The following is a 55,921-nucleotide window of genomic DNA, read 5'->3' as shown; positions in this document are numbered from 1 at the left end:
CAGGCGGCGGCCGATGAGTTTGCTGGTCAGGCCGTCGATCAGCAGTGCGGCGATCTCGCGCTCGCGCGGTGTCAGCTCGGCCGTCAGGCCGCGACGGGCGGACAGGTCCTCGAAGCTCCAGATGCCGCGTGCATGCGGGTCCTTCGGGTCCAGCGCACGGCCCATGACGTGGCACCAGAACAGGCTGCCGTCGCAGCGCTTCATGACGCGGTCGTCGCCGTAGCAACCGCGCGCGTCCAGGCTGGCGACGATGCGGTCGCCAGTGCGCTGGAACTCGTCGTGCGAGGGGTAGAGCTGCTCGAAGCTGCGGCCGACGAGCTGCTCGCGCCGCGCACCGAAGATGGCCAGCACCTGCTGGTTGCAGTCGCGCACGATGCGCTGCTCGGACAGGATCAGGCCGATGGGGGCCAGGTCGAAGGCCAGGCGGTAATCCGGCAAAACCGTCATGGCATGAAGACGATGCGCAGCGACGCATCGACGAGTGCCAGCGGCAGGTAGCCGATGGCGCCGGCATGGCGTTGCAGATGCGCCTTGATGGCCTCGGCCCCGGCCAGTTCGGGCGGCGCGCGGCGGCGCCCGCCGAACTGCTGGGCCGCCCAGGCGCTGCGGTATTCGGCGGCGGGGCGGTGCAGCACGGTGCTGAAGAACTGCTCGCGCTCGGCCGCTGCGTTGGTCATGACCGGCTCGGGCGCGCTGCCGTCGCGCAGGCGCAGGCGCTGCCCGAGGAAGAGCTCGGCCAGTGTCTGCCGCGTGATGCCGCGCAGGGGGCTGTTCACCGACACGACCACCGCCAGCGGCGTGCCGACGTGGGCGGCCAGCAACTGCTGCACGCGGCCATTGGCCTGCAGCTGCTCGATGGCGGCGATGAGCTGGCGCGCCTCCAAGCGGCCACGTGCCGAGACCATGCAGCGATAGGGCCGGCTGCCCAGGTGCAGCCGCCACGGCGCCAGGCCGTCGATGGGCTCCTGGCTGGTGTACCAGCTCAGCACCGGTTGGCTGCTGGCGCCATAGGGGTGGCGGTTGAGCACCAGCTTGCGCAGCAGCTTCTCGTCGCTGGGTGCCTCGTCGCGTTTGAGTCGGCCGTCAGTGAACAGTGGCTCCAGGGGCGCGTGGAGCTGGCCTTGCACGCTGCCTACCGTGGTGCCGGCCGGCAACTGCTCGACGCTGTCTGGCGCGGACGTGGCCTCCTGGCCCAGCAGCAGGTCCTGGGTCTCGAACAGCACCGGGCCGGGCAGGGCGGCGTCGCGGCGGGTCGGCGTGATGTTGCAGGCCAGGTCCGCGTCACCCGCCGCCAGCGCCACTTCCACACGTTGGCGGGGCAGCGGCAGCAGGTCCACGCCCAGGCGCAACTGCTCGGCGATGGCCTTGGCCAGATCCACATCCAGGCCGCCCACCGGTTGCGTGTCGCGCCAGACGACGAAGGGCGGGCTCAGCGACTGCGAGATGGCCACACGCAGCTTCTCCTGGGCCTGCGCCGGCCCGGCAAGCAGCAGTGCGGTGAGGAGGAGGGTGCGACGCGCCATGACCGTCAAAACACGAAGTCCAGGCTCGCGCTCAGCAGGTTGACCCGACCGTCCCAGCCCGTCGCGGCGCCGCCGAAAACGATCTCGTCGTTGCGCGGTGTCAGCGTGTCGCGCGTGGAACGCCAGTGCTCGAACTGCAGCTTCAGCGCCGCGCGTTCGTGCAGGTCCCAGCGCAGGCCGAGCAGGGCGATCTGCCGGTCCTGGCGGGACTGGAAACGGCTGTCCAGCGCGGTGATGCTGGCCGCCACGTCGGGTGGCGCGCCAGCGGCCACCTGCAGGCCCAGCGGTGCTTCGCGAAAGCGCGTCTTGCCGTAGGCAGCAAAGGGCGTCAGCACGCCCGTGCGATGCGACAGCAACGCATACCAGCCGTCCGCCGACGCGGTGACGGCGGAGTTGCTGTTGCGGCGCAGGTATTCCATGTCCAGCGTCCACGGGCCCCAGGCCCAGCTGTTGCCGATGGTGATGCGATCCACACTGATGCCCCGGGTCCTGAGCCGGTCGTTGAAGACAGCAGCGCAGTTGGGGCAAGGCCCACCGGGCGGGCGCAGCGAGCCGCCCAGGGCTTCCAGCGACGAGTTCAGCAGATCCAGCCCGCCGCGCGAGTAGCCGGCGCGCAGCGTGACGGGCCCGTGCTGCCAGCGCGCAGCCAGGCTGGCCAGGCTGCGGCCCACGGCCCGCCCTGAGTTGCTGCGGATATCGAAGCGGCCCCAGGCCAGGTCCACGAGCAGGCTGCCGCCGGCGACGTCGGCGTTCCAGCTCAGCGTGGCGCCATCGACAGGCGTGTTGGAAATCAGCTCATAGACCGTGGCCACGGGCCGCACGGTGACACGTGCGAGCCCGACGCCGCGCGTCTCGGAATGCTGCTGCAGCGGCTGCGGCTGGCGGCCGACGCGCAGGCTCCAGGCTGGCGACAGCGTCCAGCCCAGGTACAGCCATTCCGTGCGCGGCAGCCAGCGGCGGTCCACTTCGTCGGCGGCCTGCAGCTGCCAGACGGCCTGGACGGAATCGCTGATCAGCCAGCGCGCCTGCGCGCCCAGCACCGAGTCGCCATCCCAGCGCCACTGGCCGTCCTTGGACGACTCGACGACAAAGCGGCGAGGCCGCACGGCCACGGTGTCGTCGTCACCGCGATAGGCAGACAGCGTGCCGAAGCCGCTGAACTCGACGTCGCCCGCCGTGGCGAACGTGCTTGCCACCAGCAGGCAACTCGTCGCGATCCGTCGCCACCAAGCTGACATGCAGCGCTTTCCTTGCTCCGAGTGGATTAGGCGATTCTACGTAACGCCATACGTAGGCCGGCGCGGATACGCTGTGCGCCTTCTCGAAGAGTTGATGGAGACAACGGCATGAACAAGGTGTACCCGAGCGCCGAAGAAGCGCTGCGCGGCGTGGTGGAGAACGGGCAGTTGCTGGCCGTCGGCGGCTTCGGCCTGTGCGGCATTCCGGAGGCGCTGATCGCGGCGCTGCGCGACAGCGGCAAGAAGGACCTGACGGTCATCTCCAACAACGCCGGTGTCGACGGCTTCGGCCTCGGCCAGCTGCTGGAGACACGCCAGATCCGGAAGATGATTTCCAGCTACGTCGGTGAGAACAAGGAGTTCGAGCGCCAGTTCCTGGCCAAGGAGCTGGAGCTGGAATTCACGCCCCAGGGCACGCTGGCCGAGAAGCTGCGCGCCGGTGGCGCCGGCATCCCGGCCTTCTTCGTGCGCACCGGCGTCGGCACACTGATCGCCGAGGGCAAGGAGACGCGCGAGTTCGACGGCGAGACCTACATCATGGAGAGGGCACTGACGCCCGACGTGTCGCTGGTCAAGGCCTACAAGGCTGACAGGAGCGGCAATCTGGTCTTCCGCCGCACCGCACGCAACTTCAATCCGGCGGTGGCGATGGCCGGCAAGCTGACCATTGTGGAAGTCGAGCAGATCGTCGAGACCGGCGAGATCGATCCGGACAGCGTGCACCTGCCGGGCATCTATGTGCACCGCATCGTGCTCAATGCGAACCCGGAAAAGCGCATCGAGAAGAAAACCCTAACGCCCAAGACGGAGGCCTGAGCCATGCCCTGGACCCAAGACCAGATGGCCGCACGCGCGGCCCAGGAGCTGGAAGACGGCTTCTACGTGAACCTCGGCATCGGCATCCCGACGCTGGTGGCCAACCATGTGCCGGCGAATAAGGAAGTCTGGCTGCAAAGCGAGAACGGCATGCTCGGCATCGGCCCCTTCCCGACCGAGGACGAGGTCGACGCCGACCTCATCAACGCCGGCAAGCAGACGGTCACCACCATTGCCGGCTCCAGCATCTTTGGCAGCCACGACAGCTTCGCGATGATCCGCGGCGGCAAGATCAACCTGAGCATCCTGGGCGCCATGCAGGTCAGCGGCCAGGGCGACCTGGCTAACTGGATGATCCCCGGCAAGATGGTCAAGGGCATGGGCGGGGCGATGGACCTGGTGGCCGGCGTCAAGCGCGTCATCGTGCTGATGGAGCACGTCGCGAAGAAGAAGGACGGCACGGAGGACCTCAAGATCATCCCGAACTGCACGCTGCCGCTGACGGGCGTGGGGGTGGTGGACCGCGTCATCACCGACCTCGGCGTCTTCGACGTGGTGCCCGAGGGCCTCAAGCTCGTCGAGCTGGCCGAGGGCGTGACACGCGAGTTCGCGCAAAGCAAGACAGGGGTTCCCCTCCTGTAGCCCCAGAAGCGGCGGCTGGCCACGCCCGCTGGTCTGTCGCTGCTGGCCGCTGGCGGCGTTGCTCCTCCTCGCGGGCGCGAGCCCGCAGCGTCGTCGCGCCTTGCCAGCGACCCGCCTCGCCAGCCCCTCGAGCGCGCCCAACCGCCGCTTCTGGGGCGAGTTGTTTCTCTCGGTAAGCCCAAGGACCTTTATCACGTCCTTGCGGTGAGGGGCGCGCCGGAGCGCGCGCGGTTGGTCATCATCCGCCCCGCAACTCCGGACGTCCCATGCCTGACCTGCTCGCCGCTCCGCCGGCTCCGACCGATGACGACAACCTCTCGCCGCTGACCCCGGCCGCCGCTGCGCTGGCCGCCGCCACGTTGCTGAGCGCCTGCGGCGGTGGCGGTGGAGGCGGTGGCAGCGGTTCATCGCCCGCCGCCAACGCGACCGCCGCACCACCACCGCCACCGCCGCCCACCGACGGCGAGGCGTCCCGCTTCCTCGCGCAGGCCGGCTTTGCCGCACCCACAGCCGACATCGCCACCGTCAAGGCCGGCGGATATGCCGCCTGGCTGGACGCGCAGTTCGCGCTGCCGGTGAGCGCGGGTCATTTCGACTGGATGCTGGAGCGCGGCTACGCGGTGGAGGCCAACCGCAACAGCTTCGCGGGCCTGGACAACTCGATCTGGCGCAAGCTCATGTCGGCCCCCGACACGCTGCGGCAACGCGTCGTGCTGGCGCTGTCGGAGATCTTCGTCGTCTCCATGAACGGCCTGCCGGTGCAGTGGCGCGGCTTCATGGGCGCCGCCTATCTGGACCTGCTGGAGCAGCACGCTTTCGGCAACTACCGCGACCTGCTGCAGGCGGTGACGCTGTCGCCGGCCATGGGCGTCTACCTCAACATGCGCGGCAACCAGAAGGAGGACACCCGCACCGGCCGCGTGCCCGACGAGAACTACGCCCGCGAGGTGATGCAGCTCTTCACGATCGGCCTGGTGCAGCTCAATGCCGACGGCAGTGCCAAGCCGGGCAGCGACGGCAAGCCGCAGGACAGTTACTCGCTGACCGACATCACCGACCTGGCCCGCGTTTTCACCGGCTGGGACTACGACGGCGCCAGCGCCACCGACCCGGCCTATGTGAAGAAGCCGATGGTGAACACGGCCTCTCGCTTTGCTAGCGGCGCCAAGAAGGTGCTGGGCGTGGATATCCCCGCCACCGCCAACGGCGCCGCGGCCATGAAGACGGCGCTGGACACCTTGGCCGACCATGCCAACGTCGGCCCCTTCCTCGGCCGGCAGCTCATCCAGCGGCTGGTGGCCTCGCATCCCAGCCCGGCCTATGTGGCGCGCGTCGCGGCCGTGTGGGCCAACAACGGCGCCGGTGTGCGTGGCGACCTGAAGGCCGTCATCCGCGCCGTGCTGTTGGACGCCGAGGCGCGCAGCGTGCCCACCGGCAACTCCGGCGGCAAGCTGCGCGAACCGGTGCTGCGGCTGGTGCAATGGGCGCGCAGCTTCAACGCGGCGTCGCCCACGGGCGTGTGGAACATCGGCGATACGACCAACCCCGCCACGCGCCTGGGCCAGAGCCCGCTGCGCAGCGGCTCGGTGTTCAACTTCTTCCGCCCCGGTTATGTGCCGCCGGGCTCCACGCTCGGCACCAACGCCGTCACGGCGCCCGAGTTCCAGCTTTGCAACGAGAGCACGGCCGCGGGTTATCTCAATTTCCTGCAGACGGTCATCGCCAACGGCGTGGGTGAGGTCAAGGCCAGCTACACGGCCGAGCTGGCACTCGTGGCCGACCCGCCCGCGCTGGTGGCCAACCTGGCGCTGCGCCTGGGCGGCGGCGGCATCTCGGCCGCGACCGAGTCGGCCATCGCCACAGCCATTGCCACCATCACCGTCACCAGCGATGCCGGCAAGCTCAACCGGGTTTACGCCGCCATCCTGATGCTGATGGCCTGTCCCGAATACCTGATCCAGAAATAGAGGCCGGCATGAAGCTCAACCACCTCCCCGAGCTGCAGCGCCGCGAGTTCCTGCGTCGCGCTTCCGCCGTCGGCATTGCCGGCACCGCGGCGCCCTGGGCGCTGTCCCTGGCCGGCATCGGCGAAGCTGCAGCCGCGACGACGCCAGGCGACTACAAGGCCCTGGTCTGCCTCTTCATGTACGGCGGCAACGACTACGGCAACACGCTCGTTCCCTATGACGCCGCCAGCCACGCCGCCTACGCCGGCATCCGCCAGGCGCTGACCATCCCGCGCGACACGCTGGCCGCCACGGCACTCTCCGAGATCGTCGGTGGCCGCCAGATGGCGCTGGCGCCCCAGCTTGGCAAACTCAAGGGCCTGTGGGATGCCGGCAAGCTGGCCGTGCAGCTGAACGTGGGCACGCTGGTGCAGCCCACCACGCTGGCCCAGTACAAGGCCAAAAGCGTGCCGCTGCCGCCCAAGCTGTTCTCGCACAACGACCAGCAATCCGTCTGGCAGGCCAGCTCGCCCGAGGGCGCCACCTCGGGCTGGGGCGGGCGCCTGGGCGACCTCTTCATGGGTGGCAACGGCACGTCCACCTTCACCTGCATCAACGTGTCGGGCAACGCCGTCTACATGGCCGGCAAGCAGGCCGTTCAGTACCAGGTGTCCACGTCCGGCGCGGTGCCCATCAACGGCATCACCAAGTCGCTGTACGGCTCGGCGGCCTGCTCCACGGCGCTGCGCTCGCTGATCACGGCCGACCGCACGCACTGGATGGAGGCCGAGCTGAACCGCGTCGTCAAGCGCTCGGCGGACGCGCAGACCACGCTCGGCGCCGCCCTGGCCGCCGTGCCCGCCTTCGGCACGGCGTTCGACACGACCAGCCTCTCCACTCAGCTGCAGATGGTGGCCAAGCTCATCGCTGCGCGCCAGGCGCTGGGCGCCGCGCGCCAGGTCTACTTCGTCTCCATCGGCGGTTTTGACCTGCACGACCTGCTCGCCACCCAGCACCCGCTGCTGATGGCGCAGGTCAACGATGCCATGGCCAGCTTCTACGCCGCCACCGTGGAGCTGGGCGTGGCCGACAAGGTGACGACCTTCACCGCCAGCGACTTCGGCCGCACGCTGACCAGCAATGGCGACGGCAGCGACCACGGCTGGGGCAGCCACCACTTCGTCATGGGCGGCGCGGTCAAGGGCGGGCGCTACTACGGCGCGCTGCCGTCGGTCAGCGTCAACGGGCCGGACGACGTCGGCCAGGGCCGGCTGCTGCCCACCACGTCCGTGGACCAGCTCGCGGCGACACTCGCCACCTGGATGGGCGTGTCGGCGACAGATCTGCCGATGGTGCTGCCCCAGATCGGCAACTACTCGACCCGAGACCTCGGCTACTTCACATGAGCTTGCGCTGGCTTCCCGTTGTTCTGGCCTTTTCGCTTCAGCATGCGGGAGCGGTCGAACAACCCGAAGCCGCGACGACACGCACCGCGAAGGAGACGAGTCTCAAGGCGCCGGCCAAGCGTTTTGCCGTCACAGCCGCCAACCCGCTGGCTGCGCGGGCGGGCCTGGACATCCTGCGTGCCGGCGGCTCCGCCGTCGACGCCACCATCGCCGTGCAGGCCGTGCTGGGCCTTGTCGAGCCGCAGTCCAGCGGCATTGCCGGCGGCGCCTTCCTGTTGCATTGGGACGGGCGCCAGGTGCAGACCTATGACGGCCGCGAGACGGCGCCCGCTGCGGCCACGCCCGAGTTGTTCCTCAAGCCCGACGGCAAGCCGCTGACCATGCGCGACGCCGTGCTGAGCGGCCTCGCCACCGGCACGCCCGGCGTGCTGGCCATGCTGGCCGAGGCCCATCGCCAGCACGGCCAGCTGCCCTGGGCGCGCTTGTTCGAGCCGGCCATCGCGCTGGCCGAGCAGGGCTTTGCGATCAGCCCGCGCCTGTTCGAACTGGCCTCCAGCGAACGCGCGCTGCGCAGCGATGCGCAGGCCGCGCCCTACTTCTTCGACGCTGCCGGCAACGCCAAGCCCGTGGGCACCGTGCTGAAGAACCCCGCCTATGCCGCCGTGATGCGAGGCATCGCCAGGCGGGGCCCCGCAGGCTTCTACGAGGGCGCCGTGGCCGAGGACATCGTGCGCCGTGTGAAAGGCCATGCACGCCCGGGCCTGCTGACACTGGCGGACCTGGCCGGCTACAAGGCCGTGATGCGCCCGCCGCTGTGCAATGAATGGCGCAGTTATCGCGTCTGCGGCTTCGGCCCGCCCACCTCGGGGCACCTGACGCTGACGCAGATCCTGGGCCTGCTCGACACCCAGCCCCTGGCCGTCGCGGCCAAGGGCGTCACGGCGGACTGGATGCATGCCTATGCCGAGTCTGCCAAGCTGGCCTTTGCCGACCGCGCGCAGTTCATCGCCGACCCCGGCTTCGTCAGCGCGCCGGGCGGTGACTGGCTGAACCTGCTGGCGCCGGCTTACCTCAAGGAGCGCGGCGCCTTGATCGGTGAGCGCGCCATGGCCCCCGCCACGGCGGGCGATCCGGGCGCGACCAAGCAGGCACGCTCGCCTCAGGCCGAGCAGTTGGAAGCTGGCACCAGCCAGATCAGCGTCGTCGACGCCAAGGGCCGCGCCGTGGCCATGACGACGAGCGTCGAGTCCGCCTTCGGCAACCGCGTCATGAGCGACGGCGGCACGGGGCTGGCCGGTGGCTTCATGCTGAACAACCAGCTGACGGACTTCTCGCTGAATCCGGTCGGTGCCGACGGCAAGCCGGTGGCCAACCGCGTAGAGGCCGGCAAGCGCCCGCGCTCCAGCATGGCGCCCACCCTCGTCTTTGATCGCGATGGAAAGCTCGCCCTGGTGGCAGGTTCGCCGGGCGGGCCGGTCATCATTCATTACGTCGCCAAGGTCATCACCGGCGCGCTGGCCTGGGGCCTGCCGGTGCAGCAGGCGGTGGACCTGCCCAACTTCGGCCACTTCAACAGCGGCTCGCTGATCGTCGAGCGCGGTGCGCTGACGGCCGCCCAGCTCGCCGACCTGCGCGGCCGTGGCCATGCCATCGTCGAGACCGACCTGACCAGCGGCCTGCAGGTGTTGATGCGCACCCCTACCGGCTGGGTGGGTGGCGCCGACTCACGCCGTGAAGGCGTCGTGCTAGGGGAGTAACCGCCCGTCCTGCGCCGGGACGGCGCGTTGTCCGACACGCGCGACGCCGTCACGCCACCTAGTCTGCCCAGCTAGCCAGCTTGGAGCCAGCCATGGACGATGGGTACGGATGTCTTTCACGCCGGGACGTGCTGATCGCCAGCGCCGGCACGGCCACGATCTCGGTGGCCGGCGCCGCGGACGATGCCCCGCCGGCCCTCGGCAGCCCGCCCGGCACGAGGGCCCGGCTCACGCTTGAGATCAATGGCAAGCCGCAGACCGTCGACGTCGACACGCGCACGACGCTGCTCGACCTCCTGCGCGAGCAGCTCCACCTCACGGGCACCAAGAAAGGTTGCGACCACGGCCAGTGCGGCGCCTGCACAGTGCTGCTGGACGGCCGGCGCATCAACAGCTGCCTGATGCTGGCCGTCATGGCGCCAGGCGCCAAGGTGACCACGATCGAGGGCCTCGGTACACCGGGCAAGCTGCACCCGCTGCAGGCGGCCTTCGTGGCCAAGGACGGCTACCAGTGCGGCTACTGCACGCCGGGCCAGATCTGTTCGGCCGTGGGCATGCTGGACGAACTCCAGCGCGGCATGCCCAGCCATGTGACGCCTGACCTGGCGGCCAAGCCGCTGCTGTCCGCCGAGGAGCTGCGCGAGCGCATGAGCGGCAACCTCTGCCGCTGCGGCGCTTACTCCAACATCGCCGAGGCCATCACCCAGGTTGGCGGAGGCGTGGCATGAAAGCCTTCACCTTCGAGCGCGCCCGTACGCCGGCCGAGGCCGCCGCCGCCGTGGCGCAGCGGCCGGATGCCCGCTTCATTGCCGGCGGCACCAATCTGCTGGACCTGATGAAGCTGCAGATCGAGGCGCCGACGCATCTGGTGGATGTGAACGCGCTGGGCCTGGATCGCATCGACGAAACCAGGGACGGCCTGCGCATCGGCGCGCTGGTGCGCAACAGCGACCTCGCTGCCGACGCAGCCGTGAAGCGCGACTACCCCGTGCTGTCGCGCGCATTGCTGGCCGGCGCCTCGGGCCAGTTGCGCAACCGCGCGACGACGGCAGGCAACCTGTTGCAGCGCACCCGCTGCCCGTATTTCTACGACACGGCCCAGCCCTGCAACAAGCGCCAGCCGGGCAGCGGCTGCTCCGCACTTGGCGGCGTGACACGCTCGCTGGCCGTCATAGGCGCCAGCCCGAGCTGCATTGCCACCCACCCGAGCGACATGGCCGTCGCGATGCGCGTGCTGGACGCCCAGGTCGAGACGGTCAAGCCCGACGGCCAGACGCGCCGCATCCCGATTGCCGACTTCCACAAGCTGCCGGGCGACACGCCCCACATCGAACATGCGCTGGCGCATGGCGAGCTGATCACGGCGGTGCTGCTGCCGGCGCCGATTGCCGGCGTGCACGTCTACCGCAAGGTGAGGGACCGCGCGTCCTATGCCTTTGCGCTGGTGTCCGTCGCGGCCATCGTGCAGCCTGACGGCACGGGTCGTATCGCCTTCGGCGGCGTGGCGCCCAAGCCCTGGCGTGTCGAGGCGGCGGAAGGCTCGCTGGGCAAGGGCGCCCAGGCCTTCGCGGCGCAGGCGTTTGCCGGCGCAAAGCCGACCGACGACAACGCCTTCAAGCTGCCGCTGGCTGAGCGCACGCTCGCCGGCATCCTCCAAGCTGCAAAGGCGACGTGATGCGATTCGACCAACCCGCCACCACCAACGCCATCGACCAGGGCAAGGTCGTCGGCAAGCCCACGCCGCGCATCGACGGGCCGTTGAAGACCACGGGCACGGCGCCCTACGCCTACGAACACCACGATGTGACGGCCGATCCGGCCATCGGTTTCGTCGTCGGCGCCGGCATCGCCAAGGGCCGCGTCAAGTCCATGGACGTGACGGCCGCTCGCAAGGCGCCGGGCGTGCTGGCCATCGTGACGGCCAAGAACGCGGGCAAGCTCGGCAAGGGCAGCAAGAACACCGCCAAGCTGCTTGGCGGCCCGGAGGTGAGCCACTATCACCAGGCGTTGGCCGTTGTCGTCGCCACGACCTTCGAGCAAGCGCGTGCAGCCGCCGCGCTGATCGACATCCGTTACGAGGCCACGCCCGGCCGCTTCGATCTGGCCGCCGCCAAGCCGAACGCGCCGATGGCCAAGGGCGACGGCATGGGCGGCAAGGCGCAGACCCAGGTGGGCGACTTTGAAGGCGCCTTTGCCAAGGCACCCGTGCAGCTGGACGCGACCTACACCACGCCCGACCAGGGCCACGCCATGATGGAGCCGCACGCGACGCTGGCCGCCTGGGAGGGCCGGAAGCTGACCGTGTGGACGGCCAACCAGATGATCGGATGGGCCGTCGAGGACCTGGCCAAGACGCTGGGCATCCCCAAGGAGAACGTGCATGTGAAGTCGCCCTACATCGGCGGCGGCTTCGGCGGCAAGCTCTTCCTGCGCGCCGACGTGTTGCTCGCCGCCCTGGGTGCTCGCGCCGTGAACCGGCCGGTCAAGATCGCGCTGACGCGACCCTTGATGTTCAACAACACGACGCATCGGCCAGCCACCATCCAGCGCATCCGCATCGGCGCCGACAAGGATGGCCGTATCAATGCGATCGCGCATGAGAGCTGGTCGGGCGACCTGCCCGGCGGCGGGCCGGAGACGGCCGTCGCCCAGACGCGGCTGATCTATGCCGGCGAGCATCGCCTGACCGCCATGCGCCTGGCCGTGCTGGACCTGCCCGAGGGCAATGCGATGCGCGCGCCGGGTGAGGCGCCCGGCATGATGGCGCTGGAGATCGCCATGGACGAGATGGCCGAGAAGCTGGGGCTAGACCCCATCGATTTCCGCCTGCGCAACGACACCCAGGTCGACCCGGAGAAGCCGCAGCGGCCTTTCTCGCAGCGCCGCCTGGCCGAGTGCTTCAAGCTGGGCGCCGAGCGCTTCGGCTGGAACAAGCGGAACGCCAAACCGGCTCAGGTGCGCGAGGGCCGCTGGCTGGTGGGCCTGGGCGTGGCCGCGGCCTTCCGCAACAACCTGTCCATGAAGTCCAAGGCCCGCGTGCGCATCGACGGCGAGGGCCACATCGTCGTCGAGACCGACATGACCGACATCGGCACCGGCAGCTACACCATCATTGCCCAGACCGCCGCCGAAACGATGGGTGTGCCGCTCGACCGTGTGCGCGTGCGGCTGGGGGATTCGGAGTTCCCGGTGTCCTGCGGTTCAGGCGGGCAATGGGGCGCCAACAACTCCTGCGCCGGCGTGTTTGCTGCCTGCATGAAGCTGCGCGGCCTGGTGAGCGCAAAAGCGCAGCTGGGCGAGGACGCCGCCTTTGTCGACGGCGAGGTGCGCGGCGGCGGCAAGGCCGTGCCGCTGGAATCCTTCAGCGGCCTCGTCGCCGAAGACGGCATCGAGTACGGTGACCTGGACAAGCGCTTCCAGCAGTCGACCTTCGGCGCGCATTTTGTCGAAGCGGCGGTGGACGCCTTCACCGGCGAGATCCGCGTGCGCCGCATGCTGGCCGTGTGCGCGGCAGGCCGCATCATCAACCCGACCTCGGCGCGCAGCCAAGTCATCGGCGCGATGACGATGGGCGTCGGCGCGGCGCTGATGGAGGAGCTTCAGGTGGACACGCGCCGCGGCTTCTTCGTCAACCATGATCTGGCCGGCTACGAAGTGCCGGTGCATGCCGACATCCCGCACCAGGACGTGGTCTTCCTCGACGAGACCGACCCGACCTCCTCGCCAATGAAGGCCAAGGGCGTGGGTGAGCTGGGCATCTGCGGCGTCGGCGCTGCGGTGGCGAACGCGGTCTACAACGCCACCGGCGTGCGCGTGCGGGACTACCCCGTCACGCTGGACAAGCTGCTGAAAGGGCTGCCGTCGGTGGTTTGATGCGCGGGACGCTCGCGCGTCGCCAGGCTGCTCGCCGGCTCAGCGCCGCATGAATCGCACGTAAGTCGGCCGGTCAACCGCCGCCTCGCCGGCGGTGCGTGACAGCGTGCCGCGTTCGGGGTCGATGCGAAACACCGTCACATTGCCGCTGTTCTGGTTGGCCGCCACCAGCAAGCGCCCGCCGGGGACGATGCCGAAACTGCGGGGCGTCCGTCCGCCGGTGCTCGTCGCCTCGACGAAGCGCAGCGAACCGTCCTGCGGGTCGATGGCGAACACCGCGATGCTGTCGTGCCCGCGGTTGGAGACGTAGAGGAATTTTCCGCTCGGGTGCACCAGCGTCTCGGCCGTGCTGTTGCCTTCGGACGTGGCCCCCGCCGGCAGGCTGGAGAGGACCTGAAAGCTGTTCAGCGCGCCGGTGGCCGGGTCCATGCGGTAGGCAGCGACGCGGGACGTCAGCTCCAGGTTGACGTAGACGTCGCGGCCGTTCGGGTGGAAGGCGAGATGGCGCGGGCCGCCGCCGGGTTCGGTGCTGGCGAAAGCCGGCACGTTGGGCGAGAGCCGGCCGCTCGCCGCGTCCAGCCGGTAGATGACCACCTTGTCCAGACCCAGATCGGGCACGTAGGCGCGGGTCCGCGTCGGGTCAGGGTAGATGCCGTGCGGGTGCGGCTCCTTCTGGCGCTGCGGGTTCACGCTGGAGCCTTGGTGCTGGACCGTGGAGGCGGCGGGCCCCAGGCTGCCGTCGTCGGCTATCGGATAGGACGCGACGTTGCCGCCGTTGTAATTGGCCAGCATCAGCACGCGCCCGCTGGCGTCGACAGAAACATGGCAGGGACCGTTGCCACCGGAGGGCCGGGTGTTGAGCAGGGTCAGGCTGCCGTCCGGCTGCACGGCGAAGGCGGCGACCTCCTCCTTCCAGGCACCGTCTGCGGCGCGGCCTGCCGCGACCGAGTACACGAGCGGCTTGCTCGGATGCATGGCCAGGAATCCCGGGTTGCCGATGGCGGCAGCCAGCCGAGGCGGCGAGAGCGCGCCGGTGGTCTCGTCGAGGGCGGAGACGTAGATGCCTTTGCTCGTACCAGCGGTGTCGGTGCCGAAATAGACCAGCGTATCGGCGGCGGCGGCAATGGGCAGCATGGCGGTGATCAGTGCAAGGGCGAGTGATTTCATGTGCGGCAGTTTGTCTTAAGCCGCGCCATGCGCCGCACACGATGTGAATCCACCCGGCCGGGCACCTTTCGCGCTACGCTGCCCGCGTGCCCCAACGGTAAAGGGATGCCCTGTGCGTTCACTGCAAGGCCAGCGTCAAAGCGTCGTCGTGCCGGGCCTGCTCGCGGCAGCGGCGCTGCTGGCCTCGCCGGCTCCCGCCCTTGCACTCGATTCGCCCCCGCATGCCTCCCAGTACGCGCACACCTCCTGGACAGCCCGGGACGGGGCCTTGCTGGGCCTCGTCTTCGCGATGGCACAGACGCGCGATGGCTATCTCTGGGTGGGCGGGTCATTTGGCATGTTCCGCTTCGATGGCCTGCGCTTCGTTCCCTGGCAACCGCCGAAGGGCCAGTCGCTGCCAGACAACCCCTATGCGCTGCTGGTGGCCCGCGACGGAACGCTCTGGATCGGCACCTTCAATGGGCTGGTCAGCTGGAATGGCACCGAGCTGACCCGGTATCCGCAAATCGCCAGCGGCTTCGTGACGTCGTTGTTCGAAGACCGCGACGGCACCGTCTGGGCCGGCGTGCTGGCGAACCCGGGGCGGCTGTGTGCGGTTCGCGCGGGGCAGGTCGAGTGCACCTCGCAGGAGGGCGGATTCGGCCAGTTCGTGTGGAGCCTGGCCGAGGACGGCGCGGGGGCGCTGTGGGTGGGTGCGGAATCGGGCCTCTGGCGCTGGAAGCCCGGGCCGCCCCAACGGTTCGAGACGCCCGGCATGCGCGTGGGCGACCTGAGCACGACCGTCGATGGGGAACTGTTGGTCGGCATCCGTGGCGCAGGGCTGAAGCGGTTCGCTGGCGACCGGTTGGCGGCTTATCCAATGCGCAGCGCCGCCAAACCCGACGGCTGGCTCTCTGACAGCGCCATCAAGGCGAACAAGTTGCTGCGCGCCAGCGATGGCGGGTTGTGGGTCGGCACCGAAGGCCAGGGCATCGTCCATCTGCAAGATGGCAGGGCCGACCTGTTCAACCGGGCGGATGGCCTCTCGGGCAATATCGCCTGCAGTCTTTTCGAGGATCGCGAGGGCAACATCTGGTTCGGCAGCGAGAAGGGATTGGACCGCTTCCGCAAGCTGCCGGTCACCACCATCGCAACGTCACAGGGCCTGCCACACTCAGCAACGAGGGCTGTGCTGGCGACCACGGACGGCAGCGTCTGGGTGGCTACCGACGATGGCCTGGCCCGTTGGCGCAAGGATGCGAGGCCTGCCGTCTACAGGGAGAGCGACGGGCTTCCGGATGCAAAGGTGCAATCCCTCTACCAGGACGCTGGCGGACGGCTCTGGGCCGCCACGGGCCGCGGCCTGGCCTACTTCGAGTCCGACCGCTTCGTCGCCGTCAGCGGCTTGCCTGCGCAGGAGGTCTATTCCATCACCGGCGACGCGGCCGGCGACCTCTGGCTGTCGGGACAGAAAGGCCTGGCACAACTGCGCAAGGGCCGGCTCGTCGAGAGCCTGCCGTGGGCCGCGTTCGGCCGGCAGCAACAGGCCAAGGTCATCGTCGCGGATCGAGGCGGCCTGTGGCTGGCCTTCTGGCAGGACGGCGGCGTCCTGTATGTCAAGGACGGCAAGGTGCAGGCGACCTACACACCCGAGCAAGGGCTGGGCGCGGGGCATGTCGCCGGCCTGCGGCTGGACGCCGACGGGGCCGTGTGGGCGGCCACGGAGAAGGGCGGCCTCAGCCGGATCAAGGATGGCCGCGTCACCACCCTGACCGTCGGCAGCGGCATGCCCTGCAACACGGTTCACTGGTCGACCCTGGATGACGACGGGTCGCTGTGGATGCATGCGTCCTGCGGGCTCGTGCGGGTCATGCGCGACGACCTCGCGGCCTGGATCGCCGATGCCAGCCACCGGGTCACGCCGAAGGTCTGGGGCGCCGCGGATGGCGTCCCGCTCCTGGCCTTCACGCCGGCCTACTTCAATCCCCCCGTGGCGAAAGGCCCGGATGGCAAGCTCTGGTTCGTGTCGGGCGCCGACGTCCAGGTGATAGACCCCGCTCACCTGCCATTCAACCCGCTGCCGCCGCCGGTCCACATCGAGGCCCTGGTCGCCGACCAGAAGCCCTATGCCGTCGCCAACGGCCTGGCGCTGCCCGCGCGAGTCCGCGACATCACGATCGAGTTCAGCGCGCTGAGCCTTGTCGATCCGAAGAACACGCGCTTCCGCTACCGGCTGGAAGGGCACGACAACGATTGGCAGGATGCCGTCGACCGGCGCCAGGCCACCTACACGAATCTGTCGCCGGGAAGCTATCGCTTTCACGTCAAGGCCGCCAACAACAGCGGCGTGTGGAACGACGAAGGCGCGCAGATCCAGTTCGCTATCGCGCCGGCGTTCTACCAGACGACCTGGTTCCGCCTGGTCGGCGCGGCCCTGCTCATCGGCCTGGCCTGGAGCGGCTTCCAGCTCTGGCTGCATATGCGGATACGGCGGCTGCATCGCCAGTTCGAGGCGAGGCTGGATGCGCGTGTCGCCGAGCGCACGCGCATCGCCCGCGATCTGCATGACACGCTGTTGCAGCACTTCCACGGCCTGTTGCTGCAGTTCCAGGCCGCGTTCAACCTGCTGCCGGACCGGCCACATGAATCGAAGCAGGTCCTCGCCAGCGCCATCGACCGGGCGGCCGAAGCGATCACGGAGGGCCGCGACACGGTGCAGGGCTTGCGCACCTCGGCCATGGAGACGAACAACCTCGCGGACGCCTTGCGGGCGCTTGCCGAGGACCTCGCCAACGAGAGCGGCCATGCGGCATCGGCGCATGTCGAAGTGCAGGGCAGGCCGCAGGCTCTGCACCCGATCGTGCGCGACGAGACCTTCCGCATCGCCGGCGAGGCGCTGCGCAACGCCTTCCACCATGCCGACGCAACGCATGTCGAAGTCGAGATCCTCTACGACGCACGGCAGCTGCGCGTGCGGGTGCGTGACGACGGCAAGGGCATCACCCCGGAAGTGCTGCGCACGGGCGAGAAGGAAGGGCACTACGGCTTGAGCGGCATGCGAGAGCGCGCCGAACTCGTCGGCGGCACGCTCACCGTCAGCGGCCTGGACAAGGGGACGCAGGTGGAATTCAATGCTCCCGGGTCGCGGGCGTACAGTAAACCCACACCCGCCAGATCGTGGTTCTTCCACAGGAAGTTGGCGCCCAGCGAGATCGGCGAATGAGCGAAGAACTGACCCGCATCCAGGTTCTCTGCGTCGACGACCACCCGATCGTGCGCCAGGGTATCGCGACGCTGCTCGCCGTGGAACCGGACATGGCCCTCGTGGCCGAAGCAGCAAATGGACGCGAGGCCATCCAGCAGTTCCGCGCGCACCGCCCGGACGTCACGCTGATGGATTCGCAGATGCCCGGGATGAGCGGGCTCGATGCCATCGGCGCGATCCGGGCCGAGTTCCCCGACGCCCGCATCATCGTGCTCACCACGTATGCCGGCGACGCGCAGGCGCAGCGCGCGCTGCAGGCCGGCGCTCGCGGCTACCTGCTCAAGAACGCCCTTCACAAGGAGCTGCTCGACGCCATCCGCGCCGTGCACGCCGGCCGCAAGGCGCTGCCCTCGGAAGGCTCGTTCGAACTGGCCGAGCAGGTCACGGCGGAGTCCCTCACGTCGGCAGAGATCAGCGTGTTGCGATTCATTGCCCAGGGCAATGCCTATCCCGAGATCGCCAGGGCGCTCTCACTGAGCGAGGAGACGCTCAGAAGCCAGGTGCAAGGCATCCTGTCCAAGCTGGACGCCCAGGACCGCACCCATGCCGCGATGGCCGAACTCAAGCGCGGCATGGTCCAGACCGAGCGCGCCGCCCGGCATGCCGCAGAGGCGGCCAACCGCGCGAAGAGCGAGTTCCTCGCCGGCATGAGCCATGAACTGCGTACACCGCTGAATGCCGTGCTCGGCTATGCGCAGTTGCTGACCATGGAGGGTGGCCTGAGCCAGCGGCAGGCGCGCGGCCTGGACACCATCCACCAGAGTGGCCAGCACCTGCTGGCCTTGATCAACGACATCCTTGACCTGGCGCGCATCGAGGCCGGCCGAACGGAGCTCAGCCCGACGGCGGTGAGCCTGTCCGACCTCCTGCAGACGGTGGTGGACCTCATGCGGGTGAAGGCCGACGAGAAGCGCCTGGCCTTCGCGTTCGACGCCGCAGACGGGCTGCCCGAGGCCGTGCTGGCCGACGAGCGCCGGCTGCGTCAGGTGCTGCTGAACCTGCTGGGCAATGCGATCAAGTTCACCGACGACGGCACGGTCACCTTGCGCGCGTGCGCCGAGCCCAAGGGCCCGGCGCAGGTGCTGCTGCGGCTGGATGTCGAGGACACCGGCGTCGGCATGCGGGCCGAGGACATGGAGCGCATCTTCAAGCCCTTCGAGCAGGTGGGCGACGTGCAGCGCCGCAGCGGCGGTACCGGGCTGGGCCTGGCAATCACCCGCGCACTGGTGAACGACATGGGCGGACAGGTGCAGGTGAGCAGCGAGTTCGGCAGCGGCACCCGCTTCCGCGTGGAGCTGCCTTTGCCGGTGGTGCAGCCGACGCAGGCTCAACCCCCGAAGGCAGCCGAAGTGGCGCGCTATCCGGGGCAGCCGCGTCGTGTGCTGGTCGTCGACGACGTGGCAGCGAACCGCACGCTGATGTGCGACTTTCTCACCAACGCCGGCTTCGAAGTGGCGCAGGCCAGCGACGGCAGCCAACTGTTGCCGACGGCAAGGAGCTTCCGGCCGGATCTGATCCTGATGGACAGCGTGATGCCGTCCATGGACGGCGTGGAAGCCACGCGCCATTTGCGGCAGGATGCGGAACTGAACGCGGTGCCCGTGATCGCCATCTCGGCCTCGGTGACCGCCGAACACCGTGCCGCCTGTCTGGGGGCCGGCGTCAACGTGTTCTTGACCAAGCCCGTGTCCCTGGAGGCATTGCGGGCGCATATCGGCGAGCTGCTCGGGCTGGACTGAAGCCCCTCGCCGAGGGTTGCGCTCAGGCCGCTTGCGTGTCGGCCACCAGCCCGAACTGCATCGCCGCCAGCTTGGCGTACAGCCCGCCGCGCGCCACCAGTTCGTCGTGCCGGCCGATGTCGACGATGCGCCCGGCATCCAGCACGACGATGCGGTCGGCCTTCTGGATGGTCGCCAGCCGGTGCGCGATCACGAGCGTCGTGCGGTGCTGCATGGCCGCTTCCAGCGCCGCTTGCACGACGCGTTCGCTCTCGGCATCCAGCGCGCTGGTGGCTTCGTCGAGCAGCAGCAGCGGTGGGTTCTTCAGCATGGCGCGGGCGATGCTGATGCGCTGGCGCTGGCCGCCGGACAGGCGCACGCCTCGCTCGCCCAGGAAGCTGGCGTAGCCCTCGGGCAGCGCGCGGATGAAGTCGTCGGCAAAGGCGGCCCTGGCTGCGGCGATGACCTCGTCGTCGCTGGCGCCGGGCCGGCCGTAGCGGATGTTCTCCATCGCCGTGGTGGAGAAGATGACGCTGTCCTGCGGCACCAGGCCGATGTTGCCGCGCAGTTCAGCCAGGCTCAGGCTTTGGGTGGGCACGCCGTTCAGGCGGATGACGCCCGACTGCGGGTCGTAGAAGCGCAGCAGCAGCTGGAACAGCGTCGTCTTGCCCGCGCCGCTGGGGCCGACGAGGGCGACGGTCTCGCCCGGCTCGATGGTCAGTTGCACGTCGTGCAGCGCCGCGCTCAGCGGGCGGGAGGGGTAGTTGAAGCGGATGCCGTCGAACTCGACCCGGCTGCCACCGGTCGTCGCGGGCAGCGCCGTCGGCTGGGCGGGGTCGGCCACCGGTGAGCGGGCTTCCATCAGCTCCACCAGCCGCTCCGTGGCGCCGGCGGCGCGGAGCACGTCGCCCCACACCTCCGCCAGCACGGCCACGCTGCTGACGAGCAGGGTCACGTAGACGACGGTCTGCCCCAGGTGGCCGGCGGTGATGTGGCCGGCGATGACGGCCTGCGTGCCCTGGTACAGCCCCCACAACATGGCGCCGAAAACGGCGGTGATGATGAAGGCCACCATGAAGCTGCGGATGCGCGTGCGTTTGCGCGCCGTGTCGAAGGCGGCCTCGCTGGCGGCCGCGAATCGCTTCGCTTCGGCGCCTTCCTGGGTGTAGCTCTGCACGACGGTGACGGCATTCAATATCTCGGCGGCGATGGCCGAGGTATCGGCGACACGGTCCTGGCTGGCGCGCGACAGATTGCGCACGCGGCGGCCGAAGTACAGCACCGGCGCGACGATGAGCACCAGCATGCCCAGCACCTGGCCCATCACATAGGGATTGGTGACGATCAGCATGACCAGTGCGCCGATGCCCATGACCGTGTTGCGCAGGCCCATGGACAGGCTGGAGCCCACCACCGTCTGCACGACCGTGGTGTCGGTCGTGATGCGGCTCAGCACCTCGCCGGTCTGAGTGGTCTCGAAGAACTCGGGGCTCTGGCGCAGCACGTGGGTGTAGACGGCATTGCGCAGGTCGGCCGTGACGCGCTCGCCCAGCCAGCTGACCATGTAGAAGCGCGAAGCCGAGAACAGCCCCAACGCCACGCCCACGCCGAACATCGCCAGGAAGTGCTCACGCAGCGCCATTAGCCGCTCGCCCGGGTTGGCGGCGCCGAAGCCGGCGTCGATGAGGCCGCGCAGCGCGATGGGGAAGGCCAGCGTGGCCAGCGCCGCCAGCACCAGCAGCACCAGCGCCAGCGCGATGCGGCCCCGGTAGGGGCGCAGGAAGGGCGCGAGGCCGCTCAGGGAGCGGGCCTGCTTGGAGGCGGGTCGGTCGGTCGTGGAACTCATGAGGTGAGGTTGTCTGTCAGAACGGCGCAGGTGCGGGCCAGCATCGCGCCGTCAAGGTCCTGGTGGCAAAGCAGTTGCAGCACCTGGCGGCGCCAGCGGGCGCCGTGGTCGTCGTGGAAGTCGGGCACGCCGGGCCAGACGCGGTCCCAGCGGAACACGGCGCAGCCGGCGGCGCGCAGGGCGGCGTAGGCGGCGTCGGCCCGCTCGGCGTCATCCACCCACAGCGGCATCACGTAAGGCGCGGCCTGCACGGGCAGGGCGCCGAACAGCGCCCGGGCACCAGGCAGGTTCTGCGTGAGGCGATACAGCGCTTCGTAGTGGGCGCGGCGGCGGGCGACGACGCGCTGGCGCGGCAGGCCGAAGAGGCTGTGGGTCAACGCGGGCGGCGCCTGCTCGCTGCGGGCGAGGTCGCACTCGGCCATCATTTCGGCCTCGTTCATCTGGCGCGGCGTGCCGGCAGAGGGCGCGCGCGGCGGGCCGTTTTTCAGGCGGAAGAGGGCGCTCAGCGCCGTGTTCATGCCCGTCAACCGGCCCTGTTCGCTGCCGCGCTCCAGCAGGTCGACCCATGCCTTGACCTGCTGCCTGGCGCCGGCCGGCTGCAACGCCTGGGCGGGCAGCGGCTGGGCCGAAGCCAGCAGCCCGCCCTCCGACACCGGGAAGAACTTGGACACGCTGGCCGTCGCCAGGTCGCCCCAGTGGCCCACCGGCCGCTCGCCGGCCTGGCCGAAGAAGCTGTGGGCGCAGTCCTCCACCAGCGCAATGCCGCGTGTGTCGCACCAGGCGCGCACGGCAGCGAGCGAGCGCGGCAGTCCGAAGAGCTGGGCCACGACGAGGGCGCGCGTCCCCGGGGCCGGCGTGATCGCATCCAGCGCCGGCAGGCCATCGGGCCCGAGCGGATAGAACTGCACGCTGGCAGCCGCCGCACGCAGCGGTGCCACCAGGGTGGGGCAGTGGTAGCTGGGCGCCAGCACGCTGTCGCCTGCCTGAACGCCGAGCGCCTTCATCGCCGCGAACAGCGCCGCGCGGCCGCTGGTGAGCAGCCGCTGGTGGGGCAGGTCGTCGACGGCGGGCAGGCCGGCGGCGCGGTGACCGCCGAGGTTGTCCCAGCCAAAGGTGGGGCGGGTGGGTTGTCGATGCATCGGGCGCGAATTAGAACCTGCCCTGCGCGCCGGGCGCCCGCCCTGTGCCCCACAAGCGGAGCGAGGACGCGGGACGCCGGCCGGTGCGCCGCCGCTACGATCACTTCGCTGGACGCCACCGAATGCGTGCCAGCGCTTCCATCTCAAGGAGATCACATGGGCAACGAGGCGTTCGCGCGTTCCGCCACACCGGGTGGTGTGCACCATCGGTTGGCCGCCATGGCGGGCGACTGGGAAGGTCGCTTCCGACTGTGGTTCCAGCCCGGCGACCCGGCCGAGGACTCGGTGCAACGCGGTTCCATCCGGCTTGTCGGCGGTGGCCGTTTCCTGCTTCACGAGTACGAGGGCGGATGCGGCGGCGAGGCCATGGAAGGCGTCGCGCTGTGGGCCTACCACCTCGACGAGAACGCCTTCGAGTGCGCCTGGGGTGAAAGCTTCGGCACCGGGACGTCGATCATTTTCAGCACCGGCCGCTTCGAGGACGGGCGCTTCGGTGCGCTGGGCAGCTATGGCGCCGGCGGCGGCTCGGCCGAGCGCTGGGGCTGGCGCACCGAGCTGTCGCAACCCGACGCCGAGCACCTGGACATCCGCATGTTCAACATCTCGCCGGCGGGAGAGGAAGCCCTTGCCGTGGAGGTGAACTACCGCCGCGCGCCGCTGTCGGCCGCGCTGGATTAGTGGCGCCAGCGCGCCAGGCGGCCTACAGCATCGGCGGCCGGCCTGCGTAGCCGGTCAGCTCCAGATAGCCCCAGCCGAACTCCCGCCCCACCGCGTCCAGCAGGCGCGCAGCGCCCTCCCAGTAGACGAGCCCGCTGCTGCCACGCGCGTCGATCTCCTGCTCGTCGAAGGCCGCCACCAGACGCATCTCGCCGGCCGGGCTCTTCAGCCGCCACTCGACCGGGTAGCGCGCACCGGTCGCCGGGCTGGCCCAGTGCCGCGTCGCGGCCATCTCGACCTCGCCGGGACCGAAGCTGCGGTCGGGCTGGCCCGGCGTGCGCAGGCTGCCGCCCGCCCAGGCGCGGCGGCCATCCTTGTGGCGCAGCTGGAAGAGGGTCAACGCGCGGCCATCGTGCAGGTTGATGCCCAGCCAGTCCCAGCCGACCGACTCGCCCAGCACGCTGTCGCTCCATTCATGGTCCAGCCAGGCGCGGCCGGCCAGGCTGTGGCGGCGGCCGTCCAGCGTCAGCGCGGCCTGGGTCAGCAGTTGGGGCCGCGAGTAGTAGTGGCTGAACTGATCCGGGTCGGCGCCCTTGCGCGACAGGCCGGCGTCGCCCTGCAGCAGCGGCAGGTCCGCCGTGGCCAGCTCCAGTTCGAGGGCGAAGCCGGGTCCGCTGAATCGGGCGCGGTAGCCGGCTGTGCCTTCGCGCTTGAGGGTCCAGTCGCGCAGCTTGACATCGCAGTCGCCCACCGTCGCATGCACGGCACCGGGCAGGGCGCGCAGCAGGCGCTGGCCGTGGCGCTGCTTCTTCGCGGTGAGGTCGGACAGCGCCACATGGCCAAGCAGCAGCTGCTTGGCCGCCAGGCCGCTCGGATGGCTGGCCGCCGCCGGGCCCGGTAGGCGGAAGAACGTGAGCTGGTAGCCGAAGCGGGGCGGTGCGCCGTCGCGGTCGCCGAGCAGGCCGGTGAGGTACCACCACTCGATGGCCTGGGCCGGGTGGGCGCCGAAGTCGTGCGGGAAGTTGATCGCCGCCTGCGCCTGCAACGGCAAGGCGGCGAGCATGAGCGCGCGACGTTTCATGCGTCCTCTCTCACGGCGCGCACGGCATCGGGCCCGAGCGCGCGGCGCCCGGCCAACAAGGACGCGCTCACGGCAGCCGCAAACGCGAGGCCGACAAGCACGGCCAGCCGCGCGACGGGCAGGTGCATCTCCATGCTCCAGTGAAAGCTCTGCGGGTTGACGACAAACACCAGCACCGCGCTCAGGCCCAGGCCCAGCGCCAGCCCGGCCAGCGCACCGGCGCCGCCCTGCAGGCTGGCTTCGAGCAGCAACAGCCGCATCAGCGCGCGGCGCGACAGGCCCAGGTGGCGCAGCAGGCCGAACTCGCGCCGCCGCGCCAGCGCCTGCGCCGACTGGCTGGCGATGACGCCGAACAGCCCCACCGCCAGCGCCACGGCCTGCAGCCACAGCGTGATGGCAAAGCTGCGGTCGAAGATCTGCAGCGACAGCGTGCGCAGCTCACCGGCTGCGGCGGTGTCGATGTCGTCCGGCCTCGCCGCCGCCGCGCGCACGGCGGCGCGTGCCGCGTCGAGCGCCTGGCCGGGCGCGAGCCACAGCGCCGCCTCGGTCGTCACCGTGTCGCCGCTGGCATGGCGGTAGTCGTCCAGCGCCATCCACAGCGCGCCGCTCTGCCGCGAGTAGTCGCGCCACACGCCCTGCACCTGGAGCCGGGTCGTGCGGCCGCTGTCGAGCAGCTCGACGTTGATGACGCGGCCTGGCTTCAGCCCGTTCTGGTCGCGTGCCGCTTCGTTCACCCACACCGGCAGCGCGCCCGGCTCGGCCTTGCCCTGCCAGCGCTCCACCAGCGGCAGGCTGCCGACGTCCATGCGCCGCGCCGTTAGCGCCACCGGGTCGGCACCGGGTGCCAGCCGCGCGCGCGTGCTGCGTTGCGGTGCGCTGCGGGCAATGCCGGGCAGGCGCTCCAGCGCGCTCAGGTAGGCGGGTGGCAGCGGTGCGGGCGTGCCGTCGGGGCCGCGCAGCGCGGAGCGCACGTAGAGGTCGGCGGGCAGGGCGTGGTCCAGCCACCGCATCAGCGATTCGCGGAAGCTGCCGATCATCACGGTCATCGCCACGGCGAGGGCCAGGGCGACCAGCACGCCGGCCAGCGCGCGGCGCGCCTCGGTGGCCTGGTCGCGGCTGCGTTCGCGGGCCAGCAGCAGCAGGGGGCCTGCGGGTACGCGGGCGAGAACGGCCGTCATCCCGCGCACCAGCGCCGGCACCAGCGCCAAGCCGCCCAGCAGCAGGAAGAGCATGGAGAGGTAGGCAGCAATGGGCGTGTCGTTGAACACGGGCGGCAGCCAGGCCAGCGCGCCGCCCAGCACCAGCCCGCTGGCGCCCACCCAGGCCGGCAGCGTGCGCCCGGCCGGCAGGCCCAGGCCCTTGAGCACCAGGGCCGGCGCGATGCGGCGCACCGTCAGGGCCGGCGCCAGCGCAGCCACCAGCGCGGCGGCCAGGCCGAGCAGGCCGTAGAGCAGTGCAGGAAGAACCAGGGGTTGGCGCAATAGCAGCTCGGTGGACGAGCTGCCCGCGTCGTGCAGGCCCAGGTCGCTGCCCATCAGTTTGAGCGCACCTGCGGCTAGGCCGACGCCCAGTGCCAGGCCCAGCACCGTGCCGGCAACGCCGATGACCGCGCCCTCGGCCAAGATCAGCCGCCAGCGCATGCGCGCCGACACGCCCAGCACGCCCACCAGCGCCCATTGCGGCAGCCGCTGCGCGGTCGCCAGCGACAGCACGGCGTAGACGAGGAAGCTGCCGGTGAACAGCGCCATCAACGCGAGCAGGCCGAGGTTGATGCGGTAGGCACGCGTCAGGTCGGAAAGACGCGCGCCTTCGTCGTCGGGCGGCGTGGCGCGCCAATGCTGGGGCAGGGTGGCGGCCCAGGTGGTGGCGTCCACGCCGTCGATGAGCTGCACATCGATGCGGTCGAGCGCGCCGAGGCGACCGAGCAGCTGTTGAGCGTCGGCGATGTCCAGCACCGCCAGCGGCGTGTTGCCGGCGGAGATGCGCCCGCCGACGTTGAACTCCACATCACGCGGCTCGCCGCTGCCGGGCGGGGCGATACGCAGGGTGATCGTGGCCTGGCCGGGCGACAGGTGTTCTCGTGCGGCGGCGTTGAGGTGGACGGCCTGGCTGGCCAGCAGTTCGACCGGGCCGCCATCGACCTGCGGGATCAGCTCGGGGGCGAGTGGCTTGGCACTGGTGGCGGAGGCGAGCAGGGCGAGGGGGTCGATGCCGATGAGGCGGATCAGCAGCCCGCGGCCGTCGCGACCCGTTTGCCCGGTCCACAGGGCCTGGCTTTCCAGCACCGGGTTGGCGGCGGCGACCTCGGGGCGCTTGAGCAGGTCTGCGAAATCGGCATCGGTCAGCGGGCCGGAGCGGGCGCGCAGCACAAGGTCCGGCTGGCCGTTGACGCTGCGGGCGGCGCGGGTGAATTCGGTGAGGGCGGCGCCGTTGAGGAGGTGGACGCCGAAGGCGAGGGCGACGCCGAGCATCACGGCGACGATGGCCAGCACCACGCGGCCGGGTTGGTCGCGCCAGGTGGGCCATGTGAGGTGGCGCCAGAGGGTCATCGGGTGGGCTTCGCCGTTGCTGGCGGTTGTTGGCAAGGCCCATGCCGGGATTTCGCCCCGGCGGGCGAGTCACTTTCTGGGCCGCCAGAAAGTAACCAAAGAGCTCCCCCCTGACCGCCCCGCCCTTCGCTGCGCTTCGGGTTCCCTGTGGTACTCAGCCCCGAAGCCCCGCGCCGAACTCGCGCCGCTACGCTCTGCTCAAACAGGCGTCGCGAGTCAGAGCACGAAGCGCGCTGCGCGCGCGGGCTTCGGGTCTTCCGTTCCTCGGCGGGGCTAAAAGGGGGCATGCAGAAATACATCCACCACCCGGACTTCGGGTTTGGCTGTCGGCTGTTGCGGCTGTTCGGCTGTTCCGGGGCCTCCCCTTCTAAACCGCCGAGAAGCGCAGAAGCCCGGGGCGCGAGCGCAGCGAGCATCAACAACTGACTTCGCACCCCTTTGTTTGAACGGAGCGTAGCGAAGTGAGTTGGGTGCGGCCCCGGGCTTCGAGCATCGCAGGGGACCCGGCTCCGCCGGGCGGTTTCGCAGGGGAGAGCTTTTTGCTTACTTTTTGGCGGCGCAAAAAGTGAGTCGGCCGCCGGGACGAAATCCCGGCTGGGCCTTGGCGTCAACCCACCGTCAAGCCCCATGCAATCCACTCGCATCCAACCTCAACCGCCGATCAGCAGATTGCGCCGCCACCTCCGAATGCGTCACCAGCAGACACGCCGCGCCAACTTCATGAGTACAGCGCCGCAGCAACTCCAGCACCTCCACCGCATGCCTCGCATCCAGATTCCCGGTGGGCTCATCCGCCAGCACCAACCGTGGTCGATGCACCAAAGCCCGAGCAATCGCCACCCGCTGCAACTGCCCCCCCGACAACTGCCGAGGCATCCTTGCCGCCAAAGCCGCCAGGTTCACCGCCGCCAGCATCTCCGCCACCCGGCCATCGTCACGTTGACCCAGCAGCCGCAACGGCAAGGCCACGTTGTCCGCCACGCTCAGATGCGGCAGCAGGTGAAACGCCTGAAAGATGAACCCCAGGGACTCGCGCCGCAACGCCGACCGCGCCTCGTCGTCCAGCGGCCGCAGTGCCTGCCCGGCCAGCGTGATCGAACCGGCGTCGGCCTCGTCCAGCCCCGCCAGGCAGTTCAGCAGCGTCGACTTGCCGCTGCCCGATTCGCCCAGCAGCGCGACGATCTCGCCCGGCGCGAGTTCGAGGTCGATGCCGGAGAAAACCGCCACGTCACCGTAGGACTTGGCGAGACCGCGTGCGATCAGTGGGCTCATTCGCTGGCTTCGGGTTCATTGCGGGCCGCCACCGCGCGGCCCTTGGGTGGCGACAGTTTCACCCCACGCCGGCTCAGCGCCTCACGCAGCAACACCTCGGCCTGCGCATTGGCGCTGCGCAGCTCGGTCGCCGCGAGGCGCTCGACCTCGGCCCATAGCGCGGGGTCGACGCGCAGCGGGAAGGACTTCTTGTCGGGGCTGGCCATGCCAACAGCGTCAGGTGTACAGCGTGCCCGTGTTGACCACGGGCTGCGTCTCGCGGTCCGAGCACAGCACGACCAGCAGGTTGCTGACCATGGCGGCGCGGCGCTCGTCGTCCAGCACGACGATGTCGCGCTCGCTCAGGCCCTTGAGCGCGGCCTCCACCATGCCGACCGCGCCTTGCACGATCTTGCTGCGGGCGCCGACGATGGCCTCGGCCTGCTGGCGGCGCAGCATCACCTGGGCGATCTCGGGGGCGTAGGCGAGGTGGCTGATCTTGGCGTCGAGCACGTCCACGCCGGCGTCGGCAAAGCGGGCCTGCAACTCGGCACGCAGAGCCTGCGCCACCGCGTCCTGGCCGCCGCGCAGCGTCACCTCGCCGTCATCGACCTCGTCCGCATGGTCATAGGCATAGCAGGCGGCCAGGTGGCGGATGGCGGCCTCGGCCTGCACGCGCACATAGCCTTCGTAGTCGTCCACCTGGAACAGCGCCTGCGCCGTGTCGCGCACCCGCCAGACGACGACGCAGGCGATCTCGATGGGGTTGCCGCGCTGGTCGTTGACCTTGAGCACCGGCGCGTTGAGGTTGCGGTCGCGCAGGGAGACGCGCTTCTTGATGGCCAGCGGGTTGGCCCAGCGCAGCCCGGCGCCGCGGTCGCTGCCCGTGTAGGCGCCGAACAGCGTCAGCGCCGCCGCCTGGTTGGGGTTGAGCATGTACAGGCCGGCCATCACGAACAGCCCCGCCAGCATGAGCGGGACGCCGTAGAGCGGCAGGCCGCGGGTCAGCACCAGCGCGCCCAGGCCCGCGATGGTGAGGCCGACGAGGGCCATCAAATAGCCATTGCCGGCGCGGGCCGGGGTCTCGGTCACGACGGTGCGCGAGGGGGAGTGATTGACCATGGCTTGACCTGTCTCAAAAAGTGAATCAAAGTGATATCACTCTAGCAGGGTTTGAAAGCGATGCAAGAGGTTTCAACCGAGCAGTCGTTGGAGACCGGCGAGCAACTCGGCAATCGGCTGCGGCCCGTCGCAGGCGATGACGCGGCGCTGCGGCATGCTGCGCAACCAGGTGACCTGGCGCTTGGCGAGCTGGCGGGTGGCGGCGATGCCACGTTCGCGCAGGTCGGAGAAGTCGCCGGTGTCCAGCGCCTCCCAGGTCTGCCGGTAGCCGACGCAGCGCATGGACGGCAGCGCCAGGCTCAGGTCGCCCCGGGCACGCAGGGCCTTGACCTCGTCGACGAGGCCACCCAACAGCATCACGTCGAAGCGCTGGGCCAGCCGCGCATGCAGCCAGGCGCGGTCGGCGGGTTCGAGCGAGAACAGCGGCCAGTCCACGCCTTCGTCGCGCGTCGCGGCGTGCAGCACGCTCAAGGGCTGGCCGGTCAGGCGGATGACCTCCAGCGCGCGCTGGATACGCTGGCTGTCGCCCGGCGCCAGGCGTGCGCCGGTCTCGGGGTCAAGGCTTGCCAGCTCGGCGTGCATCGCCGGCCAGCCGCGCTCGGCGGCCTCGGCGTCGATGGCCGCGCGCAACTCGGCATCGGCCTGGGGCAGCGTGGAGAGGCCGTCGAACAGCGCCTTGAAATACAGCATCGTGCCGCCCACCAGCAGCGGCAGCTTGCCGCGCGCGCTGATGTCGGCGGCCAGACGCTTGGCGTCACGCACGAACTCGGCGGCCGAGTAGCTGTCGGTCGGGTCGAGGACGTCGATGAGGTGATGCGGCACCGCCGCCTGCTCGGCGGCCGTGGGCTTGGCCGTGCCGATGTCCATGCCGCGATACACCAGCGCCGAGTCGACGCTGATGATCTCGACCGGCAGCACCTCGGCGATGGCCAAGGCTGCTGCCGTCTTGCCGCAGCCCGTCGGGCCAGCCAAACAAATGGGGCTCAGAACTTTTCCCATGGCGCGAGGTAGCGCCACTGCCCAACCGGCAGATGGCCCAGCGGAATGCGGCCGATGCGCACGCGCTTCAGGCCCACGACCTTGAGCCCGACCAGCTCGCACATGCGGCGGATCTGGCGCTTCTTGCCCTCGCGCAGCACAAAGCGCAGCTGGTGCTCGTTCTGCCAGCTGACCTTGGCGGGCTTCAATTCCTCGCCGTCCAGCGCCAGGCCGTGATTGAGCAGCGCGAGCTTGTTGTTCGACAGCGCGGCATTGGGCAACGTGCCTTCGGGCACGGGGTCGGCACCGGGCAGGCCGACGTACTCGACGCGGACGAGGTACTCCTTCTCGACGTCGGAGTCGTCACCGATCAGCACGCGGGCGATGCGGCCGTCCTGGGTCAGCACGAGCAGGCCGGTGGAGTCGATGTCCAGCCGCCCGGCCGGGGCCAGGTTGCGGTGGTGGCCGGCGTTGGGCTTGATGCCGGAGGCGTCTTCCGCCCAGCGGTTCTCGGGCCGGAAGAGCACGGCCGCCGGCTCGTAGCCGTCCTCGGCCTGGCCGGAGACGTAGCCGATGGGCTTGTGGATCAGCACCGTGACAAGCCCGGCTTGCTGGTTACGCGCGGCGGGGTCGATGTCGATCTGCACATCGGGGCCGACGCGCTGGCCGAGCACGGCGACCTTGCCGTTCACGCGCACCCAGCCGGCGGCGATCCACTCGTCCGCTTCACGGCGCGAGGCCAGCTTGAGCTCGCCCATGCGCTTGGACAGGCGCTCGCCGTCTTCGGGTGCGACTTCGCGGGCTGGGTTGTGGCGCTGCTGCGGGCGGGCTGGCGGCTCGAAGTTGGGGCCACGGTTGGCGACGCGGCGCTGGTCGACGCGAGGCGGGCGGTCGTCGCGTGGGCGGTCGCCGGGGCGCTCGTCGCGGTGCTCGTTGCGGCGCACCGGTTCGCCGCCTTGGGCGTGTTGGGCGCGCTGCGGCGGGCCGTCCGGGTTGAAGCCACCGGGGCCACGCGGTCCACCCGGGCCACCCGGGCCACCCGGCCTCGGGCCAGGGCGGCCTTGGCGCTCGTCGCGCGGCCGGTCGGGGCGCTGCTCGTCGCGGCGGAAGGGTTCGCTGCGCTGCTGCGGGCGGTCCTGCTTGAAGCCGCCTGGCTTGGGCCGTGCAGGGCGATCGTCGCGCATCGGCGCTGGACGTTCGTTGCGTTGCGCTTGTGTCTTCTGGAACTCCGCCTCGCGCTCGGCCCGTTCGGCCTGCGCCTTGGCCAGCGACGGGCGGGGCTTGGAGACGCCCCTGCCGCGCACCGGCGCACGCTTCTCGCCCTCGGCGTTGCGGGTCTTGGCGGCGGGCTTGGGCTTGCCCTTGAGTGTGATGGTGGCCATGTGGTTTGTGCCTCAACGGCCTCTCAGGAAAAGGGCGTCCAGCTCGCGCATGTCGAGCTGGCGCCAGGTGGGGCGGCCGTGGTTGCACTGGTCGGCGCGTTCGGTGGTTTCCATGTCGCGCAGCAAGGCGTTCATCTCGTCGATGTTGAGCTGCCGGTTGGCGCGCACGGCGCCGTGGCAGGCCATGGTGGCGAGGATCTCGTGCTGGGCACGTTCGAGCACGGAGCTGGCGTCGAACTGGGCCATCTCGGCCAGCAGCTCGCGGGTCAGCGCGACGAGGTCGCTGGCCGCGAGCAAGGCAGGGCGCGAACGCACGGCCAGCGTGCGGGTCGACAGCGGCGAAACGTCCAGGCCGAGTTTGTTGAGCGTGTCGGCATGCTGCTCGGCAGCGGCCACTTCCTCGGCCGTGGCGGCAAAGCTGACCGGGATGAGCAGCGGCTGGCTCTCGATGGCCGTCGAGCCAAGCCTGGCCTTGAGCCGCTCGTAGACGACGCGCTCGTGGGCCGCGTGCATGTCGACGATGACCAGACCCTGCCGGTTCTCCGCCAGGATGTAGACGCCCTGGATCTGCGCGATGGCGCGGCCGAGCGGCCAATCGTCCGTTTTGGACAACTCAGGCAGGTCGAGCAGCGGTGCCGGGCGGGTGTCCGGCAACGCCGTTTGGACGACCGCTTTTGCGGGCTCCCACAGCGCCTCGTGCTGCACCAGCGATAGCCGCACCTGCTCGGCCGTGGCCGGCACCGGCGGTACATAGCTGGACGAGGGCTGGTAGCTCTGGCGCGGCTCGGACACGTAGAGCGTGGCCGGCATCGTCGCCTCGAAGCCCAGCGGCGCCATGGCGGACTCGACGGCGGCGGCATCGGCGCGGGACTGGGCCAGCGCATCGATGAAGGCGCGACGCACGGACTGGTGGATGGCGCGGCCATCGCGGAAGCGCACCTCGATCTTGGTCGGGTGCACGTTCACGTCCACCAGCTCGGGCGCGATCTCGATGAACAGCACATAGCAGGGCTGGCGCTGGCCGTGCAGCACGTCCTCGTAGGCCGAGCGGATGGCGTGGCTGATGAGCTTGTCGCGCACGTAGCGGCCGTTGACCCAGACGTATTGCTGGTCGGCCCGCGAACGCGCGGCTTCGGGCAGGCCGGCGCGGCCGGTCAGCGCCAGCGGCCCGGCGCTGTATTCGAAGGGGCGACTCTCGGCGCTGAAGTCCTCGCCCAGCACGTCGGAGATGCGCTGCTCGCTGGAGGCGGCGCGCCACTGGTCGACGAGCTTGCCTTCATGCCAGATCGCAAAGCCGACGTCGGGCCGCGCCAGCGCGTGGCGGCGCACAGCCTCCACGCAGTGGGCCAGCTCGGTCGAGTCGGTCTTCAGGAACTTGCGGCGGGCGGGCGTGGAAAAGAACAGCTCGCGCACCTCGACGCTGGTGCCTCGCCCGCGGGCGGCAGGTTGCAGCTCGCCGCTGCGGGCGTCCAGCCGGTGGGCGTGGGCGTCGGCGCCGGTGCGGCTGGCGATGGCCATGTCGGAAACCGACGAGATCGCCGCCAGCGCCTCGCCACGGAAGCCCATGGTCGCAACGGATTCGAGGTCGTTCAGGCTGCCGATCTTGCTGGTGGCATGGCGCTTGAGCGCCAGCGGCAGCTGATTGACCGGGATGCCGCAGCCGTCGTCCTCCACGACGATGGCGCGCACGCCACCGGCCATCAGCTTGACCTGGATGCTCTTGGCGCCGGCGTCCAGTGCGTTGTCCACCAGCTCGCGCACCACCGAGGCCGGCCGCTCGACGACCTCACCGGCAGCGATCTGGCTGATCAGCTCGTCGGGCAGTTCGCGGATGGCGCGGGGAGCGGGGACCTCAGGCAGGGGGGAATCCATCGCGGCGATTATCGTTTCCCCCGAGACGTCACAAAGTCGCCGGGATAATGCGCCGCCATGGACCTGCTGCATTTCCTCATCGACTTCATCCTGCACGTGGACAAGCACCTGGCCACCTTCGTCGCCGCCTACGGTGCCTGGGTCTACGCGCTGCTCTTCCTGATCATCTTCGTGGAGACCGGCGTCGTCGTGATGCCCTTCCTGCCCGGGGACTCGCTGCTCTTTGTCGTCGGCGCGATGTGCGGCGTCGGGCTGATGGACCTGTGGCTGTCCATGGGCCTGCTGACCGTGGCGGCCATCGCCGGCAACCAGTGCAACTACGCCATCGGCCGGCATTTCGGGCCGCGCGTCTTCCAGTGGGAGAACTCGCGCTTTTTCAACAAGGCGGCGTTCGACAAGGCCCATGCCTTCTACGAGAAGTACGGCGGCTTCACGCTGATCGCGGCCCGCTTCATGCCCTTTCTGCGCACCTTCGCGCCCTTCGTGGCCGGCGTCGCGCGCATGACGCGCAGCAAGTTCACGTTCTACGACGTGACCGGCGGCCTGCTCTGGGTCTGCGGCATCATTCTCATCGGCTACGTGTTCGGCAACGTGCCCTGGGTCAAGGCCAATCTGGACAAGATCATCTGGGCCATGATCCTGATTCCGGGCGTGCTCGTCATCGCTGGCGGCATCAAGAGCCGCTTCAAGCGGGCACCCGGCTGACTTTCGGGCGAGTGCCCCGAGGGGCACTAGAGTCGCGGGCTCTGCGACCAATCGGAGATCCCGATGACCCTGACTCGACTCGCTCTGGCCCTGGCTTGGATGACCTCCAGCCTGGCCCAGGCTGCCGAACCGACGCTGATGCTGCGTCAGCCCGCCGTCTCCAAGGACCACCTCGCCTTCGTCTACGCCGGTGACCTCTGGCTGGCCGACCGCAGCGGCGGCAACGCCAGGCGCCTGACCAGCCACGCGGCCAGCGAGTTCGCGCCGCGCTTCTCGCCGGACGGCCGGCAGATCGCCTTCTCGGCCAGCTACGACGGCAACACCGATGTCTACGTGATCGGCCTGGACGGTGGCCAGCCGAAGCGCCTCACCTGGCATCCGACGGCGGACGTCGTCAGTGGCTGGAGCCCGGACGGCAAGCGCGTGCTGTTCGCCTCGCCGCGCGAGGTGCTGAACAACCGCAGCAACCAGCTCTACGAGGTCAGCCTGGACGGCGGCTACGAGAAGCAGGTCATGAAGGCCGTGGCCTATGAGGGCGCGTGGTCGGCAGACGGCAGGCAGCTGGCGTACCGACCCTACAACGCGGCCTATGCCGGCGTCAGCGGCTGGCGCCAGAGCCGGGGCGGCTCGACGCCGCCGGTGTGGATCATGGATGTGGCCAGCCAGAAGTGGCAGCAGATCCCGCACGTGAACGCCAGCGATTCGGCGCCGGTGTGGTCGGGCGGCGAGGTGGTGTTCATCTCGGACCGCGATGGCGAGACCAAGGGCACGGCCAATCTCTTCGCCTTCAACCCCGCCACCCAGGCGTTGCGCCAGCTCACGAAGGAGACGCAGTGGGACGTGCGCAGCGTCGACGCCGTCGGCACGACGCTGGTCTATGAATCGGGTGGCCGCATCAAGCAGATCGAGCTTGCTGGCGGTGAGCCGCGCGTGCTCGATATCCAGCTCGCCAGCACCGCCCCGCAGGTGCGCCCGCAGTGGAAGGACGCCGGCAAGGCGGTCACGTCGGCGCACCTGTCGTCCACCGGCAAGCGTGTGGTGGTGAGCGCGCGTGGCGAAGTGTTCACGGTGCCCGTCAAGGACGGCAGCGTGCGCAACCTGACCGAGACGGCCGGCGTGCGCGAGAAGGACGCGCTGTGGAGCGCCGACGGCAAGCAGATCGCCTACATCTCCGATGCCCCCGGCATGCGCCACGAATTGGTGTTGCAGGCGCAGACCGGCCTGGGCGCCAAGGAGCGCATTGCCTTGCCCCGCGATGGTTATTTCACGCTGACGGACTGGTCGCCCGACGGCCAGCAGCTGGTGCTGCAGGACAACCACCTCAACCTCTACCGGCTCAGCCTGGCTCCCGGCGCCAAAGCCGGTTCTCGCGGCCAGCTCGTCAAGATCGCCACCGACGTTCGTCGCCTGGGCGCCGACGGCTACGCCGTGGCCTTTTCGCCGGACAGCCGCTGGCTGGCCTACACGAGCTCGGGCGACAACTACTTCGGCCGCATCTCGCTGCACGAGATCGCCACGGGCCGCAGCCACGCCGTGACCGACGGCCTGGCCCACGCCGGCAACCCGACGTTCTCGGCCAAGGGCGACCTGCTGTACTTCACCGCTTCCATCAACTCCGGCCCCGGCCAGGTCGGCCTGGACTTGTCCACCCAGGAACGCCCGCGTCGCGCCGGCCTCTACGCCGTCGTGCTGGCCGCCGACGGCAAGTCGCCGCTGGCGCCCAAGGCGGGCGACGAGGATGGCAAGAAGGACGAAAAAAAGGACGAGACAAAGGACGAAAAGAAGGACGACGAGCCCAAGAAGGACGACGCCAGGAAGGACGACAAGAAGGCTGACGCCAAGAAGGACGAGAAGAAGGACGACAAGAAGCCCGAGCCCGCCAAGCCGACCAAGGTCGACCTCGATGGCCTGATGGACCGCGTCGTCGCCCTGCCGGTGGCCGAGCGCAACTACGACAACCTGGCCGTGGCCTCCGACGGCGCGCTGTTCTACCTGCAGCGCCCGCAACCCGGCGCCAGCACCGAGGCACCGCAGGCCGAGAAGCGCGCGACCGCCGAGCTGTGGCGCTTCGACTTCGAGGACCGCAAGGCCAAGATGCTGCGCACCGGCATCGCCGAGTTCTCGCTGAGCGAAGACCACAAGAAGCTGCTGCTGACGATGGCTGGCGGCAAGCTGGAGGTGGGTGACGCCAACGACAAGGCCGAGAGCAAGGCGCTGGACCTCGCCGGCCTGCGCGGCCGCGTCGACCCGCGCGCCGAGTGGAAGCAGATCTTTGACGAGGCCTGGTGGATGGAGAAGGAGTTCTTCTACGACCCCGGCATGCACGGCCTGAACTGGCAGGCCGTCTACGACCGCTACCTTCCTCAGCTGGCCCATGTGCAGCGCCGCGAGGACCTCAACGACCTGATCGTGCAGATGATTGGCGAGCTGCAGGTCGGCCACAACCGCGCGGGCGGGGGCGATGTGCATCAGGAGACGCCCGTCGCCGTCGGCCTGCTGGGTGCTGACTTCACGGTCGAGCAGGGTCGCTACCGCATTGCCAGGCTTTACGCCGGTGACCGCCTCAACCCCAACCTGCGTTCGCCGCTGAGCGTCGCCGGCCTGGGCGTGAAGGAGGGCGACTTCATCCTCGCCATCGGCGGCCATGAGCTGGACGACAAGACCAACCTGTACGCGCTGCTGGAGAACACCGTCGGCAAGCAGGTGGTGCTGAGCATCGCCAAGGATGCCGCCGGCAAGAGCCGCCGCGACATCACGGTTGAGCCCATCGCCAACGAGAGCCTGTTGCGCCGTTGGGCGTGGATCGAAGGCAACCGCAAGAAGGTGCTGGAAAGGAGCGGCGGCCGTGTCGCCTATGTCTACATGCCCGACACGGGCGGGCAGGGCTTCGAGCACTTCAACCGCATGTTCTTCGCGCAGGTCGACAAGCAGGCGCTGATCGTCGACGACCGCAAGAACGGCGGCGGGCAGGCGGCCAACTATGTGACCGAGCTGCTGGCGCGGCCTTACCTCGGCAGCTGGAAAGACCGCGACGGTCTCGTCTTTGACACGCCGGGCGGCGCCATCTACGGCCCCAAGGCCATGCTGGTCGACCAGGACGCCGGCTCGGGCGGCGACTTCATGCCCTACGCCTTCAAGCGTGTGGGCCTGGGCCCCCTCATTGGCAAGCGCACCTGGGGCGGCCTGATCGGCATCTCCGCCAACCCGCCGCTGATCGACGGCGGTTTCCTGACCGTGCCCTTCTTCCGCTTCTACACACCGGAAGGCGAGTGGCGCATCGAGAACGAGGGCGTGGCGCCGGACATGGACGTCGAACTCGACCCGGCGGCCGTCAACCGGGGTGAGGACACGCAGCTCGATGCAGCGATCGCCGATGTGCTGAAGCGGCTGGAGGGGTGGAAGCCGATTCAGCGCAAGTCGGCACCCGCGGCGGCGACGCTGGGCCGTTGATGAAAGCCTGGGCGGCCCTGTCACTGCGGGGCCGCCTCTTTCTGCTTGCACTGCTGCCCCTGCTGACCTCGCTGGCGCTGATCGCACTGGCCGTGCGCCAGCAGGAAAGCGAGCTGGCCGCCCGCGAACATGCGCTGGTGCGTGCCAGCTACATGGACGCGCGCCGCACCGAGCTCAAGCACTACGTCGACCTGGCCGTCAGCACCGTCAAGCCGCTGCTGGGGCAACCCGGCGGGCCGGAGAAAGCGCTGGCCATCCTGTCCTCGCTGGACTACGGCCCGGACGGCTACTTCTTCGTCTACGCGCTCGATGGCCGCGTGCTGATGCACTCGCGCCAGCCCGAGCTGATCGGGCAGAACCTGTGGGAATTGCGCGATCCCAAGGGCCGGCCCACCATCCAGCAGCTGATCGCCCAGGCCAAGGCCGGCGGCGGCTATGTCGAGTACCTGTGGCGCAAGCCGTCCAGCAGCCTGCTCGCGCCCAAGCTGGGCTACGTCGTCGCCGTGCCGGAGTGGAACTGGATGCTGGGCACGGGCCTGTATCTGGACGGCATCGAGGCGACGATGACCGAACTGGAGCGCGGTGCGCGCCAGAACATCACGGCGACCATGCTGTGGGTGGGTGCGGTGGCCGTTTTCGGCGTGGCCCTCATCAGCGCGGGCGCCCTGGCGCTCAATCTCAGCGAGCACCGCAGCGTCGAGGCCAAGCTGCGCGCCTTGGCCCGCGAGGTGGTGCAGAGCCAGGAGGACGAACGCGGCCGCCTGGCCCGCGAACTCCACGACGGCGTCAGCCAGGCGCTGGTGGCCACCAAGTTGCTCATCGAGTCGGCCCAGCAGGAGCCGGCCAGTGCCGAGCGCTTGCAGGCGCTGGCGCTGAAGCGGCTGAACAGCACGCTGGCCGAGGTGCGCCACCTGTCGCATGCGCTGCGCCCGGCGCTGCTGGACACGCTGGGGCTGCCGGCCGCGCTGCAGCACCTGGCCGGCGAGTTCGACGCAGCCGGCGGCACGCACTTCTCGGCGCTGATCGAGGGGGAAGAGGTCGGCCTGCCCGAGGCCGTCAACACGGCGCTCTTCCGCATTGCCCAGGAGGCGCTGAACAACGCCGCCCGCCATGCGCATGCCACGGCGGTGACAGTGACGCTGCGCTTCGAGCGCAACGGCGGCCTGACGCTGGAGGTGGCCGACGACGGCCAGGGTTTCGACGCCGACGCCGCCCAGGCCGTGGCCGACCGGGGCCTGGGCCTGCGCAGCATGCGCGAGCGGGCCGACGCGCTGGGGGCCCGGCTGAGCTTGGTCGCGGCGCCTGGCGTCGGCGCCAGGCTCGCGGTCAAACTATCGGCCGCAGACCTCGCCCGCGCCTCCGCATGACTTCAACCCCCATCCGCATCCTGCTCGTCGACGACCACCCCATGGTGCGCGAAGGCCTGGTCGCGCGCCTGGCCGCCGTGCCCCGCTTCGAGGTCGTCGGCGAGGCGGGCCACCGCGTCGAGGCGCTGGAGCAGCTCGCCCGCACGGCGCCCGATGTCGTGCTGATGGACGTGGGCCTGAAGGACGTCAACGGCATTGCGCTGGCCGCCGAGATGCTGACCGCCCAACCGGGCGTCAAGCTGCTGATGTTCAGCATGTACGACAACCCTGAGTACGTGCAGCGCGCGTTGCAGGCCGGCGCGCGCGGCTATGTGCTGAAGGACGCGCCGGCCACCGAGATCGTGTCGGCCATCGACGCCGTGGCAGCGGGTGGCACCTTCCTGAGCGCCGCCGTTTCGGGCCGGCTTTTTCGCGGCCAGGCGCCCAAGCCGGTGCTGACGCCGCGCGAGAGCGAGATCCTCGCCAAGCTGGGGCAGGGCGCGTCGAGCAAGCAGATTGCGCGCGACCTCGACCTGTCCGTTCGCACCGTCGAAGCCCACCGGCAGAGCATCAAGCGCAAGCTCGATCTGGAGGGACAGGCGGAGCTGATCCGGTATGCGGTGGAGCATGGGCGTGAGCGGTGAAACCTGCGGTGGACGCCGGTCGACCTGAACGCTGACGCAAGGTTCGCCAACCCGAGACGTGCCAGCCCAACCTCGGGCAGCTGACATAAGGCAGGCGCATCGGCAGTGCATCGGGCACAGGCTGGAGCAGGGCGCCCGGGCCGCGCCAATTCGCTGAACGGTCGAGCGCGCAACGTTCCAAGCCTGGAAAGCCGCGCAATCTACCCGCCTCATCCTCAATCGGCATGTCGAAACGCCGCCGCGCTGGTGGAAACGTGAGTGCCGCCAGCGGCGCCTTGCCCAAGCATCGCCCAAGCGACGCAGATCGCCGGCGCGGGACGTGAGGTCCCTGCGCACCAACCCATTCATCAGGGCGGATTCATTCATCGAGGTACGGGAAATGCACCAAGGCCAGGCACGAGTTCGATTCACCCCGCATGAAGTGGGCAACCGCAGTGGGCGGCCACGGCGCGCGGTCCTGGCGTTCGGAGCCGCCCTTGCGTTGGCTGGGCCAGCCTGGGGCGCCACCACGGTCTACGACGACTTCGACGCGCCCGGCTATTCCCTCGCCAGCTACGACGCGAAATGGGTCAACCCCTATGGCCTGGGCGAGATGGCGCTCACGGACACGCGCAATGTCTCAAACGGCAACTTCTCGATCAAGGCGTCCGTGTTCAAGACCGGCTTCGACTTCAGCGTCTACGACCATCTGAAGTACATCGCGACCAGCACGCAGTCGTTCGCCGTGCCGACCGGCGGCTCGCTGACCTTCTCGTCCACCATCAACGCCACCGCCTACAACACTCAGGCGGCCGGTCGCCTGATCAGCGGCAGCTACGTTCAGAGTGGCGCCCCGTATTCGGCGCTGGCGCTCGAGGGCCAGCAGGCCGGCGCGGTGATGAACATGATCGACTTCTCCACCGGCCAGCTATTCGACTGGTTCATCTCCGGCTCGACAGCGTTCGCGCTCATCGAGCGGCTGCCCTCGGCGGTCACCAATCCGGCGTTGCAGCCCGGCGACGCGGGCTATGTCGGCATCGACAAGATGTACACGCAGATCATCAAGCAGGTGCAAATCGGTGCCGGCCCGCACGAGGTGTCCATCACCTACAGCGACTCAGGCAGCGTGAGCTACTTCCTGGATGGCGGCCTGGTCTCCACGGTCGACCAGGTCGGCGTGCCGCTGGACCAGCGCGGCGAGGTGTGGAGCGGCGCCTATCCGTCCTACGGCGCGGGCGAACTGCTCGCCGGCAAGATCAACAGCCTGACCATCGGCCATGGCCTGTTCAGCCTGCTGGACGCCTTCCCCTTCCAGCATCCCGACCGCCCCGACCTGGCGGTCTCCATTCCGGTCTCGGAGCGCCTGTTCGGCCAGGGCATGGACGCGACCTTCGACAACTTCACCGTCACTGCCGTGCCCGAGCCAGGCAGCTGGGCGATGCTGGTGGCGGGCATGGGCCTGGTGGGCCTGGCTGGGCGTCGGCGCCGCACGTAGCTGGCGCCGAAGACCCGGCCGTTCAACGCCCTCGCTGCGGGCCGTAGCTGTCGCGGTCACGATCCCGGTGGTCATGCCGGTCGTGCCGGTCGTGCCGGTCATGGCGGTCGTGATCGCGATGGCCATCCCAACGGTCGTTGCGGCGATCCCAGCGACGGTCGTGGTAGGAACGCTCGTAGACCACCCGCGGAGCCGGCGCGTAGTACACGTCGCGCTCGTACCTCGGTGCAGGCGCATAGCGCACGACCGGTGCCGGGCTGTAGTAGACGGGTGCCGGCTCGGCGTAATACCTCGGGGCGTTGGACACGACGAAGTCGGCCGGCGGCAGGCTGATGCCGATGGACCAGCTGGTGCCGGCCTGGGCGGCGGTGGCGCCGAGCAGGGCAGCGCCGGCAATCAGGGTGGCAAGGATGGGACGAAGCATTTGGAACCTCCTACGAGGCCGAAACGGCCGGCCTGCGATGCCTGAACAACGGCGCAGCCGGCGCGGCGTTGACGGCCGGGCGGATGGGATTCGTAAAGTTCTGTGGCCTGGGTTGACCCTTAGGTGATCCCGCGCGCCTGACCCGCGTGGCATGGACGATGTGGCGGGACCCCGGATTGCTGAGACTTCCGCCACGGCCAGGCGTCCTTTTCGAGACGCGCGCCGCAACGGAGACAAACCATGCTGAACCTTCGCCGCCACCTCCCCTGGGCGGGCGTTGCCATCCTCGGCGCCGTGTCCCTCGCCACCGTGGCCCTGAGCCGCGGCGAGACGATCAGCGCGCTGTGGGTCGTCGCCGCCGCGCTGTGCACTTACCTCATCGCCTACCGCTACTACAGCCTCTTCATCGCCGACAAGGTGCTGGGGCTGGACCCGAATCGGCAGACGCCCGCCTGGAAGTTCAACGACGGGCTGGACTACGTGCCCACCAACAAGCACGTGCTCTACGGCCACCATTTCGCGGCGATTGCCGGTGCCGGCCCGCTGGTGGGCCCGGTGCTTGCTGCACAGATGGGCTATCTGCCCGGCCTGCTGTGGATACTGGCCGGCGTCGTCTTTGCAGGCGCGGTACAGGACTTCATCGTTCTTTTCATTTCCACGCGGCGTGACGGCCGGTCCCTCGGCGACCTCGTCAAGCAGGAGATGGGCACGGTACCCGGGCTGATCGCGCTGTTCGGCGCCTTCATGATCATGATCATCATCCTGGCGGTGCTGGCGCTGATCGTCGTCAAGGCGCTGGCCGATTCGCCCTGGGGCCTGTTCACGGTGGCGGCGACGATCCCCGTCGCGCTCTTCATGGGCGTCTACCTGCGCTACCTGCGCCCGGGCCGCATCGGCGAGGTGTCGGCGATCGGCTTCGTGCTGCTGATGGCGGCCATCTTCGGCGGCCAGTGGGTCAGCGAGAGCCCGACGCTGGCGCCCCTCTTCACGCTGGAGCCGACCACGCTCGTCTGGCTGCTCGTCGGCTACGGCTTCGTCGCCGCGAGCATCCCGGTCTGGCTGCTGCTGGCGCCGCGCGACTACCTCAGCACCTTCCTGAAGATCGGCACCATCATTGCGCTGGCCATCGGCATCGTCATCGTCGCGCCGCCGCTGAAGATGCCGGCGCTGACGCAGTTCGCGTCCGGAGGCGGCCCCGTCTGGGCGGGCAGCCTGTTTCCCTTCCTGTTCATCACCATTGCCTGCGGCGCGGTGTCGGGCTTCCACGCGCTGATCTCGTCCGGCACCACGCCCAAGCTGCTCGACAACGAGTCCAACGCCCGTTACATCGGCTACGGCGGCATGCTGGCCGAGAGCTTCGTCGCGGTGATGGCGCTGGTGGCGGCCTCGTGCATCGAGCCGGGCGTCTACTTCGCGATGAACAGCCCGGCAGCGGTCGTCGGCAAGGACGCAGCGACGGTCGCGCAGACGCTGTCGACCTGGGGCTTCGTCGTCACGCCCGAAATGCTCACGCAGGCCGCGTCCGACGTCGGCGAGAAAACCATCCTGGCCCGTGCCGGCGGCGCGCCGACGCTGGCCGTCGGCATGGCCGAGATCCTGCACCAGGTGGTGGGCGGCAAGGCCATGATGGCTTTCTGGTACCACTTCGCCATCCTGTTCGAGGCGCTGTTCATCCTGACCGCCGTGGACGCGGGCACCCGCGCCGGGCGCTTCATGCTGCAGGACCTGCTGGGCAGCTTCGTGCCGTCCATGAAGCGCACCGAGAGCTGGGTCGCCAACCTCGTCGCCACCGGCCTGTGCGTGGCCACGTGGGGCTATTTCCTCTACCAGGGCGTCGTCGACCCGCTGGGCGGCATCAACACGCTGTGGCCGCTGTTCGGCATCGGCAACCAGATGCTGGCCGCCGTCGCGCTGATGCTCGGCACGGTGGTGCTGTTCAAGATGAAGAAGGACCGCTACGCCTGGGTCACCGTGCTGCCGGCGGCCTGGCTGCTGGTGTGCACGATGACGGCCGGCTGGCTGAAGATCTTCTCGGCCGACCCCAAGCTTGGCTTCCTCGCCCATGCCGACAGGTACGCCGCTGCCATTGCGGAAGGCAAGGTGCTGGCACCGGCCAAGACGCTGGCGGCGATGGAGCGCGTGGTCTTCAACGACCGCCTGGACGCGGCGCTGTGCGTGCTCTTCATGGGCGTGGTCATCAGCGTGCTGATCTACAGCATCAAGACCATCCGGGCGGCGCGCCAGACGCCCAACGTCACGGCGCAGGAAACGGCCTTCGTGCCGCTGCCGGCGGGCCAGCATGCTTGAGAAGCGCAACCTGGCCCAGGCGGGCCGGTACCTCACGCAGAGCCTGCGCCTGATGGTGGGCGTGCCGGACTACGGCACCTACCTGGCCCACCACCAGGCCACGCACCCGGAGCGCGCGGCCATGAGCTATGAGGAGTTCTTCAGGAACCGGCAGACCGCGAGGTACGCGTCGCGCACCGGCAAGTGCTGCTGAGCGACGTCAGGCGACGGGCCAGTTGACGGCGTCTGCCCGTGTCAGCGCGCGGAACGCCGGGCGACCGAACAGGTAGCCCTGCATCAGCGTCACGCCCTCGCTGAAGAAGAAGTCGCGCTCGCCCGCCGTCTCGACGCCCTCGGCGATGACCTGGATGCCCAGTTCCTCGCAGATGCGCACCATGCCGCGGGCGATCGCCTGGCGCGCCTTGCTGGTATCCACGCCGCGCACCAGGGCCATGTCGAGCTTGATGATGTCGGGCCTGAAGTCGGCCAGCAGCGTCAGGCCGGCGTAACCGGCGCCGAAGTCGTCGATGGCGGTCAGGAAGCCGCAGCGCTGGTATTCGCGCAGGATGGCGGCCAGCCACGGGCCGTCCTCCACGCGTTCGCCCTCGGTCACCTCGAAGATGATGCGTTCGGTCGGGAAGCCGTGCGCGCGAGCAGCCTCCAGCGTCGAACGGATGCACACCTCCGGCTTGTAGACCGCATTGGGCAGGAAGTTGATGGACACCCGTTCCGCCATGCCCAGCTGCGCGGCCGTCTTGATGGCCTTGACGCGGCAGGCCTGGTCGAAACGGTAGCGATTGGCCTCGTTGACCTGCGCCAGCACCGACATCGCGCCCTCGCCCTGGGGCCCGCGCACCAGCGCCTCGTGCGCAAAGACGCGCTCGCTCGCCATGTCGACGATGGGCTGGTAGGCGTAGTCGAACTGGAAGCCGAGTCGCTCCGCATCGCCGCAGCCGCCGCAGTCGTGCGGCGTATCGCTGGCAAGAGGAATGAAGTCGGACGGTTGCGGCTGGCTGGCGGTCATTTCCGTTCTGCGGGCGCAGGAAGTCATGCAGGCCGCGCTATTTTCCAACGGCGCGGGCCGGTCAGCGCGGCAGCAGCAGGCCTTCGTGCAGCGCCACATGCTCCAGCGCCGCCTCGAGGCTTGCACGGCAGCCGGCAGCGACCCGGCCGAGATGCGCGTGCAGGTCGGCGTCGGCCGCGTTGCGGTGCAGGCAGTCGGCGCTGTAGGCCTCGAAGTGCGACAGCTGCACCAGCAACTCCACCAGATGGCGCGGGCACTCGCACGCGATGGTGGAGGACAGGCCGGCGAAGTCGGCCAGCGCGGCATCGCTCCAGCGGCGTGTCGCTGCGAGCTGCGGTGCTGCCGAGGCGACCGGCACCGTCGTTTCGCAGGCCTTGATCAGGCTGCGCAGCCACTGGGCCAGCACAGCGTCGGGTTGGGGTTCGCGCAACAGCAGGGTGCCGCCGCAGGCAAGCGCGTCGCAGACGGCGTCGGCGGCAAAGCTGTACAGCACGGCCTTGGGCACGGCCGCAAGTGACGGTGCGGCGGTGTCGATTGCCTGTGCCCAGCCCGCATGCAGCTGCGGCTGATGGGCGAGCAGGGCATCCACGGCGTCATCACCCACGGCCGCGGCCGCCTGCGCCGCATTGTCGAAAGGTCCCAGCAAGTGCACCGCCGCCCCGAGTTGCCGTAGCAGCGCCGGGCGGCGCAATCGGGCGCCCAGTGCCGCGCCGATCACCACCAGCCTTACCGTCCGGGCGGGCGGCTGGCCGACCGCAGCCGCGCTACCGGCCGGCTGTGTGGCCGCGAGCGTGCTGGCATGGGTGGCGGCCACCTGCTGCAGTTGCACGATGTCGAGCGGTGCCAGGCTGCCGATGGCATGTCCCAGGTCGGTCAGCTGCTTGATGAGGGCAAGCCGGCGAACATCGTCCGCCGAGTAAAGGCGCTGGCCGCTGGGCGACAGCGCCGGCTGGGTCAGCGCGTATCGGCGCTCCCAGTTGCGCAGTGTGGCCACCGGCAGGCGCAGCATGCGCGCCACGGCGCCGCTGCGGTGAAGCGTTGGTGTGTCGTGCGGGTGCGGCATGTTGATTCGTCAGATGAATCGAGTTTGACGCGGATTATCAGAGTGAATTGGCCGTGTATTGCAGTGTGACCGACGATTGAATCGGTTTTGCGTACGATGCGTGCATGGCATCAACCGAAGTTCAACGCGTGGCGGTGATCGGCGCCGGCATCGCCGGAGCGATGTGCGCGCATGCCCTGGCACAGGCCGGACATGAGGTGCAGGTGTTCGACAAGGCGCGCGGGCCGGGCGGCCGGCTGGCCACGCGCCGCATGGCCTGGGTCGACCGGGCGGGTCAGCCCTGCACGACCCGGCTGGACCATGGCGCGCCGGGCATGACGGCGCATGCCGGCGCCTTCGGGGCGTTTGTCGACGAAGGCATGCAGGCCGGCTGGCTGGCCGAGTGGCGGCCGAAGCTGGCCGCAGGCAGCCTGCCGCCGGACGGCGACGCGTTGTTCCATGTGCCCGTGCCCGACAGCCCGGAGCTGTGCCGGCGCCTGTTGAACGGCGTGGCCGCCACGTGGTCGTGCGCCGTCGACAAGCTGCATTGGGCGGCGCCCGGCTGGCAGCTGGAAGCGGCCGGCCGGCGCCAGGGCGGGCCCTTCGATGCCGTGGTGCTGGCGCTGCCGCCCGCCCAGGCCGCGCCCTTGCTGGGCGCACACCGGCGCGACTGGGCCCGGCACGCCGCGCTGGCGCCCATGCAGCCCTGCTGGACGCTGATGGGCGTCGCGGCGGACGCATCCCCGCCGGCCTGGGCGCTGGCGCGGCCGCCCGCGGGGCCGCTGGCCTGGGTGATGCGCAACGACGCGCGGCCGGGCCGGGCGCGGGTGCCGGGCCAGGCGCATTGGGTCGCCCACGCAAGGGCAGGCTGGAGCCGCCAGCACCTGGAGCAGCCGCCCGACTGGGTACAGCAGCAGATGCAGGCCGCGCTGAGTGACACGCTGGGACAGCCGGTGGACTGGCTTCATTGCACCGTGCATCGCTGGCGATATGCGCTGCCGCAGGCGCGCCGCACGGCGCCGGGGGAATCGTTCTGGTGGGATGCCGCGCAGGGCCTGGGCGTCTGCGGCGACTTCCTCGGCGGGTCGGGCGTGGACGGCGCGTGGCTGTCCGCCCGCTCGCTGTCGGCGGCCATGCTGTTGGATGCGGCTCAAGCGGTCCCTGCCTGTCCTCCGGCCCAGGCCGCCTGATGCCACGCGAACGCAGTGGCTTTCGTGGCAACAAGGCTGCCTTGCCCAGCAAGCCTTGCGCGGCCTGCGGGCTGGCGATGGCCTGGCGCCGACGCTGGGCCGCCAACTGGGCTGAGGTGAAGTACTGCTCCGAGGCATGCCGACGCAAGGGTGCCACCCGTGACTGAACTGCGCACGCTCGTCATCGTGCTCGGCGACCAGCTCGACCTGGACGCGTCCGGCTTCGACGGCTTCGACGCCGCGACCGACGCCGTCTGGATGGCCGAGGTGGCCGAGGAGTCCACCCATGTCTGGTCCGGCAAGCCGCGCACGGCGCTGTTCATTGCGGCGATGCGCCATTTCGCGCTGGCCTTGCGCGGCGCTGGCCGCCCGCTTCACTACACGCGGCTGGAAGACGAGGGCAACCCCGGCTCGCTCGCCGCGCAGCTTCAGGCCGACATCGCGCGGCTGCGGCCCGCGGCGCTGGTGATGACGGCGCCGGGCGACTGGCGTGTGCTGCAGGCCATCAAGGGCGTCGCCCAGGCGAATGGCCTGCCGCTGGACGTCCGCGAGGACCGCCATTTCTTTGTCACCGTGCGTGAGTTCGCGGCCCATGCCAAGGGCCGCAAGTCGCTGCGCATGGAATATTTCTACCGCGAGCAGCGCCAGCGCCACGGCGTACTGATGCAGCACGGCCAACCCGAAGGCGGGCAGTGGAACTTCGACGCGGACAACCGCGAGGCCTTCGGCGCCGAAGGCCCGGGCGCCGTGCCGCCGCGCCTGGGCTTCGAACCGGATGCCGTCACGCGCGACGTGTTGGCCCTGGTCAACAGCCGCTTCGAGCAGCACCCGGGTCGGCTGGACAGGTTTGCGTGGCCGGTCACGCGTGCCCAGGCGCTGGAGGCCCTGCAGGCCTTCATCGCGCAGCGCCTGCCGCTGTTCGGCCGCTACCAGGACGCGATATGGCCCGACGACCCCTGGCTCTACCACTCGCATCTGTCGGCCGCGCTCAACCTGAAGTTGCTGAACCCGCGCGAGGTGGTCGCAGCCGCCGAAGCCGCCTACCGCGCGGGCCGGGCGCCACTGGCCAGCGTGGAAGGCTTCATCCGCCAGATCCTGGGCTGGCGCGAGTACGTGCGCGGCATCTACTGGACGCGCATGCCGCGCTACGCCGGGCTCAACGCCCTCGATGCGCACGAAGACCTGCCCGCCTGGTACTGGACGGGCGACACCAACATGGCCTGCCTGCGCGACGCGCTGGCGCAGACGCTCGAGCACGGCTACGCCAACCACATCCAGCGCCTGATGGTGACGGGCCTTTATGCGCTGATGCTGGGCGTCGAGCCGCAGCAGGTGCATGCCTGGTATCTGGCCGTCTATGTCGACGCCGTCGAGTGGGTGGAGCTGCCCAACACGCTGGGCATGAGCCAGTACGCCGACGGCGGCCTGATGGGCAGCAAGCCCTATGTCGCCACCGGCAAGTACATCCAGCGCATGAGCCCGCATTGCAAGGGCTGCCGCTACGACCCGGCGCAGCGCAGCGGCGACCGCGCCTGCCCGTTCACCACGCTGTACTGGGACTTCCTGATGCGCCATGAGGCGACGCTCGCGGGCAACCCCCGCATGGCGCTGCAGGTGAAGAACGTGGCGCGGCTGAGTGATGAGCAAAGGCAGGCGGTGCAGGAGCGGGCGGCGGAAATTCGGCGAGGGGAGGTCGGGCACGGATGAGGCCCTCACCCCACGCTGGCCGCCGCACGGGCGCGCATGGCCCGTCTGATGATGCTCGCACCCGGTGGTAAAACGCCGGCCCATGCCGGTTCTGAACGACGCTGCCTTGCCCGAAGGCTTTCGCCTTCTCCCTGGCCTGCTGGCGCCAGCGCAGCGGCAGGCCCTGGTTGCCGAATTGGCCACCCTGCCGCCCGGTACGGCAGGGCAGCGCGAGTTGCTCGAACAGCCTTGGTGCCAGGGGCTGGCGCTGTGGCTGCTTGGGTTGCCGCAGCTGCAGGACGCGCTGCCAGCCGAGGCCGTGGCGGTGCAGTGCACGCTGTTCGAGAAGTCGCCTGACCGCAACTGGCTGGTTACGCCGCATCAGGACCTGACCATCCCCGTTGCTGAACGCGTTGAGCATCCGCGTTTGTGCGGCTGGTCGGTCAAAGGTGGCCGGCATTTCGTGCTGGCGCCCGCCGAGCTGCTGGCGCAGATGGTGGCTTTGCGGGTGCATCTCGATGACGCGACCGAAGCCGATGGCGGTTTGCGGTTTGTACCGGGGTCGCATCTGCACGGGGTGCTCGGCGACGACGCGGCGCTAGCCTCGCGTGATCGCGTGGGCGAGGTGTCGGCAAACGCGCTGGCCGGTGACGGGCTGCTGATGCGGCCGCTGGTGCTGCATGCGTCGTCCAAGACGTCGGCGACAGGGCGGCGGCGCGTGCTGCACTTTCTGTTTGGGCCACAAGGCTTGCCGTACGGGCTGCGGTGGGCATCGACGGGCAGACGCAGCGTGCCGACATGAAGCTGCGTCGTGGCTACGGCGACTTCGTTGCCGGCCTGGCCTGCGCCTACGCGATGTTGGGCGCCGCCTATTTCGGCCTCTGGTCTTGCGGTAACTACGTTTGGAAAACCGAAGCCTTCAGGCTCTTCATGTGGGCATTGACACTTGCGGCGGTGCTGTTGCCCAGCCACAGGCTGCGGACCCTGCCGCGCAAGCTCTTGTTCCCACTCGCGCTGTGGGTGCTGTATGCGGTGGTTGAATCCGCCGTCTCCCCTTTCTATCCGGCGGCACCCGACAGCTGGCGTGCATATGTCGAAGACTTCCTGATCACGTTTTGGCACGGCCCGTGCTGACGCCTCGCGCGGCTCAAAGCGTCGTACTGCGCTTCCTCGCCATCGGCGGGTTCTTGCCAAAGTACTTCGCGATGCCAGTCGCCAGCGCGTCCACCAGCTGATCCTGATACGCCGGATCGCGCAGCTTCTTCTCCTCCTCCGGGTTGGAGATGAAAGCCGTCTCCACCAGGATGCTCGGGATGTCCGGCGCTTTCAGCACCGCGAAGCCGGCCTGCTCGACCTTGACCTTGTGCAGCTTGCCAATGCGGCCGATCTGGCCCAGCACCTCGCTGCCGAGCTTGAGGCTGTCCTTGATCTGGGCCGTGGTGCTCATGTCGAGCAGGGCGCGCAGCACGTTCGCGTCCTTGGTGGCCGCGCCGACGTTGACGCCGCCCACCATGTCGGCCGCGTTCTCCTTGTTGGCCATCCAGCGCGCTGCCGCGCTCGTGGCCGCGCCGTCTGAGAGGACGAAGACCGAGGCGCCGCGCGCCTGCGGTGTGAAGAAGGCGTCGGCGTGGATGGAGACGAACAGGTCCGCCTGCACGCGCCTGGCCTTGCGCACGCGCTCGTGCAGCGGCACGAAGAAGTCGGCATCGCGCGTCATCAGCACGCGGATGTTGGGGTTGGATTGCAGGCGCTCGCGCAGCTTCAGACCCACGGCGAGCACGACGTCCTTCTCGCGCAGGCCCGAGGGGCCGACGGCGCCGGGGTCCTCGCCGCCATGGCCCGGGTCCAGTGCGATGACGATGAGGCTGTCCATCGCGGCTGCTGCCGGTGGCTTGGGCTGGGGCGCCGGGGCCGGCTTGGGTGCGGCGGCGACGACGGGCGGCGGCGCAGGCGCAACAGGCGGCACGGCAGGGCGCTCAATCTTCTGGATCAGATCCTCCAGCGCGTCGTTGACGGCGCTGGCAGCCGCCTCGGCCCGGCGGGCGGCGGCGGGCGGCTTGTCGTGCTCCTTGACCAGGGCGACCATCGGGTCGGCCTCGACCTTGGGGTGCAGGTCCAGCACCAGGCGGTGTCTGTAGGCGGCCACGGGTGCCAGCGTGAACACCTGGGGCGCCGCAGGCTGCTTCAGGTCCAGCACGAGGCGCACCACGGTGGGCGTGTTCTGGCCCACGCGCACGCCGGCGATGTAGGGGTCGTCGGCCTCGACCTTGCCGATCAGCTCGCGCAGGCCCGGGCTCAGCGCCAGGCCGTCGATGTCGATGACGAGGCGGTGCGGCGAGTCGACGAGGAAGTGCTTGGCCACGAGCGGCTGGTCGGACTCGATGGTCACGCGCGTGTAGTCGGCCGCGGGCCAGACGCGCACGGCGACGATGCTGGCCTGGCTGCTGGCCGCCAGCGTCGTCGGCGCCTTGAGCAGCAGGGCGAGAACGCCGAGGGAAGCGCGGCGCTTCATGCCTTCAAGGCCTCGACGAGTCGGGCCGCGCCTGCCGCGCGCACACGGCGGCTGTCGTCGGCCATCAGCTCGATGAAGAGCTGCAGGTCGGCGGGCGGCAACTGGCCGGCGGCCTTCTCGGGCCATTCGCAGACCTTCAGGCCGGGTGCTGCGAAGACGTCGCGAAAGCCGGCGTCCTCCCACTCGCGCGGATCGCCGAAACGATAGAAGTCGAAGTGGCTGGCGGTGCTTCCGCCAGCCAGCTCATAACTCTCCATCACGGCGTAGCTCGGGCTCTTGATGCGGCCTTCCACGCCCAGCGCCCGCAGCAGCAACCGCGTGAAGGTCGTCTTGCCGGCGCCAAGCGGCCCGTGCAGTTCGATCAGCGCGTTGGGAGCGGGAAGCAAGGCCACCGCGAGCTTTTCAGCGGAGGCTTGGGCTGCAGCCTCGTCGGGCCACAGCAGTTCGGTTTCTAGAATCGCAGGCAAATGCAAGAGGTCCCGTCCACTGTCGATGCCACCGCGCTACTGGAGCGTTTGCGGGGCTGGGCTCGTGAGCTTGGATTCTCACAGATCGCCGTGGCCGACGTGGACCTCAGCAGCGCGGAGCCCGGCCTGCAGGCCTGGCTGGACGCCGGCCACCACGGTCGCATGCATTACATGGCCGCGCACGGCCTGAAGCGCGCGCGGCCGGCCGAGCTGGTGCCGGGCACGCTGCGGGTCGTCACGGCGCGGATGGACTACCTGCCGCAGGCGGCCGAGCCCGGCTGGCAAGCGGTCGAATGGTCGGGGCTGAACCGGCCCGAGCAGGCCCAGATCTCGCTTTACGCCCGGGGCCGCGACTATCACAAGGTGCTGCGCCAGCGCCTGCAAAAGCTCGCCGAGAAGTTGGCAGCCGAGGTCGGCCCGCTGGGCTACCGCGTCTTCACCGACTCGGCGCCGGTGCTGGAGGTGGAGCTGGCCACGCGCTCGGGGCTGGGCTGGCGCGGCAAGCACACCCTGGCGCTGCACCGCGAGGCCGGCTCGATGTTCTTCCTCGGCGAGCTCTTCATCGACCTGGCCCTGCCGTTGACCGAGGCCGTCAGCGCGCACTGCGGCGAATGCAGCGCCTGCATGGACGTCTGCCCCACAGCCGCCATCACCGCGCCCTACCGCGTCGACGCGAGGCGCTGCATCTCCTACCTGACCATCGAGCACGACGGCCCCATCCCGGTCGAGTTGCGGCCGCTGATTGGCAATCGCGTCTATGGTTGCGACGACTGCCAGCTCGCCTGTCCGTGGAACAAGTTCGCGCAGCGGGCCGTGCTGGCCGACTTCGACGTGCGCCCCGGCATGGCAGGCGCGCCGATTGCCACGCTGCTGGACTGGGATGAGAACGAGTTCCTGCGCCGCACCGAGGGCTCGGCGATCCGCCGCATCGGCTTCGCGCGCTGGCAGCGCAACCTGGCGGTCGCCGCCGGCAATGCGCTGCGCCTGCGTGACGACCCTGTGCTGCGAGCCGCCTTGCAGCGCGCGGGGCAGGGCGCCGATGCACTGGCGACAGAGCACATCGAATGGGCCTTGTCTGCGCCGGCGGCGTCTGCCGCGTTATCTTCCAGCCCGTTGTCCGTTGGAGCCCTTGAATGACCTTGTCCGTTCGCCGCCGCACCCTTGTTCTCGCCCTGGCCGCCGCCGCTGCCTTGCCGGTACAGGCGGTGCGCTACGACGGCCATGACTTCCCCGACACGCTGCAGCTCGGCGGCAGCACACTGGCGCTGAACGGCACCGGCAAGCGCCAGGTGGCCATCTATTCGCTCTACCTGGCCGCCCTCTACCTGCCGCAGAAGACCTCGTCGCCCGAGGCGATCTACGCCCAGAACGGCCCCAAGCGGCTGGAGATGCGCATCGTCATCCCGCTGGTGAAGGACGTGTCCGCTCAGGAGTTCGTCAAGGCCATCAACAAGGGCGTCAGCCGCAATTCCACCGAGGCCGAGAAGGCAGCGCTCGAGGAGCGCGTGAAGCAGTTCAACGCGGCCATCAGTGAAGTCGGCCGGGTGAAGAAGGGTGACTTGCTCGTCATCGACTATCTGCCGCCCCAGGGCACGGTCTTGACCGTCAACGGCAAGGTCTACGGCAAGCCCATCGAGGGCCAGGATTTCTACGCCGCCTTCCTCAAGGTCTTCATCGGCGATCACAACAGTGACGCCAAGCTGCGCGCCGGGCTGCTAGGCCAGCCGGGCTAGCATCGGCCGGCACAAATACCTACAGGAGACAGACACATGCAACGCCGCTCCATCCTCCAAGTCGCCACCTTGACCGGCCTGGGTCCGCTGGCCCAATTTGCCTGGGCACAGGCCTACCCCGCCAAGCCCGTGCGCCTCATCGTGCCCTTCGCGCCGGGTGGCACGACCGACATCATTGCCCGCATCCTGTCCGAGCGCATGCCCACGCTGCTGGGCCAGACCATGGTGGTGGACAACAAGGCCGGTGGCGGCGGCACGGTGGGTGCGACCGAGATCGCCCGCGCCGCGCCGGACGGCTACACGCTGGGCGTGGCCACGGTGTCGACGACGGCGGCCAACCCCGCCATCAACCCCAAGATCGCCTACAACCCGCTGACCGACTTCACGCCCATCATCAACGTCGCGGCCACGCCCAACGTCATCGCCGTGCACCCCAGCTTCCCGGCGCGCGACTACAAGGGCTTCGTCGCCGAGATCAAGAAGAACCCCGCCAAGTACAGCTTCGCGACCTCGGGCACCGGCGGCATCGGCCACCTGCAGATGGAGCTGTACAAGACGCTGGCCGGCGTCTTCATCCTGCACATCCCCTACCGCGGCGCGGGCCCGGCGCTCAACGACACGGTGGCTGGCCAGGTGCCGATGATCTTCGACAACCTGCCCTCGGCGCTGCCCTTCATCAAGGATGGCCGCCTCATCCCCATCGTCGTCGCCGCGCCGACCCGCGTGGCCTCGCTGCCCAATGTGCCGACCTTCAAGGAGGTCGGTCTGGACGCCGTCAACCGCATGGCCTACTACGGCATCCATGGCCCCAAGGGCCTGCCCAAGGAAGTGGTCGACAAGATCAGCGCAGCCGTCAGGAAGGCGGTCGAGCTGCCCGACGTGAAGAAGCGCATCGAAGACACCGGCTCGCTGATCGTGGCCAACACGCCCGAGCAGTTCGCCGCACAGATCGCTGCGGAACTGGACGTCTACAAGAAGGTCGTGGCAGCTCAGAAGCTGAAACTTGACTGACCCTGCGATTGAATCGTTCATAGAGGCGCTCTGGCTGGAAGACGGCCTGAGCGCCAACACGCAGGCGGCCTACCGGCGTGACCTGACGGCGCTGGCAACGCTGATCGCGCCGCGCTCGCTCGACAGTTGTACCGAACGCGATCTGCTCGAACTTGCCGTCGCCAAGGCGGGCGGCAAGTCGAGCAGCGCCAACCGGCGCTTGTCGGCCATCAAGCGCTACTTCCGCTGGGCGCTGCGCGAAGGCCGCCTGGCGGCTGACCCGACGTTGAAGCTCACGGCCGCCAAGGCCGGGCACCGCAACATCAAGCTGCTCAGCGAGGCCCAAGTGAGCGCCTTGCTCGCCGCGCCCGACGTGAACACGCCGCTCGGCCTGCGCGACCGCGCGATGCTGGAGCTGATGTATGCCAGCGGGCTGCGCGTGTCCGAACTCGTCACGCTCAAGGGTGCGCACGTGGCCTTCAAGGACGCCGTGCTGCATGTCACCGGCAAGGGCGGCAAGGCCCGCCTCGTGCCCTTCGGCGAGCATGCGGCTGACTGGATGGCGCGCTATCTGCGCGAAGCGCGCGCCGAGATCCTGGCCGGCCAGAGCAGCGACGATCTCTTCGTCACCGCACGCGGCGCCGGCATGACGCGGCAGATGTTCTGGACCCTGATCAAGCGACATGCGCTGGTGGCAGGCATCACGGTGCCGCTGTCGCCGCACACGCTGCGCCACGCCTTCGCCACGCACCTGCTCAACCATGGTGCAGACCTGCGCGCCGTGCAGCTTCTTCTGGGGCATGCCGACCTGTCGACAACGCAGATCTACACCCATGTGGCGCGTGAGCGCCTCAAGGCCTTGCACGCTACGCACCACCCACGAGGCTGAGCCAAAAAGGTATGTAGAAATCGGCGTCGCGTACCACGCGGGCTTCGAAAGTTTCATTGGTTTCAAACCTGTCGGCGGCGGACAACAACCGAGGCGCGGGGCGGCGCGGCGAGGGGCAAACTCCGGCGCCATCGCACCTCACCAAGGAAACCCCATGCACGCCATCCGCCTGCTGCCGACTGCGCTCGCCGCCCTCAGCCTCTTCAGCACCGCCGCCGCACTCGCCCAGGAGGCTACCGGCCTCGAGCGCGTCACCGTCGTCGGTTCACGCAAGAGCCTGCCTGCCGCGTCCAGCACCGACACCCTCGTGCCGGTCGACATCTACGCGATGGGCAAGGTGGCCGAGGGCGGTGGTCAATTCGACCTGGCGCAGTCGCTGCAATACCTCTCGCCGTCTTTCAACTCGACACGCCAGACCGGCGCGGACGGCGCCGACCTGATCGACTCCGCCGCGCTGCGCGGCCTGGGCTCGGACCAGACGCTGGTGCTCGTTAACGGCAAGCGCCGCCACACGGTGTCGCTGGTCAACATCTTCGGCGCGCGCAACCGCGGCACGACGGGCACGGACATGAACTCCATGCCGTTGCTCGCCATCGACAACGTGCAGGTGCTGCGCGACGGCGCGGCGGCCCAGTACGGCTCCGACGCGATTGCTGGCGTCATCAACATCCAGTTGAAGAAGAAGGCTGGTTGCGAGGCCGTTGCGGGCTACGGCCAGTACTCCGCTGGCGACGGCAAGAACTACCTCGCCTCGGCCTACTGCGGCATCAAGCTGGGCGACGGCTCGCTGGGCATCACCGGCGAATGGCAGGACCGCGGCCGCTCCAACCGCGCCGACCCGGGCAGCCTGCG

The 55,921-nt window shown here is 69.5% G+C and carries 47 protein-coding genes (2 of these 47 running past the window's edge); 28 read left to right on the top strand and 19 right to left on the bottom strand.

Annotated elements, in window-relative coordinates; genetic code table 11:
• The 3 genes in view from AC0IZJ_RS15850 to AC0IZJ_RS15840 are tightly spaced (at most 5 nt apart) and all read right to left on the bottom strand, a layout consistent with a single transcriptional unit that may run on beyond the window.
• Positions 1 to 447: the 5' portion of a LuxR C-terminal-related transcriptional regulator gene (locus AC0IZJ_RS15850; protein WP_471851546.1), read on the bottom strand. Its footprint begins 102 nt before the window's first position; the window shows 447 of its 549 coding nt (coding positions 1-447); its start codon is at positions 445 to 447; its stop codon lies beyond the left edge, outside the window.
• Entirely contained in the window at positions 444 to 1,523 is a 1,080-nt protein-coding gene (locus AC0IZJ_RS15845; RefSeq protein ID WP_471851543.1) for a substrate-binding periplasmic protein, read from the bottom strand. Before AC0IZJ_RS15845 ends, AC0IZJ_RS15850 begins: the two co-directional genes overlap by 4 nt.
• A 5-nt stretch (positions 1,524 to 1,528) precedes the next feature.
• Entirely contained in the window at positions 1,529 to 2,719 is a 1,191-nt protein-coding gene (locus AC0IZJ_RS15840; protein ID WP_471851541.1) for a hypothetical protein, read from the bottom strand.
• A 150-nt stretch (positions 2,720 to 2,869) separates the two neighbouring features.
• Here AC0IZJ_RS15840 and AC0IZJ_RS15835 point away from each other — a divergent pair, with 150 nt between their 5' ends.
• From AC0IZJ_RS15835 to paoC, 8 genes are all read left to right on the top strand, one after another.
• On the top strand, positions 2,870 to 3,577 hold the full coding sequence (locus tag AC0IZJ_RS15835) for a CoA transferase subunit A (RefSeq protein ID WP_471851538.1): 708 nt from the start codon (positions 2,870 to 2,872) through the stop codon (positions 3,575 to 3,577).
• A gap of 3 nt (positions 3,578 to 3,580) precedes the next feature.
• Positions 3,581 to 4,219 (top strand): 3-oxoacid CoA-transferase subunit B, encoded by a 639-nt coding sequence (locus tag AC0IZJ_RS15830; protein WP_471851535.1) that lies wholly within the window; start codon positions 3,581 to 3,583, stop codon positions 4,217 to 4,219.
• 266 nt (positions 4,220 to 4,485) lie between these two features.
• Complete coding sequence (locus AC0IZJ_RS15825) at positions 4,486 to 6,186, top strand: DUF1800 domain-containing protein (RefSeq protein ID WP_471851532.1); 1,701 nt, start codon at positions 4,486 to 4,488, stop codon at positions 6,184 to 6,186.
• 8 nt (positions 6,187 to 6,194) lie between these two features.
• A complete protein-coding gene (locus AC0IZJ_RS15820; protein WP_471851529.1) occupies positions 6,195 to 7,571 on the top strand; it encodes a DUF1501 domain-containing protein in 1,377 nt (458 codons plus the stop codon).
• On the top strand, positions 7,568 to 9,328 hold the full coding sequence (locus AC0IZJ_RS15815; RefSeq protein ID WP_471851526.1) for a gamma-glutamyltransferase family protein: 1,761 nt from the start codon (positions 7,568 to 7,570) through the stop codon (positions 9,326 to 9,328). Before AC0IZJ_RS15820 ends, AC0IZJ_RS15815 begins: the two co-directional genes overlap by 4 nt.
• A gap of 92 nt (positions 9,329 to 9,420) precedes the next feature.
• Positions 9,421 to 10,056: an aldehyde dehydrogenase iron-sulfur subunit PaoA gene (gene paoA, locus AC0IZJ_RS15810; protein WP_471851523.1), complete on the top strand. Its 636-nt coding sequence runs from the start codon at positions 9,421 to 9,423 to the stop codon at positions 10,054 to 10,056.
• Entirely contained in the window at positions 10,053 to 11,003 is a 951-nt protein-coding gene (locus AC0IZJ_RS15805) for an FAD binding domain-containing protein (protein ID WP_471851520.1), read from the top strand. Before paoA ends, AC0IZJ_RS15805 begins: the two co-directional genes overlap by 4 nt.
• The gene (gene paoC, locus AC0IZJ_RS15800) at positions 11,003 to 13,201 is read left to right on the top strand and encodes an aldehyde oxidoreductase molybdenum-binding subunit PaoC (protein WP_471851516.1); all 2,199 of its coding nucleotides are present in this window, start codon (positions 11,003 to 11,005) and stop codon (positions 13,199 to 13,201) included. The genes AC0IZJ_RS15805 and paoC overlap by 1 nt, the downstream gene beginning before the upstream one ends.
• Before the next feature lie 39 nt (positions 13,202 to 13,240).
• On the opposite strand, the gene AC0IZJ_RS15795 is transcribed toward paoC, so the two are convergent.
• Positions 13,241 to 14,368 carry a lactonase family protein gene (locus AC0IZJ_RS15795; RefSeq protein ID WP_471851513.1) on the bottom strand — a complete coding sequence of 376 codons (1,128 nt, stop codon included), beginning with the start codon at positions 14,366 to 14,368 and terminating at the stop codon, positions 13,241 to 13,243.
• Between the two features lie 112 nt (positions 14,369 to 14,480).
• Here AC0IZJ_RS15795 and AC0IZJ_RS15790 point away from each other — a divergent pair, with 112 nt between their 5' ends.
• The gene (locus tag AC0IZJ_RS15790; RefSeq protein WP_471851510.1) at positions 14,481 to 17,570 is read left to right on the top strand and encodes a ligand-binding sensor domain-containing protein; all 3,090 of its coding nucleotides are present in this window, start codon (positions 14,481 to 14,483) and stop codon (positions 17,568 to 17,570) included.
• Entirely contained in the window at positions 17,567 to 19,351 is a 1,785-nt protein-coding gene (locus AC0IZJ_RS15785; RefSeq protein ID WP_471851507.1) for a response regulator, read from the top strand. Before AC0IZJ_RS15790 ends, AC0IZJ_RS15785 begins: the two co-directional genes overlap by 4 nt.
• A gap of 22 nt (positions 19,352 to 19,373) precedes the next feature.
• Here AC0IZJ_RS15785 and AC0IZJ_RS15780 read toward each other — a convergent pair whose 3' ends face one another.
• Together AC0IZJ_RS15780 and AC0IZJ_RS15775 are read right to left on the bottom strand one after the other, a co-directional pair.
• Positions 19,374 to 21,176, bottom strand: a complete 1,803-nt coding sequence (locus tag AC0IZJ_RS15780) for an ABC transporter transmembrane domain-containing protein (protein ID WP_471851504.1) — start codon at positions 21,174 to 21,176, stop codon at positions 19,374 to 19,376.
• Entirely contained in the window at positions 21,173 to 22,315 is a 1,143-nt protein-coding gene (locus tag AC0IZJ_RS15775; protein ID WP_471851501.1) for a DegT/DnrJ/EryC1/StrS family aminotransferase, read from the bottom strand. The genes AC0IZJ_RS15780 and AC0IZJ_RS15775 overlap by 4 nt, the downstream gene beginning before the upstream one ends.
• Before the next feature lie 156 nt (positions 22,316 to 22,471).
• Here AC0IZJ_RS15775 and AC0IZJ_RS15770 point away from each other — a divergent pair, with 156 nt between their 5' ends.
• Positions 22,472 to 22,993 (top strand): DUF1579 family protein, encoded by a 522-nt coding sequence (locus AC0IZJ_RS15770; RefSeq protein ID WP_471851499.1) that lies wholly within the window; start codon positions 22,472 to 22,474, stop codon positions 22,991 to 22,993.
• Positions 22,994 to 23,015: 22 nt separating this feature from the next.
• Here the strand turns inward: AC0IZJ_RS15770 and AC0IZJ_RS15765 are convergent, their stop codons facing one another.
• From AC0IZJ_RS15765 to mutL, 8 genes are all read right to left on the bottom strand, one after another.
• Entirely contained in the window at positions 23,016 to 24,053 is a 1,038-nt protein-coding gene (locus AC0IZJ_RS15765; protein ID WP_471851496.1) for a lipocalin-like domain-containing protein, read from the bottom strand.
• Entirely contained in the window at positions 24,050 to 26,602 is a 2,553-nt protein-coding gene (locus tag AC0IZJ_RS15760) for an ABC transporter permease (protein ID WP_471851493.1), read from the bottom strand. Before AC0IZJ_RS15760 ends, AC0IZJ_RS15765 begins: the two co-directional genes overlap by 4 nt.
• Positions 26,603 to 27,220: 618 nt before the next feature.
• A complete protein-coding gene (locus AC0IZJ_RS15755; protein WP_471851490.1) occupies positions 27,221 to 27,874 on the bottom strand; it encodes an ABC transporter ATP-binding protein in 654 nt (217 codons plus the stop codon).
• The gene (locus AC0IZJ_RS15750) at positions 27,871 to 28,080 is read right to left on the bottom strand and encodes a type II toxin-antitoxin system antitoxin (protein WP_471851487.1); all 210 of its coding nucleotides are present in this window, start codon (positions 28,078 to 28,080) and stop codon (positions 27,871 to 27,873) included. The genes AC0IZJ_RS15755 and AC0IZJ_RS15750 overlap by 4 nt, the downstream gene beginning before the upstream one ends.
• A 10-nt stretch (positions 28,081 to 28,090) precedes the next feature.
• Positions 28,091 to 28,975, bottom strand: coding sequence for an SPFH domain-containing protein (locus AC0IZJ_RS15745; protein ID WP_471851484.1), 885 nt, complete (start codon positions 28,973 to 28,975; stop codon positions 28,091 to 28,093).
• A 72-nt stretch (positions 28,976 to 29,047) separates the two neighbouring features.
• Complete coding sequence (gene miaA, locus AC0IZJ_RS15740) at positions 29,048 to 29,974, bottom strand: tRNA (adenosine(37)-N6)-dimethylallyltransferase MiaA (RefSeq protein WP_471851481.1); 927 nt, start codon at positions 29,972 to 29,974, stop codon at positions 29,048 to 29,050.
• Positions 29,959 to 31,335 (bottom strand): pseudouridine synthase, encoded by a 1,377-nt coding sequence (locus tag AC0IZJ_RS15735; protein ID WP_471851479.1) that lies wholly within the window; start codon positions 31,333 to 31,335, stop codon positions 29,959 to 29,961. Before AC0IZJ_RS15735 ends, miaA begins: the two co-directional genes overlap by 16 nt.
• Positions 31,336 to 31,347: 12 nt before the next feature.
• The gene (gene mutL / locus AC0IZJ_RS15730) at positions 31,348 to 33,207 is read right to left on the bottom strand and encodes a DNA mismatch repair endonuclease MutL (RefSeq protein ID WP_471851476.1); all 1,860 of its coding nucleotides are present in this window, start codon (positions 33,205 to 33,207) and stop codon (positions 31,348 to 31,350) included.
• Positions 33,208 to 33,264: 57 nt separating this feature from the next.
• Here mutL and AC0IZJ_RS15725 point away from each other — a divergent pair, with 57 nt between their 5' ends.
• The 5 genes from AC0IZJ_RS15725 (at position 33,265) to AC0IZJ_RS15705 (ending at position 40,826) form a co-directional block, all read left to right on the top strand.
• Positions 33,265 to 33,912, top strand: a complete 648-nt coding sequence (locus tag AC0IZJ_RS15725; RefSeq protein ID WP_471851474.1) for a DedA family protein — start codon at positions 33,265 to 33,267, stop codon at positions 33,910 to 33,912.
• 63 nt (positions 33,913 to 33,975) lie between these two features.
• Positions 33,976 to 37,362 (top strand): S41 family peptidase, encoded by a 3,387-nt coding sequence (locus AC0IZJ_RS15720; RefSeq protein WP_471851471.1) that lies wholly within the window; start codon positions 33,976 to 33,978, stop codon positions 37,360 to 37,362.
• Entirely contained in the window at positions 37,362 to 38,729 is a 1,368-nt protein-coding gene (locus AC0IZJ_RS15715) for a cache domain-containing protein (RefSeq protein ID WP_471851468.1), read from the top strand. The genes AC0IZJ_RS15720 and AC0IZJ_RS15715 overlap by 1 nt, the downstream gene beginning before the upstream one ends.
• Positions 38,726 to 39,352: a response regulator transcription factor gene (locus tag AC0IZJ_RS15710; RefSeq protein ID WP_471851465.1), complete on the top strand. Its 627-nt coding sequence runs from the start codon at positions 38,726 to 38,728 to the stop codon at positions 39,350 to 39,352. Before AC0IZJ_RS15715 ends, AC0IZJ_RS15710 begins: the two co-directional genes overlap by 4 nt.
• A gap of 481 nt (positions 39,353 to 39,833) precedes the next feature.
• Complete coding sequence (locus tag AC0IZJ_RS15705) at positions 39,834 to 40,826, top strand: DUF6081 family protein (RefSeq protein WP_471851463.1); 993 nt, start codon at positions 39,834 to 39,836, stop codon at positions 40,824 to 40,826.
• Positions 40,827 to 40,848: 22 nt separating this feature from the next.
• Here AC0IZJ_RS15705 and AC0IZJ_RS15700 read toward each other — a convergent pair whose 3' ends face one another.
• Positions 40,849 to 41,250, bottom strand: a complete 402-nt coding sequence (locus AC0IZJ_RS15700; protein ID WP_471851460.1) for a hypothetical protein — start codon at positions 41,248 to 41,250, stop codon at positions 40,849 to 40,851.
• A gap of 240 nt (positions 41,251 to 41,490) precedes the next feature.
• Here AC0IZJ_RS15700 and AC0IZJ_RS15695 point away from each other — a divergent pair, with 240 nt between their 5' ends.
• Together AC0IZJ_RS15695 and AC0IZJ_RS15690 are read left to right on the top strand one after the other, a co-directional pair.
• Positions 41,491 to 43,557: a carbon starvation CstA family protein gene (locus tag AC0IZJ_RS15695; protein WP_471851457.1), complete on the top strand. Its 2,067-nt coding sequence runs from the start codon at positions 41,491 to 41,493 to the stop codon at positions 43,555 to 43,557.
• Complete coding sequence (locus tag AC0IZJ_RS15690) at positions 43,550 to 43,750, top strand: YbdD/YjiX family protein (protein WP_471851455.1); 201 nt, start codon at positions 43,550 to 43,552, stop codon at positions 43,748 to 43,750. The genes AC0IZJ_RS15695 and AC0IZJ_RS15690 overlap by 8 nt, the downstream gene beginning before the upstream one ends.
• Before the next feature lie 6 nt (positions 43,751 to 43,756).
• Here AC0IZJ_RS15690 and AC0IZJ_RS15685 read toward each other — a convergent pair whose 3' ends face one another.
• Together AC0IZJ_RS15685 and AC0IZJ_RS15680 are read right to left on the bottom strand one after the other, a co-directional pair.
• A complete protein-coding gene (locus AC0IZJ_RS15685) occupies positions 43,757 to 44,560 on the bottom strand; it encodes an EAL domain-containing protein (RefSeq protein ID WP_471851452.1) in 804 nt (267 codons plus the stop codon).
• A gap of 61 nt (positions 44,561 to 44,621) precedes the next feature.
• Entirely contained in the window at positions 44,622 to 45,623 is a 1,002-nt protein-coding gene (locus AC0IZJ_RS15680; RefSeq protein ID WP_471851450.1) for a MerR family transcriptional regulator, read from the bottom strand.
• Positions 45,624 to 45,727: 104 nt separating this feature from the next.
• Between AC0IZJ_RS15680 and AC0IZJ_RS15675 the strand changes: the two genes are divergently transcribed.
• The 5 genes from AC0IZJ_RS15675 to AC0IZJ_RS15655 all read left to right on the top strand — a co-directional run bounded on the left by AC0IZJ_RS15675 (position 45,728) and on the right by AC0IZJ_RS15655 (position 49,612).
• Positions 45,728 to 46,792 carry an NAD(P)/FAD-dependent oxidoreductase gene (locus AC0IZJ_RS15675; RefSeq protein ID WP_471851448.1) on the top strand — a complete coding sequence of 355 codons (1,065 nt, stop codon included), beginning with the start codon at positions 45,728 to 45,730 and terminating at the stop codon, positions 46,790 to 46,792.
• Complete coding sequence (locus AC0IZJ_RS15670; RefSeq protein WP_471851446.1) at positions 46,792 to 46,959, top strand: DUF2256 domain-containing protein; 168 nt, start codon at positions 46,792 to 46,794, stop codon at positions 46,957 to 46,959. The genes AC0IZJ_RS15675 and AC0IZJ_RS15670 overlap by 1 nt, the downstream gene beginning before the upstream one ends.
• Complete coding sequence (locus tag AC0IZJ_RS15665) at positions 46,952 to 48,499, top strand: cryptochrome/photolyase family protein (RefSeq protein WP_471851443.1); 1,548 nt, start codon at positions 46,952 to 46,954, stop codon at positions 48,497 to 48,499. Before AC0IZJ_RS15670 ends, AC0IZJ_RS15665 begins: the two co-directional genes overlap by 8 nt.
• An 82-nt stretch (positions 48,500 to 48,581) precedes the next feature.
• Positions 48,582 to 49,280 (top strand): phytanoyl-CoA dioxygenase family protein, encoded by a 699-nt coding sequence (locus tag AC0IZJ_RS15660; RefSeq protein ID WP_471851440.1) that lies wholly within the window; start codon positions 48,582 to 48,584, stop codon positions 49,278 to 49,280.
• Positions 49,277 to 49,612: a hypothetical protein gene (locus tag AC0IZJ_RS15655; RefSeq protein WP_471851437.1), complete on the top strand. Its 336-nt coding sequence runs from the start codon at positions 49,277 to 49,279 to the stop codon at positions 49,610 to 49,612. The genes AC0IZJ_RS15660 and AC0IZJ_RS15655 overlap by 4 nt, the downstream gene beginning before the upstream one ends.
• Positions 49,613 to 49,625: 13 nt before the next feature.
• On the opposite strand, the gene AC0IZJ_RS15650 is transcribed toward AC0IZJ_RS15655, so the two are convergent.
• Positions 49,626 to 50,990 carry an N-acetylmuramoyl-L-alanine amidase gene (locus tag AC0IZJ_RS15650; RefSeq protein WP_471851434.1) on the bottom strand — a complete coding sequence of 455 codons (1,365 nt, stop codon included), beginning with the start codon at positions 50,988 to 50,990 and terminating at the stop codon, positions 49,626 to 49,628.
• On the bottom strand, positions 50,987 to 51,463 hold the full coding sequence (tsaE, locus tag AC0IZJ_RS15645; protein ID WP_471851432.1) for a tRNA (adenosine(37)-N6)-threonylcarbamoyltransferase complex ATPase subunit type 1 TsaE: 477 nt from the start codon (positions 51,461 to 51,463) through the stop codon (positions 50,987 to 50,989). Before tsaE ends, AC0IZJ_RS15650 begins: the two co-directional genes overlap by 4 nt.
• Here tsaE and queG point away from each other — a divergent pair.
• The 5 genes from queG to AC0IZJ_RS15620 form a co-directional block, all read left to right on the top strand.
• On the top strand, positions 51,458 to 52,594 hold the full coding sequence (gene queG / locus AC0IZJ_RS15640; protein ID WP_471851429.1) for a tRNA epoxyqueuosine(34) reductase QueG: 1,137 nt from the start codon (positions 51,458 to 51,460) through the stop codon (positions 52,592 to 52,594). The genes tsaE and queG overlap by 6 nt on opposite strands.
• Positions 52,591 to 53,190 (top strand): chalcone isomerase family protein, encoded by a 600-nt coding sequence (locus AC0IZJ_RS15635; protein WP_471851426.1) that lies wholly within the window; start codon positions 52,591 to 52,593, stop codon positions 53,188 to 53,190. The genes queG and AC0IZJ_RS15635 overlap by 4 nt, the downstream gene beginning before the upstream one ends.
• Before the next feature lie 36 nt (positions 53,191 to 53,226).
• Positions 53,227 to 54,201 (top strand): tripartite tricarboxylate transporter substrate binding protein BugE, encoded by a 975-nt coding sequence (locus AC0IZJ_RS15630; protein WP_471851424.1) that lies wholly within the window; start codon positions 53,227 to 53,229, stop codon positions 54,199 to 54,201.
• A complete protein-coding gene (gene xerD, locus AC0IZJ_RS15625) occupies positions 54,194 to 55,069 on the top strand; it encodes a site-specific tyrosine recombinase XerD (RefSeq protein WP_471851421.1) in 876 nt (291 codons plus the stop codon). The genes AC0IZJ_RS15630 and xerD overlap by 8 nt, the downstream gene beginning before the upstream one ends.
• Positions 55,070 to 55,223: 154 nt before the next feature.
• On the top strand, positions 55,224 to 55,921 hold the start of the coding sequence (locus AC0IZJ_RS15620; protein WP_471851418.1) for a TonB-dependent receptor plug domain-containing protein. The gene runs 1,660 nt beyond the window's last position; only the first 698 of its 2,358 coding nucleotides appear in the window; it begins with the start codon at positions 55,224 to 55,226; its stop codon lies beyond the right edge, outside the window.

This window comes from Roseateles sp. AC306 (assembly GCF_979253795.1).
The sequence above is the reverse complement of the archived record's forward strand: the minus strand, read 5'-3'. Positions and strand labels throughout refer to the sequence as shown.

Excerpts from the sequence above, each read along its gene's own strand:
- AC0IZJ_RS15845 (WP_471851543.1), bottom strand. The coding sequence starts at position 1,523 with ATGGCGCGTCGCACCCTCCTCCTCACCGCACTGCTGCTTGCCGGGCCG.
- AC0IZJ_RS15835 (WP_471851538.1), top strand. The coding sequence starts at position 2,870 with ATGAACAAGGTGTACCCGAGCGCCGAAGAAGCGCTGCGCGGCGTGGTG.
- AC0IZJ_RS15830 (WP_471851535.1), top strand. The coding sequence starts at position 3,581 with ATGCCCTGGACCCAAGACCAGATGGCCGCACGCGCGGCCCAGGAGCTG.
- AC0IZJ_RS15825 (WP_471851532.1), top strand. The coding sequence starts at position 4,486 with ATGCCTGACCTGCTCGCCGCTCCGCCGGCTCCGACCGATGACGACAAC.
- AC0IZJ_RS15820 (WP_471851529.1), top strand. The coding sequence starts at position 6,195 with ATGAAGCTCAACCACCTCCCCGAGCTGCAGCGCCGCGAGTTCCTGCGT.
- AC0IZJ_RS15815 (WP_471851526.1), top strand. The coding sequence starts at position 7,568 with ATGAGCTTGCGCTGGCTTCCCGTTGTTCTGGCCTTTTCGCTTCAGCAT.
- paoA (WP_471851523.1), top strand. The coding sequence starts at position 9,421 with ATGGACGATGGGTACGGATGTCTTTCACGCCGGGACGTGCTGATCGCC.
- AC0IZJ_RS15805 (WP_471851520.1), top strand. The coding sequence starts at position 10,053 with ATGAAAGCCTTCACCTTCGAGCGCGCCCGTACGCCGGCCGAGGCCGCC.
- paoC (WP_471851516.1), top strand. The coding sequence starts at position 11,003 with ATGCGATTCGACCAACCCGCCACCACCAACGCCATCGACCAGGGCAAG.
- AC0IZJ_RS15795 (WP_471851513.1), bottom strand. The coding sequence starts at position 14,368 with ATGAAATCACTCGCCCTTGCACTGATCACCGCCATGCTGCCCATTGCC.
- AC0IZJ_RS15785 (WP_471851507.1), top strand. The coding sequence starts at position 17,567 with ATGAGCGAAGAACTGACCCGCATCCAGGTTCTCTGCGTCGACGACCAC.
- AC0IZJ_RS15780 (WP_471851504.1), bottom strand. The coding sequence starts at position 21,176 with ATGAGTTCCACGACCGACCGACCCGCCTCCAAGCAGGCCCGCTCCCTG.
- AC0IZJ_RS15775 (WP_471851501.1), bottom strand. The coding sequence starts at position 22,315 with ATGCATCGACAACCCACCCGCCCCACCTTTGGCTGGGACAACCTCGGC.
- AC0IZJ_RS15770 (WP_471851499.1), top strand. The coding sequence starts at position 22,472 with ATGGGCAACGAGGCGTTCGCGCGTTCCGCCACACCGGGTGGTGTGCAC.
- AC0IZJ_RS15765 (WP_471851496.1), bottom strand. The coding sequence starts at position 24,053 with ATGAAACGTCGCGCGCTCATGCTCGCCGCCTTGCCGTTGCAGGCGCAG.
- AC0IZJ_RS15760 (WP_471851493.1), bottom strand. The coding sequence starts at position 26,602 with ATGACCCTCTGGCGCCACCTCACATGGCCCACCTGGCGCGACCAACCC.
- AC0IZJ_RS15755 (WP_471851490.1), bottom strand. The coding sequence starts at position 27,874 with ATGAGCCCACTGATCGCACGCGGTCTCGCCAAGTCCTACGGTGACGTG.
- AC0IZJ_RS15750 (WP_471851487.1), bottom strand. The coding sequence starts at position 28,080 with ATGGCCAGCCCCGACAAGAAGTCCTTCCCGCTGCGCGTCGACCCCGCG.
- AC0IZJ_RS15745 (WP_471851484.1), bottom strand. The coding sequence starts at position 28,975 with ATGGTCAATCACTCCCCCTCGCGCACCGTCGTGACCGAGACCCCGGCC.
- miaA (WP_471851481.1), bottom strand. The coding sequence starts at position 29,974 with ATGGGAAAAGTTCTGAGCCCCATTTGTTTGGCTGGCCCGACGGGCTGC.
- AC0IZJ_RS15735 (WP_471851479.1), bottom strand. The coding sequence starts at position 31,335 with ATGGCCACCATCACACTCAAGGGCAAGCCCAAGCCCGCCGCCAAGACC.
- mutL (WP_471851476.1), bottom strand. The coding sequence starts at position 33,207 with ATGGATTCCCCCCTGCCTGAGGTCCCCGCTCCCCGCGCCATCCGCGAA.
- AC0IZJ_RS15725 (WP_471851474.1), top strand. The coding sequence starts at position 33,265 with ATGGACCTGCTGCATTTCCTCATCGACTTCATCCTGCACGTGGACAAG.
- AC0IZJ_RS15720 (WP_471851471.1), top strand. The coding sequence starts at position 33,976 with ATGACCCTGACTCGACTCGCTCTGGCCCTGGCTTGGATGACCTCCAGC.
- AC0IZJ_RS15715 (WP_471851468.1), top strand. The coding sequence starts at position 37,362 with ATGAAAGCCTGGGCGGCCCTGTCACTGCGGGGCCGCCTCTTTCTGCTT.
- AC0IZJ_RS15710 (WP_471851465.1), top strand. The coding sequence starts at position 38,726 with ATGACTTCAACCCCCATCCGCATCCTGCTCGTCGACGACCACCCCATG.
- AC0IZJ_RS15700 (WP_471851460.1), bottom strand. The coding sequence starts at position 41,250 with ATGCTTCGTCCCATCCTTGCCACCCTGATTGCCGGCGCTGCCCTGCTC.
- AC0IZJ_RS15695 (WP_471851457.1), top strand. The coding sequence starts at position 41,491 with ATGCTGAACCTTCGCCGCCACCTCCCCTGGGCGGGCGTTGCCATCCTC.
- AC0IZJ_RS15690 (WP_471851455.1), top strand. The coding sequence starts at position 43,550 with ATGCTTGAGAAGCGCAACCTGGCCCAGGCGGGCCGGTACCTCACGCAG.
- AC0IZJ_RS15685 (WP_471851452.1), bottom strand. The coding sequence starts at position 44,560 with ATGACCGCCAGCCAGCCGCAACCGTCCGACTTCATTCCTCTTGCCAGC.
- AC0IZJ_RS15680 (WP_471851450.1), bottom strand. The coding sequence starts at position 45,623 with ATGCCGCACCCGCACGACACACCAACGCTTCACCGCAGCGGCGCCGTG.
- AC0IZJ_RS15675 (WP_471851448.1), top strand. The coding sequence starts at position 45,728 with ATGGCATCAACCGAAGTTCAACGCGTGGCGGTGATCGGCGCCGGCATC.
- AC0IZJ_RS15670 (WP_471851446.1), top strand. The coding sequence starts at position 46,792 with ATGCCACGCGAACGCAGTGGCTTTCGTGGCAACAAGGCTGCCTTGCCC.
- AC0IZJ_RS15660 (WP_471851440.1), top strand. The coding sequence starts at position 48,582 with ATGCCGGTTCTGAACGACGCTGCCTTGCCCGAAGGCTTTCGCCTTCTC.
- AC0IZJ_RS15655 (WP_471851437.1), top strand. The coding sequence starts at position 49,277 with ATGAAGCTGCGTCGTGGCTACGGCGACTTCGTTGCCGGCCTGGCCTGC.
- AC0IZJ_RS15650 (WP_471851434.1), bottom strand. The coding sequence starts at position 50,990 with ATGAAGCGCCGCGCTTCCCTCGGCGTTCTCGCCCTGCTGCTCAAGGCG.
- queG (WP_471851429.1), top strand. The coding sequence starts at position 51,458 with ATGCAAGAGGTCCCGTCCACTGTCGATGCCACCGCGCTACTGGAGCGT.
- AC0IZJ_RS15635 (WP_471851426.1), top strand. The coding sequence starts at position 52,591 with ATGACCTTGTCCGTTCGCCGCCGCACCCTTGTTCTCGCCCTGGCCGCC.
- AC0IZJ_RS15630 (WP_471851424.1), top strand. The coding sequence starts at position 53,227 with ATGCAACGCCGCTCCATCCTCCAAGTCGCCACCTTGACCGGCCTGGGT.